Genomic DNA, 57,671 nt, shown 5'->3' on the forward strand with positions numbered 1-57,671 from the left:
TGTTCCGGTAAAAGTCGGTGAAGCTAAAGGAGATTTAAGATCCAGGGCAGCTTGCAAACCAGTGGTTTTAGCAATGGTCAGGTCAGCGTCAGCGATGGTCAACTTGCTGTAAGGAATGCCTGCAGCAGCCGCGATCATGGCATTGGTAACTTTTAGTGCGCCGATGGCAGATACGCCAGCGTTAGTGATTGTCACATCACCGGTCATATCTACATATGTTGGGACTCCTGTTGCGTTACCAACAATAATCTGAGCTGATGCTCCTGAAGCAAGTTTGGATAAAGCAATGACTGCGGCAGCGCTAATGTCAGCATTGGCAATCGTGCCGTCAGTAATCTCGCCGGTTTCAATTGTCTGGCCAAGCAAACTAACTTCTCCTGTAGCATCAGGAAAAGTGTAAGTCCGATCAGCCACGGCCGCGCCAACGTCAAATATACCGTAGAAAGCGCCGCCCGAGCCACGTATTTTCAGTTCTGAACTGGCATTATTGAGAACAACGTCGAAAGCGCCGGTCTGATCCCAATCAGCAGTCAAAGCGGCTAAAGCTACGCTTGGAGTGCCTGCTTCTGCGGCTGCGCCCACGGCAATGCCATTGCCCGCAGTCAAGCTGGCAACATAGTCGCCGGTAGTATCAGTCGTCAAAGCCACTTTGTTTGCGCCAATAGTGGTGACTCCAGCGCCGTCAATAGTAACATCTCCTGACATACTCACCCAATTGGTATCAGGAGTAGCGTCAGACATCAAAAGCTGTCCTGCTGTTCCTTGAGCAATTTCTGCCACGCCAATCTGATCATTAGGCAAAGAAACTGTTCCCGAAGCCACGGTCAAACCAGTCAAACCGGTCAAAGCACCAACAATGGCTGAGTTGCCGGTAATGGCGGCTCCGCCGGAGGCTACTGTCAATCCTGTTAATCCGCCTAAGGCTCCTGTAATTGTTGAATTGCCGGTAATGTTGGCTCCGCCAGAAGCGACAGTTAAACCAGTCAATCCGCCTAAAGCTCCGGTGATTGTTGAAGCGCCAGTAACATTCATTCCCCCGGCAGTCACGGTCAATCCGCCCGCCGCCACAGTCACTGCGCCGGTAGCATTAACTAAGGTTAATGTCTTGCCAGTCGGGCCAATAATAACATTGCCGGTTGAAGTGCCGCCAACTGTAATCGTTTCTGTTCCCTTAGCGTCAATAGTTAACGCCTGGTTGGCTCCTGCGCCATAAGCAGAAATATTGCCGGTAGTCAGGGTTCCCTGAACTACGGTATTGCCAGTTGCCGAAGCAACGGTGAATTTGCTCGTAGCAACATCAAAGTCGCCGGCAGTGTGAAGAGCGCCGGTGGCATCAGCCACGGTAAAAACGCCGGCGTCAGCAGTAATGCCGCCATTGGCGGTCAAAAGGCCGGTCACTCCCAAGGTAGTATCAAGAGTTGTCGCCTGATCCACATTGAAAGTACCCAGAATGGTCGTGGGCATGCCAGTCCTGCTGATATTGACGGCATTGGCGTTGATCGCTCCTAAAGCCAGGGCAGTGGCAGTCGATTTGTCCACTCCGCCGTCAGCGTAAAGCGCGCCGGTAAAAGTCTGGGCGCCGGTTACGGTCAAGGTGCCGGCGACAAGCGTGTTGCCGGTGGCCCCATCAACGGTAAATTTGTTGGTGTTAATCGCCAAATTGCCGTTAGATCCGGTCACCACAAACTTATCTGTATTGACGGTAATATTGCCTCCGGTGGCGATGTTAGACCCTATGGTCGTCGCCGCCTGGATTCCGGAAGCAAGCATCATTCCTATAAGAACTAGAGAAAGTATTTTTATTTTGTTTTGCATTTTAGATTAATTCGTTTTCTCGCCGTTTTTTATGCATCGAAAAACGGAAAGAAAAATATTGTTAACTTTAATATTTTGTCGACCTAAACTTTTTAATTTATTGTGATTGTTCCTTGAATATTAAAATCAAGGATATCTCGACCTTTAAACCTCCCTGTTTTAAAATTCCGCAGGGCATTTTTAAATTATATCACCTAACCAAAAAAAGAACAACATCTGTCAACTGTGGATAAACTAACTTAGCGCAAAACTCAAAACGCAAAGCGTAAAGTTACAGCTCAAAAGTTAAAGCTTCCTTTTTCCTTTAAGGGTAAGGATACTTGAGCCAAGAATGTTGGCTAATTCTGTTGTTTCTTTCAATAGTTGATTTACTTTTTCCTCTCTTGCCTTGCCAGAGTCTCTTAAAAGCCCTAGCCAAAATTTAGTTTCATTCGCTGACTTTAAGGCGTGGTTAAAAAAGTTAGTAAAATCCTTTTTGGTACTAGATGCTTGAGCTTCAATAATATTTGCCCCAATACTAGTAGCGCTTCTAAGTAATTGATTGGCAATAATCTTAGAAGATTGGTCTTGAGATAAACCATCAATGAATCTCATAACATCTAAGGCGAAAATGTATGCTCGATGTTTTAATTCTGGTTTTGAATTTTGCATTGTAGTTTTACGCTTTGCACTTTGCGCTTTACGCTTACATTGTATCATAAATAACCAAAAAGCCCCCAAAGGAGGCTTGATGGTTGTCCCACAAGGATGGACAAACTGAGAACTACTAACTAAGGAAGATACCGAACTATCTCGAGAACTATTTGCTGAGCGTCAAAGTTGATAGCGGGAAGCTAGGAACTTTGTAGTCGTCTGACCAATCAGACGTTGTCACCGCGTGGCCAGCAGCTGACCTGTCAGACCAGGCAAATGACTTGGTGACGGTTGTAGCTGAAGTGCAGCTGTCCGCAGCATTGTCAGTACCGAATGCTAGAGCATAGGTGGTAGTTGCCACCGAGCTTGCCAGATCAGGCACTCTTACCAGAACCGCATCACCGGTGTAGCCGCCGTAGGCCAAATCGCCTCTTAATTCATAGGTGTTGGTCGTTCCGTAGGATATCACTTCTTCGTTGGTAGCGACAAAAACAGCATAGGTCCCGCCATTGGCATCAGTATCAGTTCTGAAGTACCAGGCTCCGGCCACTTGGGTGTTGGTCGCTGAGTTGTAAACCTTCATTGAAGATTCATCAATCAGCTTAGTGTCCGCTGCGCCGTCAGTCGCAACAATCATGTAAACGCCGTCTGTCTTGATAGTCGTGGTGTCATCGGTACCGATGGTTCTGACGGTTGTAGCGTCAGTGTGAATAGAGCCAGAGAAGTGGAACATCATCGCTTTCCAACCGATATTGCCGATTGCGTCAGCAGAAACAGTCCACTTGTAGAGCGTCTTCGTGCCAGAACTCAACAGAGTTGAAGGCAGAGAACCAGCAGCTAAAGTAGGCACTGATTGCCTCAAGATCTGCTCGGTGCCGCAAAGGTCTGTTGTGCCGGCAACGCTGATAGATCCCTTAGACTCGGCTCCCTCAGCAGTTATCACATAGCTTGGACTGACTGCGTCTACGCAGAGCTTCGGAGCGTCTCCGCTTGAAGCGCCGCTAGTTGAACCAATACCTGCCAAGTCTCCGACAAGAGTCAAAACCTTGGTCTGGTTCTTAAGCACTCTCACATAAGCTCCCGGAAGGAAGTTGAATGTGACTAAGCCTCCGGAAAGGTATCCGGTTGAACCTACCTGGGTTGTTCCGTCGTAAATCTTGACAGCCGAAAAGTCTCCGTCTGCTCCACCTGATACGATAATCCTGATTGACTTTATGTCAACTGCTTCATAAATAGCAGTGAACAAGACCTTGGTGAAGCTTACCGCGCTTTTACCCTGGCCTTCGGCTCCGACTGCCTGACTGGCAATGATCGGAGTGTCGGGGTTGGTCGTTAAAGTCAAGGATCCTGCGGTTGTCAGGGTCACCTCGTATTCTCCTGCGCCAGTAACTGCGTAGTTAACGCCGCTCGTTGGGCTTAGGGTCGGAGTAATGCTCGCTCCCGAAGTCAATCCGCTAACAGTAACGCTGGCTGGTAAATCAATACCAAGAGCATTCAGGTGAGCATTGACCGCTCCCGAAGGAGTGTCAGCATAAACGCCAATAACTTTCTGCTGGCCCTTGGAAACATCTATTCCCAAAGAGTTCAAAAAGTCAGAGGCGGAAAATGTCACTGTCCCCCCACCCGTGTCCCAAGGTTTGTAAGCGGTCAGCCTAGTGGTTCCATCGTAAAGGGCGATGCTGGAAATATCGGCATCAGCTCCGGTGCCTGAAGAAGTGCGGGTCAGTTTGACTGAAGTTATTCTGATATCTTCGGCTGTGCCGGCGGTCATCACAAAACTGACATAGTTTACGCCAGTTGAGCTCAAAACCACTGTCTGGTCAGCCGGACTTGAGCTGGCAGAGATAGTTAATGTACCCGTGCCAATTGTCATCAAGTTGCCTGTGGCAGAACCAGTTTCGGTGACATCCGCAGTGGAGTAAACTCCAGTTGAAGTAATGTCATCGGCAACGGTTCCCGCTCCCGGCAAATCAAAGTGGACCGAAGAGGTAGTGCTGCTTGATGGAACATCAGCTACTACAGTTAAGATTACTGTGGTCCCGGCCGGAACGGTCAAGCTGCCCGAGAAGGAAGCTGAAGCGGTCGGTGAAGCCACGGTTGACCCGAACTGGGTGCCGTCTGATTTCATCAGTTTCACACTGGTCACGTCTCCAGAATCGCACGCATCTCCCGTACCCGTGCCTGCTTCGTAACATCTAATAGTTACGGCGGAAACCAGCATATCTTCGCCGGTCCCGGCAGTAAAGTTGATCTTGGTGAACTCTTTCCCCGCTACGCCCTTAACATAAGTCTGGGCTGAAGGCGTGGTTGAGCTCAAAGATACCACCAGGGTGCCGTAAGAAGAAATGGTGTGGCCGTTGCCGGTTGGCGTCGGGCTGCCGAGAGTCACTGAACCAGACGGCAAATCATACTGGGAAGTAAGGCCATCTGCTCTCAGATCGGCTGCGGCATTGACTTTCAAGCCAATCCGGCTGGTTCCGGCTGTTGCTCCCGATGGAACATCAGCTTTCACCTGAATAACTTTGTTGGTAGAAACCGGCATATCAAATAAACCACCGCCTGAATCCCAGCCAATGGTATTAGCGCCGAATTTTACCGTAGATCCAACCATGCTGCCCGAGGCAATCAGGGTTGAACCGTCGTACAAGCTGATATTGGAAATATCAGTCGCGGTTCCGCTAGCGCTCGCCTGGGTAAGAGTCAATTCTGTTATTCTCGCGCCTTCTGTTGAACCGGTCGAGAACTTAAAGGCGGCGACTAAACGGTTGGTCGTTCCTAAAACATAACTCTGGACTGCCGGGTTAGTGGCAGAGTCAAGAGCCACGCTCAAGGTTCCCTGACCAATGGTCATGGTCGCGCCAGTTTGGCGGCTGAAAGCGGTGCCGCTGCTGTAGGTAATGGTTACGCCGCCGCCAGAGTTTGAACCATAGGCATCAACGTCAGTTGCCTGGGTAATCTCAAAAATGACGGTCCGTGAAGTGTTAATGCCGGCCGCAGTATCTGCGTAGGCATAAACATACTTCGACTGGCCAGAATTGATTATCAAAGGCGAAGCTGATAGATCAAAGGTTGCTGTGTTGTCTGAACCCAATTCAGCTACAGTCGAGCCTAATTGAGCTCCAGAAACCTTTAATTTAAGGTTAGAAACGTCGGTTCTGGTCGCAGAGCCAACATGGGTAACCTTAATTGATTTAACGCTGAAACCTTCTGAGACTGCGGCAAATTTCCAGGCGGCAATTTCCTGCTCCACTGCTCCGGAAAGGATGGTGGCAAGCGGGACCAAACCGGCCTGGACGTCAACATTAAGCGTACCAACAGAGACGCCGGCAATAGTCATTGCGTTGCTGACTATTGGGAATGACCCTGCCAGACCCGCTGAAGTTGAAACAATGTCTGCGATAGCCGCAATTCCTAAGGTAACGCTGTCGCCGACGGTGGCAGCGGAATAAATATTGGCCTTGACGGTCAATATTTTCTCGGTATTTGCGGGAACATTCCAGCTGACATTAAAGGTTGCTTTGTGAGTGGTTGTGTTTAAAGCCTGAGTCGAGCCAATCTGGGTTGAACCATCGTAAAGTTTGATGGCAGCAATGTCAGTGTCGGCAGAAACTCCGCCCCTGGAAACCACGATCTTTGAGACGGTATAGGCAGTTGATCCAGCAGCGAATTTCAAGCTGAAGAAGACCACGTTTTGTGAATTCTTGGCAACAGCTGAAGCTGCCGGAGCCGAACTCAAACTGACCGCATCTGCTGATGGGGTCGGGCTTGGGCTCGGACTTGGACTAGTTGTCGGACTTGGTGATGGCGTGACTCCGCCGCAATCAGCATTGGCAGCGGCTCTGGTCAAAGGACCAAAGTATCCAGCTGTGGGGCTGATGCTTTTGGCTTTCTGGTAGGCTGAAACCGCTGCCCTGGTCAAAGGACCAAAGTAGCTAGTGTTCAAACCGGCCGCCAAATGCCCCTTGCTGATCAGGAATTCCTGCAAAGCCTTCACATTACCACCCCTCAAACCATAGTAGAGGTTGGCGTTAAAGGAAACTGTGCAAGATCCTGACGCGGGGGTTGATGGTGTTCCGTTCAATTGGCTAGTTAACAGAGTCAATTGAGCCTGAAGGGCGGCGATCTGCGCCGCCAGCTCTTCTGCGGTCAAAGCGAAAGCTCCGCTCGGAACAATCATTGCCACCAAAGCCACGCTCATTACAATCGCTAAAAGTTTTTTCTGCATTTGTTTTTAATGTTTGTTAATTTTTGTTATTTTTTATTTCTGGCCATTGCCGACCGAGGCCCTAGTCTTTTGGGTAGAGATATCTCTTTTCGCACCCAAAAAACCCGGACCCTAAAGGCCTTCAGTTGTCAAAATAAAGCATTTTACGAATTACCGTAAACATCATTTTATTGCTGTGGATAGCTCAAAAGCAAAAGCCCTTCTAAAGCCTGCTCAAAACCGCCTTTTTGGTAATCTTCCTTGGCTTTCTCTAAAAGTTTCTCTTGAGAAGGGGTTAATGAACGGCCTTCCAGATCCTTAATCTGCTCTTCCACCTTCTTTTCCACCCACTGAGAATAAGCTTCGTCAAACTCTTTGGTTTCGCCGACAACCACTCCCAGAGCCTCGATCTTTTCCTTGTTTTCCTTTAATTTCCCTGCTTCGTCAACAATTCCTCTGGTCAATTTCGGCGAACCATCAACTATTTTTAATCTATCAGCCGCCTCAACCATGCTTTGCCTAAACTCATTGATTGCCGGCGCCATATTTTTCACCTGGTTATTCTGGACAATCTGGTTTAATTCAGTCAAGCGCCTATTCGCCAGTTCCAGCTGGGCCTCTGGCAACTTTTCTGAAGAAACAAAAAAGGTTTCTGCCCTCTCGGTCATCTTTTTAACCGGGTAAAGCAGGCTGCCGGGCAAAGCGTTTTGGGCAAATCCGAAAACTCCAACCAAAAGGCCGACAAAAGTTATGGCTACCAAAGCAGGCTTATATCCTTTATATCCTAAAGAAAAACGAGGCAAGATCTGGAAAACCTCAAGAATTTCACTAATCCGGCTGGTTCGCACCGCTTCCCCAGAGCCAAGAATCTGGCCTATTCCCGATTCCGTCGGGACGGCTCGTCTGAATTCTTGATTCAGAATAGAGCTTTTAGTCAAAACCACCCAATCTTTACTGGGTTGGATTCTGTTCAGGGTCTGGATTTTCTTAATCAGGTTTCTTTCGTTCATTTGAAGGTAAATCTGATTATCACCTATAATGACGCAAATTCCGCCAAAACGTTACAGCGAACAGTGAACAATGAGCAGTGAGCAGCGAGCAGCGGACAATTACTTTATGATCTTTTTTTCAATGGTTTTTATAGAAGCCCAGAGCATTTTCCCCACTTCTTCACAGACGGCTAAGGTCTTCAAATAGTCCTCTTTGCTTAAAATTTTCTCTCCAAAAGAAAAATAAAGAAGATATTTCGTTTCCTTTAGAGAACCATAAGCAATATGGAGAAATTGACGGCAGTCTTTGCTCCCCTTTCGGGCAAAACCCTCGATTATATTAAGAGGCACTGAAAGTGCTGCTCGCCTTAATTGAGAAACAATTCCGTAAAGCTCCTCCTTAGGGAAATTCTTAGTAAGGCAATAAACCGAATGAGCTAATTGGTCGGCTTTTTCAACCAAAGGGTTGTTCATTGTTCATTGTTCATTGTTCATTTGCTCTCTCAGAGCAGCCATTGCCCTATGGGTAATAACCCTAATCGTTCCTTCCGGCTTGCCCAAGATCAAAGCTATTTCTTTGACAGAGAGCCCGTCCAGGTATCTCCAGATAATGACTTCTTGCTGCTCCTCTCCAAGTTTAGATAGAGCCAGTTTTACCTGTCCCATATCTGAGTTTAAAATCGCTTTTTCTTCCAGGTTCATGCCAGGATCTGCCACATAGCTAGCTGAAACAATCTGAATTTTGCTTTTTTCCCGATAAAAATCAATAACCAGGTTTCTGGCAATCTGGTATAGAAAAGCGGCCCAGTTCTTAATTTCGGGCTTTGGATTTCCGGCCCTGAACCTATCCCAGGCCCGGACAAACGTTTCCGAAGTTAAATCCTGAGCCGTTTCCGTAGAATTCACTCTCAGGAAAATAAACCTGTAGATTCTAGAAATGTATTGGTCGTAGATTTTACTAAACCTATTTTGAAGGTTGCCCATATAGGACAGATAAGTTTATTTAGGGTAAATCAAGAATAAAATGATAGGACAAACTAGGGATAAACTGTGGATGGTTTTGTCCTAAGGAATGTCCTACCTATACAATATTGGTTGTTATGTTTGGCTTCGGCTGATAATATGTCTGATTTCTCTGTCCAATCCTTTCAACCAGATCCTGTGCCAGCAATTTTTCAAAGTCGCGCCTCAATGTCCTTTTGGTTACCCCCGGGAATATCTCTTTGAATTCCCAAACTTGAGCCTTGCCTTTTCCTTTTAAAATCTCTAAAATTCTGTCCCGGCGCCTGGTATTTTTCGGTGGACTATTAAAATCCAGCGGGCTTTCAGCCGTTATCGTTTCCGGAACTAATACTTCTGTATCTTCCAGTTCTTGTTTCATACTAGCATACCTCCCGCTTATCCTCAAGAGATTTCCGGGGCTTACCCAATTCTGTTCCTTAGCAACCGCAAAAAAACCTTCCAAAACCCTTAGATCCTGGCAGATATCCAAAACAAGTTCCCTTTGTTTTCCCAAAGCAAGACCCAATCTCAAATGGTTCGCCAGGATATTATCGGCCAATTCCCGGATTTTATAGCGCAGAGGCTCTTTTTTCGGGAAAAGCAAAGTCAAGCGATAAAGCTCCTCGGTCAATTGGATTAATTCTTGTTTTTCCATCTTCAGAACAGAATAGCTAAAAACTAAAGATTAGGCAACTAAAAAACCGGCTTCCGCCGAGCCTCAAGAGTTGCTTAATTAAGTTAAGCAACTAAGGTAAGTTCATTACCACGGGTCTGCCTGACCGCACTTTTTGTCGCCGTAAGTATTTTGGCTGAAAATCAAGCTGGAATTATTATCCAAATCCTGACAAGTGCTACTGGTGGGCCAGAAAATGCCATAATTATTGTTCCTGATTTCCAGGCCGGAAAGGGTTGGCAGAGTTGCCTGTCTAATCCACAAGCCAACTGATTTATAGTTGTTATTTCCGTAAAACACTTTTTGATTCCGCAAAATTAAATTCTCCAAGGAAGCGTTGCTACTTCCTGAAATATAGATCCGGCAGCCCGGTTATTGTCAAAAATAGAGTTTTTCAAACTAACATTAGCGCCGAGAATCCTGAAAGCGCCTTTTTCCGGCATAAAATCAAACGCCACTCCCCACTAGGCGGGATGATTTTCGAACCTTTAAGCGGGTTGAAACCGTGGCTCTTCCTGAAATTATGATTAATCAAGCGAAACAATTATTGGCTGTAGGACAGACATGCTATAAAATGCCTCTCTTTGCAAGTTCTTTCCGTTCCTCGTTTGTCAATAAAATCTCTGGTCTTTGCTGGACAATCTCTCTAAAAGAATCTAGCCCTCTATCGCTTACGCATTTGTCGTTATAGGCTCCTTTTTCGTTATCTCCCAACCCCCTGATCTCTCCGTCTAGAGTCAGAAGATATTCTATAAATCTAATATACGTATCCCCAGATAAATCGATAACGGATTCCGCGCTTATTGGTATCGGGACGGGGATGTTCTTAAACCCTTCACTATTTACGAGTTCTCCCCAAAATCTCAAAGCCCGAGGTAAATGATAAAAATTGGTCAAAAGACCAATCTTCTTATCTATCACATCGGTGTCCTCCTTAGTCCAGGTGTTAAAAATTGCGATCAAATTATGTCTGGTACAGGGTAAAGATGGACATTCAATAATTTGTATCCCTGGGCACTTTTCTTCAAGAAACTTTCTCATATCTCTTACCTTATCAGATCGCCCACCATTTTTCTCATTATAACCGCCAGTAAGTACAAACTTCGTTCCGTTGTTTTTCTCAAAAATTCTACACGCCGCATCCATCCTGATTTGACCACCTAAATATTTTCCATTTAAAAATTGAGGGAATTCGCCCCCGACTATTATCCACGGGCAGAGAACAATTATAATATCATATTTCATAATTTTATTTCTAAATTAAATCTTCAATTCTTATTTAGGGTTTTTTATAATTGACTATCTTTATAAGCTTCTTCTGCCAATTTGTGGGCTTTCTTAGCTAAAGTCGAGGTATTCGGATGGTGAAAATAGTCCACCTTTTTAAATCTTTGCTCATATTTTTTTGCCTCATCAAACAAAGGTTTTATGTGTTCTTTTTTCAACCTGTATTCTCCTTTCATCCAGTTAATTACCAATTCGCTATCCATCCAAACCTCTACCTCATATCTCACGGCTGATACCGCTTGGTCTAAGGCAAAAATTAAACCCCTAAATTCTGCTTCCGGAACAGTCATTTCTCCTAAATATTTTTTGAATTCAAACTCTTCACCCCTCTCGTCTATCACCAAAACTCCGCAAGAAGACTTGCCTTTAGTTAAACGACCCTTGATGTGAGCATCGGGTATGTAAACTCTTGCATCAACTATTATTTTTGCCTTACTCATTGATTTCCTTTTCAAATAAAAATCCGGGTTGCCCCGGCTGAATAATCTAAGTAATTCTCGTCAGGGCTTTTCGCCCCTGCTTTTTATCGCATTATTTAATCATAGAATATTTCGATTCTAAAGTCAAGATAAAAATTTGATGATTTTTTCTACTGCTTTATCTAAATCTTTTTCAATTTCATGCTCCCATACTCTTAAGATTTTCCACCCTTCTTTTCTAAGTTTTTGACGATATTTTTTATCTCTTTTGATGTTCCTTTCGATTTTTGGAATCCAAAATTTTTTTGGTAACCGTCCCTCTAATTTTGTGAATTGGTACCCATGCCAAAAATCCCCATCTAGAAAAATGACCTTCTTTTTAGAAGGCGAAGAGATATCTGGCGTGCCTAAAATATTACTCAGATGTTTTTGAAAGTATATTTTTTTCTGGTTTAATTTCTTAAAAACCGCTTTTTCAATTTTAGTATTTTTTTGCTTTATAGAAGCCATTATCCGGCTTCTTACCGCCTTGGGAAATATGTCTGCCATAATCACAACAATTTAATTTGGGTAATTTCATTGGCCATTTCCATTGTCTTAAAATCTGGCTTCTTTTCAAGCATCGCAATTATGCACCTTCCCAAATGGTAAGCCAAATTTACAGGAACAGCGTTCCCGATTTGACGATATTGGGATGCTATAGAACCAATAAATCTCCAACTGTCGGGAAATGTTTGTATCCTTGCATATTCCCTTACCTTTAATGGCCTTGTTTCTTCGGGATGACAACGCTCGGTCTGTTTCTGCGCAGGGTTGCAAGTGAGGGTCAAAGAAGGTTCATCCCAGGACAATCTCCTTGCCATACCTGTCTTCCCTCCCCCCATATAGAAACTCGCCCCCATATACTCTTTCTGGAGTTCAATTGGTAAGTCCCTCCAATATCCACCCGGCTTAACATATGCCATTATTTCTTTTTTCCTTGGTGTATATTTTTGACCTATAGATTCGGGGCAATTAGCTAACGCCTCCTTTATTGTGACAATATAATTTTTCTCCTTTGGATAAAGAATGGGCAATTTTAAATCTTTCTTAGCACCTAGAATAACTAACCTTTCCCTTTTTTGGGGAACATCGTGATATTGGCTTTTTATCACCTTATATCTTACATTGTAACCAAGTTCATCCAAGATCTTAATTATAGTATCTAAGGTCTTGCCTCCGTCATGCTTCAATAAACCCCTGACATTTTCACCCATAAAGATTTTAGGCTGGACTTCCTTGATACACCTTGCAAACTCAAAAAACATCGTCCCCCTTATGTCGTCAAAGCCTAACCTTTTACCGGCATAACTAAAAGCTTGACAAGGGAAGCCCCCTTCAACAATTTCCGTCTTGCCCTTAAATTTTTTAAAGTCTATTTTTTTAATATCTTCTTTAATGACATTCCAGTTTGGTTTATTCTCTTTTAAGGTCTTGGTAGAATCAGAATCAAAGTCGTTCAGCATTACGTGCCCGAGGCCTGCATTGTGAAAACCCAAAGCAGTACCACCTGCCCCAGCAAAAAGCTCAAGAACTTGATAACCAGTTTTTTTATTGGTTTTTAAAATTTTATAGTTATTTGTATCTGACTTACCAAAAAATTTATCATGAACCCTTTTGACTTCTGCCAAATCAAAAACCCTATAATTTAAATTACTGCGTTGCCCCCGAATCAAGCTCTTTTTCTCCCACCTTCTGATCGTATCGACAGAAACACCAATTTTTTGTGCAGTCTCAGTAATTGTTATTAATCCCGTCATGTTAGGTTATTATAACACAAATAACCACTGCATTATGCAATGGTTATCCACAAGGTTCCTTAGAGAATTAAGGCTTTATTTTCTTAATAAGTTCCGACAATTCTTTACCGAATCCCTCTTTATTAAGCTCCAAAAAAATCGAGGTAATTTGTTGATAAGTATTATTTAAGCCGGAAATAAAATCCCAAAACTGATTCTCCACAACTGCGTCAACTCCAGGTTCAAGAACGCCTTGGTTATTAGGCGGATGTATCCAGAAATCGTCATGATAAGGATTGTATGGATAGGCAATTTTACATTCAATAGTAACTTCAGGATCTTTAAATATTCTATAAGCGTACCATTCCAGTATTTGCTTATTAAAAGACTTTATACTGCCTAAGTTAGGTTGGACAGTCTTTATGTCATACGCATATTCAGTCCCCTCTTTACTAAAATATATATCAACACCTGTGCCTGGGGCTGGTGCAATATACTGGATTCCAATCTTACTCAAATGCTCACATATTTTTTTTAAACGCTTTGCACATTCCTGTACGCTTATCCAAGTACCCTTATTTTCCCTTAATGTCGTGATGGTCGCTAGCTCAGTTGCTAATTCTTTTGGAAAGGGATCGGGTTTTAAAATCTTACCCTCTATAACCTTGAAACCGTTATTCTTAGCCAAGGTTTTTGCAATCGGCTGCCAAACGGTTGTCCCCATGCTTGTTTCCAGTCCCCCAACAACTGAACGAATTTTCCGCTCTTTAGGTATAAGCAAATCCAGAGGCTGGATATTATCACAGGAAAAATTTGTAACGTATTTACGCAGAGACTGTTTAAGATTCTGCTTTATTTCTTCACGCAGTTTATTATCCATAATTTTCTCATTGGACTTTTTTATACTCCTACAATATAGATTGGGCGACACAAAAATAGCTTTGAGTCCTCCCCCCGACTAAAATCCGGTGAAAGACTTAATCACGGAAATGGGAATGGCTTGGACGTTGCCTTCGAGGCCAAGTTCGGCCAGACCGATAATCTCGCCTTCAATATTAAAAACCGGACTGCCGTTAAAAGCGGACTCTTCTAAGATATTAGTTTCAATCTTGTCAGCGCTGATTGCCTTGATAATCCCCTCATTAACAATCATTTGTGAACCGTCTTTGCCAAAACGATAACTAATCGCAAAAACCCTTTCTCCTAATTTCAACTCTCCTGAATCGGCAAAACCGATGGTCGTTGAATAATCTACTTCAAGCTTAATTAGAGCTAAGTTTTCCTTTAAATCTCTTTTTAAAACCTGAAAGGCATAGGACTTGCCTTCGAGGAAAAAGCTAAAAACCTCTCCTTGGGGAACCAGTTCTGCCAAGGTGACGACCAAGCCGTCGTTGGTAATGACTATGCCCGAACCTTCAAGAATTCCACCGTTTTTCAGCTTTGTCTTTACTCCGACCACGGTTTTGGAAACCTTGTCAACCGCTTCTTCTAGAGCCGTATTCTCCTGGATAATCACCTCCTTTCTCTCGGTGACATAGACCGACGGCTGGTCAAGCCGATACTGATAAAAAAGAGGCCTCTCAATAAAATAAGGCCAGAGTATTTGATCTGCAAAAATGCCTCCGGCGATTCCGAAGACGAAAGTCAGGAGAAGATAAATAATTTTCATTCCCATAGAACTAGGCAACCGGAGCTTTTTCTTTGGCTTCTGCCTTGACGTTTTTAATAGATTTTGGCAGGGGAAAAACGATCTTGCCGTTTTCTTCATCAACCAAAACCGGAACTCCTGATTCTATCTCGGCCGTCACCAGTTTTAAAGCCAGGGGATCTAAGATCAGCTGCTGGATAACTCTTTTGAGAGGCCGGGCTCCCAGGTTCTGATCAAAGCCTTTGCCAACCAAAAACTCCTTGGCTTTTTCAGAAAATCCGAGCTCAATCTTCTTGGTTTTCAGCCTGGCAGTAACTTTCCCCAGCTCGAGCTCAACGATCTTCCTGATCTCGTCCTTGCCGAGATAGTTGAAGACAATGATCTCGTCAACCCGATTCAGAAATTCGGGCCTAAAAGTATCTTTCAAAGCCTGAAGAACCTTGTCTTTCAGGGATTCTCTCATGGAATTGCTTTCGTCTCCGGAAGTAAACCCTAAAGCCGCCTCTCTGGTGATAATCTCAGACCCAGCATTTGAGGTCATAACCAGAATGGCGTTTTTAAAAGAAGCGACTCTGCCCTTGGCATCGGTTAATCTGCCATCTTCGAGTATCTGCAAGAGCATGTTAAAAACCTCGGGGTGGGCTTTTTCGATCTCGTCGAGAAGAACAACGCTGTAAGGGCGCCGGCGGATCTTTTCGGTCAGCTGGCCGCCCTCTTCGTAACCGACGTAGCCAGGGGGGCTACCTATCATTTTTGAAACCGTATGCTTTTCCATATACTCCGACATATCAAGCCTGATCATGGCGTTCTCGTCATTAAAAAGGAACCCGGCCAAGGCCCTGGCGGTCTCGGTCTTGCCGACTCCGGTCGGACCCAAGAACATGAAAGACCCCAACGGCCGGTTCTCTTCTGAAATGCCGACCCGGGACCTGCGAATGGCGTTGGCGATCGCTTTAATGGCTTCGCTCTGGCCGACAACCCTTTTCGTCAGGATCTCCTCAATTCTGGCCAGTTTTCTGACTTCTTCTTCCATCAGCCTGGTTACGGGAATGCCCGTCCAGCGGCAAACCACTCCAGCGATGTCTTCCTCGTCGACTTCCTTTTTCAGAATTGGCTTTATCCTTTGGACTATTGCCAGCTTCCTCTCAGAGCTTCTCAGCTGTTTTAAAAGTCCGGGGATTTTCCCATACTTTACCTCGGCGACCTTCTGAAGGTCGCCCTGCCTCTGGGCGGCTTCTGCTAAAAATTGAGCTTCTTCAATTTCCTTTCTTAAATCCTTGATTTTATCAACAATCTCTTTCTCGCCTTTCCACCGGCCCTCGATCGCCTTGATCCTCTCGCTTAAATCAGCTAACTGCCGGGAAACCGTCTTAATTTTCCTGGCAGACCCCTTTTCGTTCTTTAAGGCCTGCTTTTCAATCTCTAGTTTCTGGGCTTCCCTTTTCAAATTCTCCAGGTCTGCCGGCTCAGACTCCATTTCCAGTTTTAAAGAACTCATGGCCTCGTCCATCAAGTCAACTGCCTTATCCGGCAAGAATCTGTCAGGAATATACCTGGCAGACAATTCAGCTGCCGCCCTCAGGGCAAAATCCTTGATTTTGACACCGTGATACAACTCGTACTTTTCCCTGATCCCTCTCAAAATCAAAACGGCGTCTTCGATTGAGGGTTCGGCTACGTAAATGGGCTGGAATCTTCTTTCCAGAGCCGGGTCCTTTTCAACGTATTTCTGATACTCCTTGAGAGTGGTGGCGCCGATCGCCCGCAACTCTCCCCTGGCCAAAGCCGGCTTTAAAAGGTTAGAAGCGTCAATAGCGCCTTCGGCGGCCCCGGCTCCGACCAAAGTGTGAAGCTCGTCAATAAAAAGGATATAGCGGCCCGAGGCCCGATTAACTTCTTTCAGCAAGGCCTTGATCCTGTCTTCGAACTCGCCCCGATACTTTGTTCCGGCGATAATCGCGCCCAAATCCAGGGCAATGATTTCCTTGTCTCTCAAGCTCTGAGGAACTTCTGAATTGATAATCCTTTGAGCTAAGCCTTCAACGACCGCGGTCTTGCCGACTCCGGCCTCGCCGATCAGAACCGGATTATTCTTGGTCCGCCGAGACAAAACCTGCATCAGCCTCCTGATTTCGTTCTCTCTGCCAATAACCGGATCCAGTTTTCCCTGCCTGGCCAGCTGGGTCAGATTCCTGGCATACTTTTCAACCACCTGGTATTTTGACTCCGGTTCCGGATCGGTAACTCTCTGGCCGCCCCTGATCTGGGCCAGGATTCTCAAAGCTGTTTCGTAGTCTAGCTTGCCGAATTCAAGAATGGTTGATCCGTCGCCAATGGCGCTGGCTTTCTCTAAGATGTCTTTGGCCCGGGTCGGCACTGCCAGCAGCGCTAAAAATAAATGCTCGACCGAAATGAATTCGTCTCCCATTTTCATTGACTCCTGCCTGGCCGTTTCCATCACTCTGCCCATGTCCTGGGTCAGATAGAACTGGCCGAAAGCCTGAGGAGCAACAATCGTTGATATCTTGGCGATCTCCTGATCAACCTTCTTTCTCAAGGCTTCGCTATCGACTCCAAGTTTTTGCAGAAGACTGGAAACAACGCTTTCTTCTTCAGAAAGCAAAGCCATTAGCAAATGCAGGGCGTCAATCTGCTGCTGGCCCCTTTCTTGAGCGATGTTTTGAGCCCGGAGAATCGTGTCTTGGGCTTTGCGGGTAAAATTGCCTCCGTTCACAAATGAGTATTTAGCATCTAGTATTTAGTATCTAGTATAATTAAAACAGATTTTAACCGAAAAATCAAAAGCTCGCTCCGTTTGAAGCGAGGCACCTGCCGAAACCTACTCGCTCCTCTCTCCTAAAATCAAGCTGACCGTGTTTTCCTTGCCGTTTCTCAAGACTTTAAGGGAAACCGTTTCTCCCGGGCTGTATTTCTGAATAATCTTTGCCAAAGAGTTTTCCGTGGTCACTTTTTCGTTATTGAATCTGAGGATAATGTCGCCGTCTTTGATTCCGACCTTGTCGGCGGCAGAACCCGAAACTACGGCCACGTCTTTGGCAGTTTCGCCGCGGACCACCCAGGCGCCGTAATCTACCGGCAGATTATTTTCCTCTTTGACCTTATCGTTAATGAGAACGTATCTCACTCCCAAGAAAGGATAAACGATCTTGCCGATGGTTTTCACCTGCTGAATATCCCTTTTGGCGAGATTTATCGGTATGGCAAAGCCAATATTCTGGGCCTGCAGGACCGTGGCGGTGTTAATGCCGATAACCTCTCCCCGCAGATTAAGAAGTGGCCCGCCTGAATTTCCCTGGTTGATGGCCGCGTCCGTCTGAATGACGTCTTCTAATGTCTCGACAAAACCTCCGCCCGAAGCGGTAATCGTCCGGCCGAGGCCGGAAACCACGCCGACCGAAATAGTGTTTCTAAACTCTCCCAGGGCGTTGCCGATAGCGATAACCGTCTGGCCGATTTCCAGTTTCGAAGAATCTCCCAGTTTTACCACCGCAAAGGGCTTAGGAATAAGGTTCCCGGAATTGTCAGTAACATTTTCCTTTTCGATCTTTAGAACCGCCAGGTCCTGGGCCGGATCTTTGGCCAGGACTTTGGCCGGGAACTTTCGGCCGTCATTGGTCAAAATCGTGTAATCGGCTTCGGCGTCCAGAACTACGTGTTTGTTGGTCAGAACAATGCCGTCTTCGGAAACGATAAAGCCCGACCCGCCGCCGATCTCTTTTTTCTCGGTTCCCTTTTGCCGGTATTGGGGAATTTTAAATTCAAACGGCTGGCCGAAGAAATCATTAAAAGGCGAGACGTAATACTCTTCAATCACCGGTAAATCCTTGGTGATGATAATTGAAACTACGGCCGGGGAAAAATCTTTGACCACGTTGATGACCGCCTGCTCCTGGGTGGTCTGAGGGATATATTCTCTGATTATTTCTTTTTCCGAAAGTTCTGGTCCGGGCAGCGCAATTTTCAGTTTTTCCAGATAGGGCTGCAAATAAGTCTTGACTGCCTCGGGATAAAAGCTGTCGGTCAGAATGCCCGCGGAAAACCCCAGGGCCGCAAAACCGACGACCAGAATAATGACAACCGGCAAAACCGGAATCCGGACCGGCCGTTTTAAGTATGATTTAATTTTCCCAAAGACTTCTTCCATATCGTTAAATATTCTTTAAAGAATTATGGGTTAATGTTTTTATTATCCTCTCTTTAGCCAGAACGAGAGCGATATCTCTGGGGTTGCGTTTCCTTTTTAAGCTTTCTCTTAAAACATCCCTGGTGGCTTTCCGGATTTTTTCCTCAACCGTTTTAAACATGAACTCCGGAGACTTGCCCTGCCACTCGACAAAAGAAGAAATGACGCCGCCGCCGTTGGCGACAAAGTCCGGAACGATCACAATCCCCTTTTGCCAAAGCTTATTCTCGATCTTTTCGGGAATCGGAATATTGGCTCCTTCGACAATAATTCTGGCTCTGACTTTCCGCCAATTTTTCTCGTTGACGACGTCGGAAACTGCGGCCGGAATCAGAATATCCACCGGCAGTTCATAGATTTTGTCTCTGGCTATAGCTTTGCCGCAGCCAGCCAGCGGCTTTTTTCTCTTTTTCGCGCTGATAATCTTATTTAAATCTAAACCGTCTTTGTTGAAAATGGCGCCTTCGGCTTCAGAAACGGCCACGATCTTGGCCCCGGCCTCAGACAAGTGCTTGGCGGCAAAACTGCCGACGTTGCCAAAACCGGCAACGGCCACGGTCGCTCCCTTTAAATCAAGATTTGAAAGCTCGGCAGCAACCTTGGCAGCCTCGGCTACTCCAAAACCGGTAGACCCTAGCTCGTGAGGCAAACCGCAGTTGCATTTTTTGGCGACGCAGAAACAAAAATCCTTGGGCTTTCCAGTGGCTGAATTCCAGATTCCTAGGGCCTGGCTAAACCACTTCATTTCCTGTTCACCCGTGCCAATATCTGGTCCGGCAATATAGTATTTTGGAATAAAAGGCGATAAAAGTTTGGCAAAAGCCTGAATAATTTCTTTTTTCTCTTTTAAAGAGAGTTTCCTTGGATCTACCACAATCCCTGCTTTAGCCCCGCCAAAAGGGAGTTCAAAAAGAGAATTTTTCCAGGTCATGGTTCTGGCTAAACGGAAAAGCTCGCCCAAAGTCAGGTTGGCGGCCATCCTGATTCCCCCCTTGCCAACCCCGAGAGCTAAATTGTCAATAATCAAAAACCCCTTAAATTTCGGCTTTAAAGAATTAACCTCAACCACGTATTCTGGGCCGAATTCGTCTGCAATGATTTTTTCTTCTGTTTTCATATTCTCGTTAACTATCATCAACTATTTTAATCAAAATTCTGTTTTCTGCCAACTGCCATATCTAAAATAGAATTTCATTCTTACAAATTGAACGTACGTTCAAAATGTACTAGTCTATTTGCTGGAAAATCTTTTTTGCTTCTTGCCAAAAAGAAGGGTCCTGGTGTTTTTCCTTTAACCAATACCACCATTCTGAACCCCAAAGGTAGAAAGTGTCGAGGCCGGTGGCCTGAGCAAACTCAATGTTATCACGAAATTTCTTCAGAGTCATGGTCTTCTGCTGTTCGGCCAGGGGCAGGCCATAGAGTAATTTTGGTCCCCAGGGCTCGGCCTGCAGCTCGATATTGATGACTCTCTTGTTAAAGATCTTTTCAACCAACTCGGCTTTCCGGTGGTAAAAAACCGGCGGAAAGGGATAATGACTGTAAACGCCGAGTTCTTTGAACCAAACTGTGCGGTAAAGAGTAATGCCGACAATGTCCCCTATTTTAGCGGCTTGAAACCAGAACGACCACTCGCCGCTGTCGGAAACAACAATCGGCCTTTGGCGCGAGTCGAGCTTTTTGACCAAATCGACTTCTTTTTTAAGAAAAATTTTATCTGGCGGCGGGCAATCGCCGAAATCAAACAAAGGCTCGTTCTCCACCTGCCAGGCCCAGACAACAGGATTTTCTCGGTAGCGCAAAACTATCTTTTCCAGCAGATCCAAGACCGCTTTTTCCCTTTCTTGTTTCGGCAGGGTCTTGGCCCAGTCGGGCAAATGGCATTCCGGCCAGCGTGGAGTTTTCATGCCGATGACCAAAAGAATTTTGGCCTCGCGAATCCCCGCCTGGTCAATTTGCCAATCTAAATCAGAAAAATCATAAAACCTTTTCTCTCTTTCCAATAGATCCCAGCTGGTGGAAATTTTGAGGTTTTTGACGTTTAAATCTTCCAGTAAAGCCAGATAGGCTTCCTGCCAAATCAAGCCAAGGTTTTCAGCATGTTTTTGGGAAAAATCAACTCCCCAGGCAATCTTCTCCGCCTTCGGAGCTCTGCCGACGAAAAAATAGCTGAAAACGGCCAGCAAAAACAAGAATAAAGAGATTAATAGCCTCTTCTTTAGTTTCATGTCTTTAACGATAATGTTAAAACCCCCAGGCCGATGATAATAATCAGGACGGCCAGCGATTTCTGAAACATGCTTTTTGGAGAAATCTCCTCCTTGAGAATCTTCGGGAACTTTGCCGAAACCAAAACTGACAGGACCAGCAGAAAAACGTACCTGGTGCCCTCGAGGGCGTTGACGAAAGCCAAAAATCCCAAGGGGGCCAAGAGAATAGCCCAATTCTGTAAGAGTGAAGCCAGAGTTCCTATTCCTTGAGTTGCAAAAAAGATAATTCCTGATTTCTTTTGAAGAATAAAGTTTTTCTGAAAAATCTCGGCCCTTGTCTCTTTGGCCAAAAGAAAAACCAGGCTGGCAAGAAAAGCGCCCAGCCTGGTTAGAATAATAGTCGTCCAAAAAGGCAGCTCCAAATAAAGGCTTTTTACCAGAACAAAGCTCAAGGCAAACAGGAAAGCTGAAGCAGCTGAAAAGAACAGGCTTTCTAGGGAGATCGCTTTTCCCTTGTCGGCGCTGATTAAAACGCTTCCTAAAACCAGCAATAAAAAAGCTGCCAGACTCTTTGGCGTCAGGCTCTGGGAACCAGAAAAAAGAAAAACAATTCCCAGGGTGAATATCGGAAGCAGGCCGCCGATAGCCGGAATCACTCTTGAAGCTTCGAACTTTTCCAGAGCGCTGTAAAGGAAATAGCTGGCAAAGACCATCGAGCCGCCTGCTAAGAAACTCAAAAGAATCTGCCTTGAGTCTGGCCGGACAAAACCGACAAAAGGAATCAGAGCCAAGAGCAAAATCCCGGAAACATTGATAAAAAAGGTGTAGCTCTTGGGCTCGGGCGGGCCAGACAGCAGATACTTGTCGCCCAAGGCGCTGACCGCCAAAAGAAAATAGCTGAAAATGGCAATTAATATCCAGAGCATTTTTCAATAATCTTTTGAATGTTAAAGGCGCCTAATTTCTCTCCTTCGAGAAAACCTTCAAAAGCCGTTTCTGCCAAATACCCTTGGGCCACCAAATCAAAAAGCCATTCGTGAACAAACCTCGGGTCTTTTTGAATAATGCCAAAGCCCGATTTTAAAAGCCATCTTTTATTGAATTCTTCGTGGGAACCGATAGTCGGAGCGATGATAATCGGCAGCCCCAAGGCCGCGTAAAAAGAGAGTTCCGAGGGTTTGGTCCAAAGAATATCTGTTTGTCTCAAACAGCTGTTGAAATCTTTGAAATAGTCTTTCACGCTTGAAGAGAATAAAACTTCCAAAGTCTTTCCCAGCCGATTACTCAATCTCAAAGATTCTATCTGTTTTAAGAAATAATCTTTAACCGCCTTTCTGGCGCCGGCGACGAGAACCATCCTGATTTTCCCCAGTTTTATGTCTTTGGCAAGACTTTTTAGAACCTGGACGGCCAGTTTTTTCTGGGCTCCGGCTCCGCCGACGGCAAAAGTCAGAGTTAAAACATGGCTGCTCCTCAAGGGCAAATCCAGACGGCTTTTAATTAAAGGATAATACTTATAGAAAAACTTTTTCTGGGGGTCGAGGTTTGAAATTCTTTCTCTTAAGTCTTGTTTCAGAACGTCAAGGTTCTCGTTTCCGATGTTGTCTACGGGTAAAGGAAAACCTGTTAAAAGAATATTTCCTGGCCTAACTCCATAAAGCTTTAGCCTTTCAACTACCCTTTCAGTTGGAGCAAAATACTTAATCTTGCTCTTTTCCGGATCCAAAGGAGCCCAGGCTCTGGTAATGTCGGTGTCGCAAACAACGCAAAAGATTTCGCCGGGATAGCCAAAGAATTCGGCCATAAAGGCCGGAGTGAAAAAGGTACTGATTATCGGCAGAGGATTCTTTTTCAATCTTCCGATCAGATCTCTGCCCCAACCCGTTTTAAGCAAAAAATAGATTTGTCTTAGGGCGAGAGTGGGCTTTGAAAGGTCTCTTTTCGGGTAAAAGGGCTGGACTTTTTGGGCGGCGTCAAGAATCGAAAAAATCAGGCCGCCGATCAAGGGCGCTCTCTTGAAAGCAGAAACCGACTCATAGAATTTTTGCTGAGCCTCCCAGATTCGGCGATCTCTTGCGGACATGCCCTCGTAGTTATTGGCGCAGATGACTTTTTCCTCATACGCCAAATGCTGCAGATTATTGGCTGTCCGCTGGTGGCCATAACCCATGTCAACCGTCACTACCCAGGCTTTCTGCTTAGAAAATGTTTCCATAATGACTTTTTTTTAGTCTACCAGAAATTTCTCAATAGAAAAACTCTTGCTTTCTGGCAGATTGAATCTTCCAGGTTGCCAGAATCAAAAATAAATAGGCGGCCAAAACTAAAATCGCGGACAAGTTTCCAAAAACAAGATGGGCGAAAGGGATTTTCAAGGACAAATCAATCACCAAAAGAATATAGCTTAGGCCTAGCCACAAAATCCAGGAAAGAATCTGGCCAAAAAACAGAGAAATCATGCCCAAAATCCCAAAGACAAAACCGATAATTGTCAGATAAGGAATCAAGGGAACCAAAAGAATATTGGTCAGGGGTGAAATCAGGGAAACGTAGCCAAAATTGTAAATTAAAAGAGGGAGGGTAAAAACCTGCGCGGCAAAAGTGGCTGATAGGTTTGTGCGGAAAAAATCCGGCAATCTCCGAAAAACCTTTTGCTTAAAAAACGGCTGCCAGTAGATGAGACCGGCCATCGCCAGAAAAGACAGCTGGAAGCCGACGTCAAACCTCAACAGCAAAGGATTCTCTGCCAGAATGACGGCGGCGCTGAAAACCAAAGATCGAGAGCCGGCGGCCAGCCTCCCCGAAAACTGAGCTGCCAGAAACAAACTAACCATCAGTCCGGCTCTCAAAGCCGACGCGGGCGCGCCGATCATCAAAACGTAGAGCCAGATAAAGATCAGAGAAATCAAAGAGGCCTGCTGCCGCCAAAAGCCGAGGCTCAAAAGGGTGCCGGCCAGCAAAAAACTGATAATGGTAATGTTCATACCCGAAACCGCCGTCAGATGCCTGGTCCCGGAAAGATTGAGCTTTTCTTTCCACGAACTGGGAATATTTCCCTCCTCGCCAAAAGTCAAAGCCTCAAAAATCCCCAGATGAGGCGGCGACAAAAGCTTTTGCCAGGTTTCCCGGAATCTGTCTTTAAACTCAAAAAGAACCTTCCTGATTGAACTTCCCTGGCTAGATTCTAATAGCTCAACTTTAGGGAAGATCATTGTTGAGTAAATTCTTTCTTTCTGCAAGTATCCTTGGTAATTGAACTTCTCAAAATTCTCCGGCGTCTTCAACTTCCCTTGGATTTTTATCCTGTCGCCATAATGATAGCTCGGGTATTTTGAGGCAATCACCAGCAGATTCTCCTGGATTCTGCTGCCGCTGAGATTTTCGATTCTCGTTTTTAACTGCTGGCTGCTGTCGCGTGAATCTGGTTCGTCATAAATTACTCCGACAAGATTTAAAGTCTGGCTAGCGCCATTAAATTCCCTTAATTCAGATTCAAAGATTTTTCCTGCTTCAGACTGATAACGAAAACCTCCCAGCGAAAAAGCCAAAAGAAGAATTCCGGCAATCAATAATCGCTTATCGAATCTAAAAACGAAAAGGGAAATTGCGAGGATAAACAAAAACCCCAGCAGAACTTGCTGGGGAATGTTAAAGAAAGAATTGATAAAAACTCCGCAGATAAAAGACAGGCAGCTCCAAAAAAATAGTTTTCCTTTGGCCATTATTCAGAAAATCTTACCTCGTTTCGCAAATTGAGAAATGCTTTGCGATTTCTTTTTTTATTTCCGCGAGAACTTCTTGAGGATACGGCTTGAGCTTTTTGAATCGTGGGTTCAAAGTTTTTTCCGGCCTAAAGTTCTGCAAAAAGTAAGCTCTGGCCGGAGCAATGCCTTTGGCGATTTGAACAATATCTTTTTTGGAATGAAGCCCAGGCACTACCGTACTTCTGAACTCATAATCAATTCCCGACTCTTTAATGATTTCAATGCTTTTTTTGATTTTCTCTAAATCAACTTTCACCCCCGTCGCTTTTTGATATTTTGATATTGGGATTTGGGATTTTTTTTGGAATTTGGATTTTGGAATTTGGATTTTGGCACCTAACGGTGCCTTAATATCCATCGCTACATAATCAAGTAGCTTCTCTTTGATCAGCTTCTCTAGCATCTTTGGATTACTGCCGTTGGTATCCAGTTTCACCAAAAAGCCTAGTTTCTTAATCTTTTTGATGAGATCCGGCAGATCTTTATTGGTTGTTGGCTCTCCACCGCACAAAACCGCGCCGTCTAATAATCCTTTTCTTTTTTTCAAAAACGCAAAAAGCTCTTTTTCAGAGATTCTTGGCTGTTTTCTTATTTTCTCTGGCAAAACCAGTTCCGATGAATAGCACCAGGGACAGCGAAAGCTGCAACCCGCCAAAAACACCGTGGCCGCTATTTTCCCCGGGTAATCAATTAAAGTAGTTTTCTGCAGACCGGCAATTAACATATTGCAATTAATAAATTGTAACATAATAAGCTTGAAATAAAGCAAAAGAGGGGGAAGTTCGTTTCCCCCTCCCTCTTTCGCTACTTATGGCATTCCGGAGCCAACCTGGCATGACAATCAGGACAGACCCGGGTGTAAAGTTCTTTGGCGATCCTTTCGACCGCGTCTCCGACAGGTGAACCCTGCCGGAAGTTGCAAGTAGCCATTTTCTCATGACAGCTCAGACACTCGGCAATGATCTCAACTGTCTCATCAGCCATTTCTGCAATAGCAGGCATGCATCCAAACGGCTCATCCTCAAAGGTCTTAAGTAGACCGCCCACTACGCAGTGGACCCCGCTGGCTGTCAGCTCGACAATGAAATCGGTTAGAGCCGTCTGCCAATGAGAAGTGCCGACATCAATGAGTTGGGCTTCATCAATTACCACCAATCGGGTCTCTTTGCGGAGCGCCATCTTCATTTCCTCGGTAGTCCTCACCAGGGTGGCCGTAACACTCACCGGGCCAGAGAGGATATGGTCGTGAACCGGAAATGAAAAGATCTGAATTCTCGGTTCTTCGAGGCCATAGGCGGCCTGAAGTTGAAGCATATGTGCCACCACCAAAGCCGATTTGCCTGCATTCATCGTACCCGTCACTCCCACTAGTGACCCTTTGTCTCCGGATGGCGGAGGCGTTCGGACTACCGTTACAATCTGTCTTCGCATTTTGTCCTCCTCTGAACAAAATATATGAAATTTGGATTTCAAAACATCTATTCTTAAACAAGCAAAGAAAAAAGAGGGTGTCAAGCTCCTCTCTAAATAACTAAAGGGCCAATCATTTTCTGATTGGCCTCTAGTATTTATTTGCTTCTAATGAGCCTGAGGGTTTTTTCTACTTCTTCTACAATTCCAGAGGCTCCCTCCTCGGTGTTGGCATTAAGGGTGTCGAAATCCAACACCAGAGATGGAACGCTAGCCTGTCCCAGCCATTTTTCCAGGCACGCCATTTGAAGAGCGAGATATTCTTCAGTAATACATTTTTCCATCTCTCTCCCCCGGCCCTTGATTCTAGCCATGGCAGTGCCTGGCGCCACCCTGCAGTAGATCAAGAAGTCTGTCTTTGGCAGGCCGTTCATCAAAGCCTCTACTGCCAGATGATACAAATCATATTCTGCCACCGACAAGCTTCCCATCTTCCTTAGGGCCTCGACGTACATGTAGACGTCGAGATCCATAGAAGGATCAATGGCTACCGGGAAATACTCCAGCAGCCGTCCGGCTGCCATGGTTAAAGCCCATTTTCGCAGCAAAAAGAACAGCTGCGACTGAAAGGCTTTTTCCTTCATGCCAGAAGCGTAATATTCTGGCAAAAAAGGATTGGCGACAAAAGGCTCCTCGAGATGAAGAAAACCAGATCTCTTGAGAAGCTCGGCTAGGGTGGATTTTCCCGAGCCGGTCAAGCCCAACAACCCAACAAAAATGTGTTTTCCTGACATGTTCGCCTCCTTTAGACGAATCCTGCAATTGGATTTTGAAATATCTATCCTTAAACAAGCAAATTAAAAAAGAGACGTCAACCTATTCAATAACTAGTTGGACATGCGATGTCCAACTAAACTTGATTCGCTTTCAATTTAAACTCTTTTCTTTCTTCGTACTCTCCCGGTCTCAAAGTTTCCGAATGATAATTTCTAAAAATGTCCTCAAAAAGTTCTTTTTTCCTTTCTAGAAAAACTTTGGAATTATTATACAAATAGCGGTAAATCACTCTTAATTGATTGATTCCGCCGTATCGCACTCTGTAAATCCTTTTGCCAGGATAATTTATAGAATTAGCGGATAATCCTAATTTTAACAAGCGAGATTGAATCTCTAAAACAAATTCTTTGTTGCCCTCAATATTAAAATCTCCGCCGTAAAAAAGATATAATTGACCCGATTTGCCACGGCTAACTCTTATTGCCCTGCTTATGCAACCGTCGGCATCAAACACTCCTCTGATAAAATGGGGTTCTAAATACTCCGGAATGCTTGGGAACCTAACGCTAAACGTTTTACGGGGTGTGACATGATAACGAGCTAAGTTGGAAACCATTTTTGACGATCTAAAGACAACCTCTGTGGCACCATCTCTCTTGGAATAATAATCTTTTCCCGTCCAACTTACCGCTTTTTTAAATTTACTAAGATGATCTGTATCCTTATTGGCGAGACGCAATCTTATTTTATTTTCCGTTATCGTCCCATCGCCGCTAAAAAATCCTAGCCAGTATGCTTTTTCTTCATTATCAATACTGCTAAAAAACGACTCGTCTAAATTATAAATCCGGTGGGCTCGACTTAATCTAATTCTATCTTCAAAAGTTTCTGGCTTCCAATGTGGACTACAATGCTTGCACCAATAAGGATGGGTGAGTGTTTTAAGAGAGTAATTCCGCACAAATTTTTCTCTCCCGCAAGTTGTACATACTACGATAACCTTTCGACTAATTCCTCCTCGCCAAAAATGACATTTCGCGCCAGCATTCCAAGGTTGAGGTTTTCCCGTTAATGTCTCTCTTATTTTCCTTTTGTGCTCTTCTGTAAAAGGTGGTTTTTTCTTCCCCTTAAGAACTTGGCTCAATTTTCTTTTAGTTTCTTCCGACAACTTTTTTCCTTTTTGGGCTTCACCAATCTTTTTTCTCGTTTCTAGAGAATTAATATAACCTAATCTCCTCTTCCTCTCCAGTCGAGCTATTCTTATTTTCTCTTTTGTTTCATTTGAATGATGTTTCCCTAACATCGCTGGTTTTCTTTTACTAACTTCCATATTTACTCAAGTTGGGTTTTTCTAATTTTAAATACTTTTCTCTGATGGTACTCGATTTTTTTCCCCGCATTCCATTGAGTTAGGGGCCTATAATAACCAATTATCCTTGAATAGACTTCGCAGGGCTGCTTAATGGCGCAATGCGGGCAGAAAAAATGCTCTCCGGAAAGATAGCCGTGACTGGGGCAAACCGAGAAGGTTGGCGTAAGGGTAATGTAAGGTAAATGGAATTTCTCAAAAACCTTTTTCACAAGCATTTTAGCGCTCCGGGGATCAGAAACCCGCTCGCCCAAAAACAGGTGCATTACTACGCCACCGGTAAATTTACACTGAATTTCGTCTTGGAGTTTTAAAGCCTCAAAAACATCGTCGGTAAAATTAACCGGCAGCATTGTTGAATTCGTGTAATACGGCACTTTTTTCGTCCCGGCGGCAATAATATCAGGATACTTCCCCCTGTCTTTTTGCGCCAAACGATAACTGGTAGATTCTGATGGCGTTGCTTCCAGGTTGTAGATATTGCTGGTTTCTTCCTGGTATTTAACCAGCTTTTCCCGCATAAAATCCAGCACTTCCAGGGTGAACTTTCTTCCCTTTTTTGAAGCAATATTCTCTCCTAGAAAATTCAAACAAGCCTCGTTCATTCCCACCAGACCGATAGTGGAAAAATGATTGGCATAATATTTTCCCCGCATTTTCTTGACATCTCCCAAATAAAACCGGGAATAAGGATATAACCCTTTTTCAATGAAATTTTCCAGGGCCTTTCTTTTTATCTCTAAACTCTCTTTGGCAAGATCCATTAGACAGCCGAGTTTGCCAAAAAAATCTTTTTTGGTTTTTGAAAGAAACCCAATCCTCGGCATACCAATAGTAACCACGCCAATTGAACCAGTCTTATTTCCCGCGCCAAAAAGCCCGCCACCTCCGCGGTTATGAAGCTCTGTGAGATTGAGTCTCAGTCTGCAACATAGCGATCTTACATCCTCCGGCCTCATATCGGAATTGATGTAATTGGCAAAATAATTCGTGCCGTATTTTGCCGAGGCCTCGAAAATCAAGTCAAAAGCGGGGTCGTCCCAGGGAAAATCCTTGGTAATATTAATAGTCGGCAAAGGAAAATGAAACGGCCGGCCATCTTTATCCCCCTCAAGAATCGCTTCGTAAAGCGCTTTGTTAAAAACTTTCATTTCCTCCTTAAAATCTCCATAAACTTCACTTTGCGGCTTTCCGCCGATAATAACCGGCTGTTTAGCAAAAACTGGTGATGGCTTGAGATCTAAAGTAATATTGCTGAATGGATTTTGAAAGCCCACCCGGGTTGGAATGGACATATTAAATAAAAACTCCTGAAGGCTTTGCTTTACCTGGGAATAGCTAAGGCCGTCGTATTTAATAAAAGGGGCTAAAAGAGTGTCAAAATTAGAAAAAGCAACCGCTCCCGCAACTTCCCCTTGAAGGGTATATAAAAAATTCACTGCTTGGCCAAGAATGGAACGGAAATGTTTTGCCGGTTTTGATTGGACTTTTCCCGGAACCCCGCCGAATCCTTTGAGCAAAAGGTCATAAAGATCCCAACCGGCGCAATAAACTCCCAAAGTGTCAAGGTTATGGAGGTGAAAATCCCCAGACTCTACCGTTTCTCTGATTTCTTTGGGATAAACCCTGTTTAACCAGTATTTTTTAGAGATAACTGAAACGCCATAATGGTTCAGTCCCTGAAGAGAATATCCCATATTGGCATTTTCCTTGACCTGCCAGTCAATCTCCTGAATGTATTGATCAACCGCCTCTACCGCCTCGTCAAAAGCAGTGACTGTTTCTCTTATCCGCCTTCGCTGCTCCCGGTAAAGAATATAGGCCTTGGCTGTTTCCACCAGCCCATTCAAAATCAAAACTTCCTCGACAATGTCCTGGACCTGTTCAACCGAAGGGATTTCCTCGGCTTTAAAACGCCTATTCAAAATCTGGCACACTTTTGCCGTCAATCTTTTGCTCCTATTGCCGTTGCCTTCGTTGGTGGCCGTCAGGGCTCTAAAAATCACCGTTTCAATGCGGCTGACGTCAAAATCAACAATCCTGCCGTCCCTTTTTTGAACTTTTTCAATCCCCATTTTTACTTTTGAATTATTAACCCGCATATTGGAATGCGGGAGATGTTATTCTATTCTAACCGATTAAAAAAGACCGGGCAAATCTGGAAAACCCCGCATAAAAAAGGGGTTTATCCCCAGCTCATTTCTGAAATCCGGTGGCAATCAGAGTCACTTTCATTTCTCCTGATTTTAACTTTTCGTCTTCTCTGGCGCCAAAAATCACTTTTGTTTCCGGCAAAATGCTCTTGGTAATACTGCTGGCAATGGCATCTATCTCAACCAGTTTTAAGTTCTTGGCGCTGATATTAAACAAAATCCTGGAAGCCTGATCCGGAGACGTTTCCAGCAAAGGGGAATTCAGGGCTTTAAAAACCGCTTCTTGGGCTCGGTTGGCCCCCCGGCCCCAACCTTGGCCGAAAAAAGCGCGGCCCGCGCCTTTTAAAATGGCTCTGACATCGGCAAAGCTTATCGTCACCAAAGACGGCCTCAAAATCAGGTCGATGATGGAAACGACTGCCTGGTGCAGAATCTCGTCGGCCAGAGAGAAAGCTTTGGTCAGAGGAGTATTTTTTTCCACCAAGGAAATCAGCTTGTCGTTGGAAATCAAAAGCAAGCTGTCAACTTTATCCTGGATATTTTTGATGCCGTTTTGGGCGATTGTCTTGCGGGACAGCCCCTCGAAAGCAAAAGGCTTGGTGATGACGGCAACGGTCAAAACTCCCAGGTTTTTGGCAATCTCGGCGATTACCGGAGTGGCTCCAGAGCCGGTGCCGCCGCCAAAACCCGCTGCCAGAAAAACCATATCGCTGTCTTTTAAAAGCGCTTCTATCTCCTGCCTTTGCTCCTCGGCCGCCTTCCGGCCGATTTCCGGATTCATACCGGCTCCCAAACCCTGAGTGACTTCTCTGCCGATCCTCAACTTTACTTCAGCTTGGTTCTTCCTGAGGTCCTGGGTGTCGGTGTTGACGGCAACAAGATCAACTGCGGGAATCTTGAACTTTGACATCCTGGTCAGAGCGTTGCCGCCGGCTCCGCCAATGCCAATTATTTTTATTCTCGGAACAATTTTCATATGAGTAATTTTAAGGAATAAAGGTTTTAAAGATTCCTTTGATCTTTTTAAAAACTCCTTTCTCGGAAAAAGAAAGCCCTTCATCGTTATATATCTTTGCCCCCTCCAAAACCAAACCGGCAACCGCTGACCACGAAGAGTCCTCGAGGCCAGGACTAAAACCCGCCGGCAGCCCGAGCCGGCAGTGAAGTTTCAACTCCTTTCTGGCAAAGTCGATTATCCCTAAGAGTTTGGCTCCGCCTCCGGTTAAAACAACACCCGCCGGCAGCTTGGTTTTATTAATTCTTTTAAGTTCCTTGCTGATCTCTCCGAAAATCTCTCTTGTCCTGGCCTCAATTACTCTCGCCAATGTCTTTTGGGAAAATTCCTGGCCGGCTCTGGTTTTTTTTCCAACCCTTCTGGAAGAAAAACCGGTGAATTCCTTTTTTATCTTTTCCGCTTCTTCGATCTCGGTCTTCAAGACAATGGCAATGTCATTGGTAATATTGTTGGATCCCAGAGGGAAAACCGAGGCCGAAATCAGATTCCCTTCCTCGAAAACCGCTAATCCCGTTGTCCCGGCACCAACGTCAATCACAGCCACTCCCAATTCCTTTTCCTTCTGGTCTAAGACTGCCTCTGAAGAAGCCTGAATCGAAGCCAAAACGTGTTCTATTTCCAGGTCGGCTCCGAGAACGGCTTCGGTCAGATTCTTGAGATACGGGGTAAAGGCCGTCAAACACAATGTTTTTGCCTCAAGGCGGATCCCTCTCAGGCCTTCGGCCTCTTTGATGCCGGCCTGGCCGTCAATAACGAATTCCTGGGCCAGAGTCTCCAAAATCTCCTGATTGGCAGACAAAGAAATGGTTCGGCTGGCCTGGAGAGCCCGGTCAACGTCGGCGTCGGAAATCTTTTGGTCGGCCCTAGAAACCGAAACTAATCCCCGACTGGGAATAAAAGCCAAGTGGCTGCCGTTGATATTGACGACAACGGAATTTACCTTTTTGTCCAAACCCTCCTGGCAAAAGCCAACCGCCTCACGGATTTTCCGGGAAACTTCAATAACGTTGATAACCACTCCCTTTCTCATTCCCGAATTCTCCACTTCTGACTGGCTGATAATTTCTAAAGCCTTGCTTTGAGGATTTTTCGAAGCCAGGAGAATCTTAACCGAGCTGGTGCCGATATCGAGGCCGGAAATTAAATTGCCCTTGGGCATAATTAATGTGTTTTTTAAGAAAGATGGCTCTCTTGTTTTCTAATCATCAGTTCGGCTTCTTTGCTCTCCCTCTCGTGATCGTATCCAAAAAGGTGCAAAAGGCCGTGAATCAAAACCCTTTTTGTTTCTTTTTCAAAGTCTTGGTCAAAAATCTTAGCATTCTTTCTGACTTCAGAAAGACAGATGAGCGTTTCTCCGAGATACCGATCTTGATTTGGGCCTGCAGGGAAAGTGAGAACGTCGGTTGGCCTGTTTTTCTGCCGGTACTCAAAATTCAGCTTTCTCATGGCCAGGGGTCCCAGGAAAACGACTGTCAGAGCCGACGACTCTTTTTTCTCTGCTTTTAAAACCTTTTCAATGACTTTTTTAAAAAAACTTCTAGAAAACTTTTTCCCGAGATTGACAAAGCGGACTTTCATTCTTGGTTTTGCGAACCCCGCACCACTCTCGCGACAGACTTGTGAATTCGTTTTGACAGAAAGGCGAAGCCGCCTATCGGCTCTGGTCATTATGTTTTCGTTGAGTTATCGATGGAGTGGTGCGGGGCGAAAGCAGTTCTTTGACTACTTGGCTGACCAGGGAGCCGTCGGCCCGGCCCCTCTTTTTGATCTCGGGCATCAAATCTTTCATCACCCTGCCAGAATCGCCAACGGCCTTAGCTCCAGTCCTGGCAATCGCCTCAACGATCATTTTTCTGACTTCCTCTCCAGAAATAGCCTCCGGCAGATAAGCTTCCAGGATCTGCAGCTCCTCTTCCTCTTTTTTAGCCGAATCGCGGCGCCCGCCTTGATTAAAACCGGCGATCGCTTCCCTCCTCTTTTTTGCTTCAGAAGCGACGACTTCAAGACTTTCTTCTTCCGTCAATCGGCTCAACTCGTCCAATTCCTCCAAAGAAGCGGATTTGCTCAGCTTGGTTCTTTTCTCGATTTCCCGGTTGTTAAGGCTGGCCAAAAGCAGCCTCAAAACCGAGACTCTCAATTCCTGTTTCCCAAGCTGGGCTTCTTTTAACTCCTGATGGATGCGGTTAATGAATTCCATCTGAGTGGTTTTATCTGCGGCGGAATTTTGGCGGCAATTTTCCCAGTTTTTCCAGTTTCAGGTATTCTGCCTTAAGCTCTTCCCGGCGCAGGGCCTGCTTTTTTCTCGCCGTCTTTGACTTGATCCTGCCCTTGAATCTCTTTTTCCTCGCCCCGATCAAAATGCCGCTCCGCTGGACTCTCTGGCCGAATCTCCGAACCAAAGACTGACTGGTTTCCCGATTTTGTCTTTTTACCTCTAGAGCCATGGTAATAAGTAATTAGAAATTAGTAATTAGAAATTAAGAAATTAAGAAATTAAGAATTAGAAATTCGGCCTCGCTATTTCTTTAGCCTTTTTTTAATTTCGGCAACCGCCTTTTCAAACTTGACGGTTTCCTGAGTCCCTTTTTGCATATCTCTCAAGATAACCGTCTTTTCCAAAGCTTCTCTCTGGCCCAAAATCAAAGCGTATCTCACCTGCAAACGGTCTGCCCTTGAAAGCTGGACTTTCAGGCTGTCCTTGGAAAAAGATTCTGCCAGGGGAATTTTAGCCTTGCGGAACTCCTCAAAAAGTTTCAGGCTTTTCTTCTTTGCCAGATCCCCAACCTGAGCTAAGAAGATTTCTTTCTTGACTTCGCCGGAAACTCTCGAGCCGCCAAGCTTGATGCCGGCGACGATCCTTTCGACTCCGGCAGCCGCGCCGCAGGCCGGAACGTCTTTGCCGCCGACGATTCTCCCGAGATTGTCAAACCTTCCGCCGCCGACCAAAGCGATCGGCAGAGCTCCTTCCTGAGAAGGGCTGTCGGCAAAGATCTCAAAAACGGTTTTCGTATAATAGTCGATTCCCCTGACCAGATAGGGATTGAGGCGGTAGGGCAGCCCCAGTTCGTCCAGAAACTCCAGAACCGCTTTAAAATGATCGTGACACTCTTCGCAGAGGTGATCGATGATCTGAGGAGCCTGGGCTCTGATCGGCTGGCATCTCTCTTCCTTGCAGTCTAAGACCCTGAGAGGATTTTCCCTGGCCCTTCTTTTGCAATCAAGGCAAAGGGAATTGAAACGGGATCTTAAATAACTCGTCAGGATCTTTTTGAAATAGGGACGGCAGCAGCTGGCGCCGATTGAATTGATCTCGATCACCGGATTCTTAAACCTCAGTTCAGACAAAAGATTGTAAAAGATCTGGATTACCTGGGCGTCAATCGCTGGGCTCTCTTCGCCGAAAACCTCAAGGTCTATCTGATGAAACTGGCGGAACCTGCCCGCTTGAGGGCTTTCGTAGCGGAAAACCGGGCCGATGGAAAAAAGCTTCACCGGCTGGGGCAGATTCAGCATCCCGTGCTGAAGGAAAGCCCTCATAATCCCGGGAGTGAACTCCGGCCTCAAGGCCAAAGCGTCCCCTCCTCTGGTCTTCAAAGAAAACATCTGCTTTTCGACGATCTCGGTTGTCAAGCCGGTCCCCTTTTCGTAAAGCTCCAAAAACTCAATAATCGGGGTGTCGATCTTGTCAAAGCCGTAAAAAGCGGCCAGATTCTCAGCCAGACTATAGACCTTCTGAAAATATCTCTGGTCCTCGGGCAGAATGTCGTGCATGCCCTGAGGCGATTGGAACTTTTGTCTTTTTGCCATTTTAGTAAGTTGGCGCGTTAATTTCGCTGACCTCGCCCAGCGGCCAGAGCCGAAAAAGAACTCGGCCGATGATATTGCTTTGCGGCAAAACGCCCCAAGACCGGGAATCCGAAGAAGAAAGCCGGTTGTCTCCCAGGACAAAAAACTCCTTCTCTTTTAAGGTCAGGCGGATATCGCCGGTAGTCAAATCCTCTTCCGGCAGGTAGGTGTTTTCCTCTAAAATCTTTTCCTGGCCCTGCTCGTCAAAAATCCTGATTTTCTGGTCTTTTATCTCCAGGGTTTCCCCGGGCAGGCCGATAATCCTTTTGATATACCTCTGGGAAGGGTTGTATGGGTATTTAAAGACAACTACCTCGCCCCTTTTCGGATCCCTGAGGCGATAAGAAAGTTCGTCGATAATTAAGTAATTGCCCTGCTGGAAATTCGGCTCCATTGACTGGCCCTTGACAATGAACGGCTGGAAAATAAAATACCTGATCGGCAGAACGATCGCTAAGGCTAAAAAAACAATTTTTAAAGTTTCCCAAACAAAGTTTAAAAAAGTCTTCATATTTATATGATATTTATGAATTATACTGGCTTTTTAGGAATAAAGCAAGAACAATGATATAATAAATAATCAATTACTAATTTCTAATTATTCTAATTCCTAATTACTAAATTACTAATATGCTCCTGATCGCGGGGCTGGGAAATCCCGGTCAAAAATACCAAAACACCTGGCACAACTTAGGCAGGCTGGCCGTCATCAACTGGCAAAAGGAATCCGGGTTCCCTGAGTTTCGTTTGGAAAGGAAATTCAACTCTCTGATTTCCAAAGGAGTCTTTGATAAAAAAGAAATTTTGCTAGCTCTGCCGGAAACTTTCATGAACAAATCCGGGCAAGCTCTGGGGAAAATCATTTCTTTTTACAAGATAAAAGCAGTAAATCTGATTGTTGTTCACGACGACGCCGATTTAAAAAAGGGGGAAATCCGGGTTTCCCGAAACCGGGGGACTGCCGGCCACAAAGGGTTAAATTCCATTGTCGGCGTTTTAAAAACCAGAAGCTTTGTCAGAATTAGGATAGGCGTCAGGCCAAAAAATTACGTCCCCGGGTCTAAATCTTTAGACAGATTTGTTCTTAAAAAATTCACAAAAGATGAAGAAAAAATCGCTGCCGAAGTGATTAAGAAAACAAATGAGGCGATTGAGATGATTTTGGAAGAAGGCTCAGAAAAAGCAATGGCCAAGTTCAACTGATGCCATATTAACACCTGCGGTCGCAGGTATTGTTATGCCAAACTATGAGTGAAGCTAAGCTTTACTCAAAATAAAAAGCCAGGGCGAATAAACAACCCTGGCTTTCCAAGGTCGTCAATCCCAATCCTCTTTAGGTCTGACAACCTTGAACTTTTTCCCGCACTTTTGGCAAGTTTTAATCTTGCCCGCGCGGGATGCTTCGTCGAGACTCCGCCCGTGATACTTTGCATTACAATGGGGACAATTCACGGTCGGAATCTCTTCGAAATGAATCGTCGTCTCGAGAATTAATTCTTCCATTTTTCTCACCTTCTTTCCTTTGAATCTATTCCATCTATCCCATCTGCCTATTTTTTTTCTTAGGCAGAACGGGCCGGAACCGTTTGCCGCAGCGCGAACAGGTCATAGAATGCTTCTGCCTCGCTGCATAGTCAACGGCATTTCCCCCCGTTTTGTTGCCACAATGAGGGCAACATACTGTTTGATCTCTTTGAACATCTGCCTTTTTCATTCTTCCTCCTGGATTCTTGAGTATGAAACCGCCACAAAATACGGGGCGGAAAATAAAATTTGTCCCCCGGCCTACTGACAAGCGCGATCATCAAGCAACATTTGCTGCCAACGATCCCCTTTAAGCTAGAAATCATTAAGGAGGGATAGATTTCCAGCAACTCGTCAGTAGACCGCGAGGCAAATTAATGTTTTGATTATAACAAACAATACCTAAATTGTCAATAGCAAGCTATCTCGTCGCCAGCCTCACCCCCTACTTTCTCAAGAAGAGGTTGTTTTGGTTTGAAAAGAACTTTGAGAAAATCCGTCAGCTGGCCAAAAGCCAGCCCTGGTGGCAAAGAAACTGCCTGTTTTTGGGAAAAGGTAAATCTTTTCTCTTTTCCAGTCTCGTCCAAAAACTCCTCGACCTTGGCTACGAAAGGGTCCAGGAAATAACTTTCCCGGGAGAGTTCTCTCAGAGAGGCGGCCTGATCGATGTTTTTCCGATAAACTCTCCGATAGCCTTAAGGCTTGAGTTCTTCGGAAACATTGTTGAAGAAATTCAAGAGATCTCTTTTAAAATACCGGATGAAAAAAGAGTCAGGCAGGTTCTCGAAGACAAGCTCAAATCCCAAAAGCTTTTCTCTGGCCTGAAAGGCCTGCTGCCCGGAGACTACGTCGTCCACCTTGACCACGGCGTGGCCAGATTTATAGGTATCTCGTATCTAGTATCTGGTAGCTGGTATCGGGAAAACGAAGTACCGGATACTAAATACAAAATACAAGATACCCCCCTTCGCCAAAGCTCCGGAGGGCAGGCAAAATACTATATTTTAGAGTATGCCTCCCAAGACAGGCTTTATGTTCCCTTAGGGTTAGAAAGAAAGCTGTCTAGATACGTCGGTTTTGTCGAGCCGAAAATCTCAAGACTGGGGTCCCAAGCCTGGCAAAAAACCAAAAGGAAGATAAAGCAAGAAGTCGAAAGGTTCGCCAAAGAGCTCCTCCAGATCTATGCCCAGAGGGAAATCGCCTCTCGGCCTCCTTACTCTAAAGACAAGGAGCTGGAATTGATTCTGGAAGCCGGTTTTCCTTTTCAGGAAACCGCAGATCAAATCAGAGCTCTGGCGGAAATAGAAAAAGACTTGGGCCGGTCAAAACCAATGGACAGATTATTGTGCGGCGACGTGGGATTTGGCAAAACCGAAGTCGCCCTCAGGGCAATGCTGATAGCCGTTTCTGCCGGCTGGCAAGCGGCTTTTCTTTGCCCGACCACCATTCTGGCAAATCAGCATTTCCAGAATTTCAAACAAAGGCTAAAGAATCTGCCGGTCGGCCTGGCCGTTCTTACCAGGCTTCAGACCAAAAAAGAACAGAAAGAGACCGTCGAAAAACTGAAATCCGGCAGAGTTGATATTCTCGTTGGCACCCACCGGCTTTTGTCAAAAGACGTTTCCTCCTGCCTGTTTGGAAAAGGCGGGGGGCTGCTGGTGATTGACGACGAACAAAGATTCGGAGTCAGACAAAAGGAAAAACTGAAAAAGATAAGAGCTTCTCTTGATATCCTTTCTTTGTCGGCCACGCCCATACCAAGAACCCTTTACCTGGCTCTTTCTTCTTTAAGAGAAATGAGCCTGATTCAGACTCCGCCAAAAGATCGCCTGCCGATCAAAACTTTCATAATCCCCTGGTCGGAAAAAACAGTTAAAAAGGCTGTCGATAATGAGATTTCAAGGGGCGGCCAGGTGTATTACCTCCACAACCGAGTTGCCACTATTGAAAAAGCAAGAGCCTCGCTGGAAAAACTCCTGCCGAGAGTCAAAATTGGCCTGGCTCACGGCCGAATGAAAGAAAAGGCTTTGCTAAAAGTGATGGCTGATTTCCAGTCAAAAGAAATTGATCTGCTTTTGGCGACGACTATCATTGAAAATGGGATTGATTTTCCCAACGTCAACACCTTGATCGTCGAAGACGCCAGCCGGCTGGGCCTGGCCCAGGCCTACCAAATCAGAGGCAGAGTCGGCAGGTTCTCTTCCCAAGCCTTTGCCTATTTCCTGCACCCGCAAAGACTTCTAATGAAAGCTAAACAAAGATTGACTGCCTTAAAGCAGGCAGAAACTTTGGGTTCCGGCTGGCAGATCGCCATCAAAGACCTGGAAATCAGAGGAGCCGGCAACATCTTAGGGAAAGAGCAATCCGGCAGCATCAACCAAGTTGGATTAAACCTCTACTGCCAAATGCTTTCCGAAACAGTGGCCAGACAAAAAACCTAAAAAAAGTGTATCCTGAAAAAACTTGGCAAAAAAATTGAAATAAGCCGCTAAAATCGTATCAGGTTTTGCTAATTGTTGCTTGACAAACATTTCGTAAGAGCTACAATTAAATAATGGATAAGCTTCTTACTCCAAAACAAGTAGCAAATAAATTAGGCGTTAGCGAATATACAATCTGGCGATATATTAAAGCTGGAAAACTTAAGGCTATTAAGCTTACTCTCAGAAATTTTAGAATTGAGGAAAAAGATTTAATTCAATTTCTTAAAAAACATAAAACAAAATGAAAGAAAAATTAAATAGTCGTGTTTTCGTGCTAAATTTAAATTATTTAACTAAGAATGTATAAATATTGGTCAAATAAAGAGGTTTCTCTTCTAAAAAAGTTTTATCCTAAATTGATAGTTAGAGAATTGGCAAAGATGTTTCCAAATCGAACTAAGGCCACAATTGCAGTTAAAGCATTTAGCTTGGGTCTACCATCAGCAAAATTATGGCAATCGGAAGAAAATGATATACTTTACAAAGATTTTGCTGAAGCATCAGAAGAAAAACTTCTAAAGCTTTTACCAAAAAGATCATGGTCAGCAATCTTAGCCCAAGGAGAAAGGATAGGATTAAAACGCAAGATAGATGGGCCTAAATTAAGAGTTAATGAAGATTATTTCAAAAAGTGGTCTTCTAATATGGCTTATATTCTCGGGTTTATTTTTGCTGATGGCTCAATTATTAAAGTAACCCACAATGGATGTAGCGACAGATTAAGCTTTGGTCAAAGTAGAAAAGATATAGATATATTAAGAAAAATAAAACAAAAGTTTTCAGCAGAACAAACTTTATCAATAGGGGAAAAATATGTCCATTTTTCTATCCATAGTCAAGTAATCGTTGATGATTTAAAGAAGTTAGAGGTGACATACAGAAAAAGTTTCCGAAAAACTCGTGGGAAAATTCCAAATATTCCTTATAAATACATACGGGATTTTATCCGCGGCATAGTAGACGGAGACGGGAGCATAAATTTTAACAAAAAGGGCCGACAAAAGGGCTACCCAAATTTAAGCATTTGCGGCAAAAAAGAAGTTATGGCCTTCATTAGAGATCATTTTCTTTCTAAATTCAATATTTATTCTAAAATTAGCCAAGGGAAGAAAAATGGTAAACTATCCAATGTTTTTTATATTTGCTATAGATGCAATTCGGCTAAAACTTTGATAAATTATCTTTATAACAATGCTAATTTGTATCTCAAAAGAAAGTTTAAATTAGCAAAACAATGTTCGAAAATAGAAATGAAACATAGAAAAAATTACAATAAACAAGAAAATAAAATTATACAAGAATTTTATTCTTTGTTACCTAAAAATAAGTTTTTCTTGAAATTACCAAATCGAAGTTGGTCAAGTATTCAACAGCAGACACGAAAATTAGGAATTTATAAATATAAGATAAAAAATAAATTATGCGCTTGATTCTGGTGGAAAGCCCTACAAAATCAAACACAATCAAAAAATTCCTTGGCAAAGACTATGAAGTGGCAGCCACTTTCGGTCATATTAGAGACTTGCCTGAAGGCAATTTTGGCATTGATCTGAAAAACAACTTTAAACCAGAATATGTCATCCCAGCCAAAGCGAAAAAAACTATTGCCAGTTTGAAAAAACTGGCAAAAACAGCAGAAAGCGTAATTTTAGCGGTTGACGAGGATCGCGAAGGAGAAGCCATTGCCTGGCATTTAACCAAGGCTTTGGGGCTCAAAAAATATCAACGAATCGCCTTTCACGAAATTACCAAACCAGCGATTGAAGAAGCTTTAAAAAACCCCAGGGAGATTGACATGAATTTGGTCAACGCCCAGCAAACAAGAAGAATCTTGGACAGGATCGTCGGCTACAAACTCTCTCCTTTCCTGTGGAAAAAGATTGCCTGGGGCCTGTCAGCCGGCAGGGTCCAATCGGTCGCTGTCAGGCTGATAGTCGAAAGAGAAAGGGAAATAAAAAGCTTTATCCCTCAAGAATACTGGCAGATAAAAGCTCTTTTGGAAAAGTTAAACCTCAAGGGTTCGGAATTCGAAGCCTTCCTGGCCAAAAAGAATGATAAGGCTGTTTCCAAGCTCGAAATTAAAACTGAAAACGAAGCTTCCGAAATCGTTAAAGACTTGGAGGGAGCAGACTACAGAGTAATCGATATCGAAAGAAAAGAGACCAGAAAATCTCCTCTGCCGCCTTTTACCACTTCAACTCTCCAGCAGGAAGCCTGGCGAAGGTTTCATTTCTCGGCCAAGATGACAATGCGGCTAGCCCAGCAACTTTATGAAAGAGGGCTTTGTTCTTACCACCGCACCGATTCTTTTAATCTTTCGGAAATCTCTTTGGCCGCCGCCAAAGAATATATACTGAAAAACCTCGGCAAGGAATACTGGCCGGGATTTTCCAGGAAATACAAGACCAAATCCAAATCAGCCCAGGAAGCCCACGAGGCGATCCGGCCAACGGATCCTTTCAGGGATCCGCCCTCCGTAGCCTTGTCGCCGACGCGCCATAGCCGCTTTGGCGACGGCACGGCGAAGGAGGGCTTTGCCGAAGCGGCATTCAAGCTTTACGCCCTGATCTGGCAAAGGTTCCTGGCCTGTCAAATGTCAGAAGCGATTTTTGACTCAACTATAGTCGACATTCTCGCTGAAAAACCTAAAAGTTCGACTGTCTATGCCCTTCGGGCAACCGGCCAAACAATGAAATTTGCCGGCTTTCTAAAGGTTTACCCTCTGAAATTTGAAGAGATAAATCTGCCTTATTTGGAAAAGAATGAATCTTTAAAGTTGATAAAGGTCTCCCCTTCCCAACATTTTACCCAGCCGCCGAATCGCTATTCTGAAGCGACCCTGGTAAAAGCTTTAGAAAAGTTCGGCATTGGCCGACCCTCGACCTACGCCCCGACTCTGGAAACCATCCAAACCAGAGGCTATGTCCAGAAAGACGAAAAAAAGCTCTTTTTCCCCGCCGATATAGGCTTCCTGGTCAACGATCTTTTGGTTAATCATTTTCCCAAAATCGTTGACGTCGCTTTTACGGCCAAAATGGAGGAAGAGCTGGACCAAGTCTCTTCGGGAAAAAAAGAATGGCTGCCGGTCATTGAGGAATTCTATATTCCTTTCAAAGAAAATTTAAAAACAAAAGAAAAAGAAGTTTCTAAAGAGGACCTTCTCAAGGAATTCTCCAAAGAAGAGATAAAAGAGACTTGCCCTCTCTGTCAGAGCCTCCTGAATGTCAAATTCAGCAGGTATGGAAAGTTCTATGCCTGTTCTAAGTTTCCCGAATGCAAATACAAAAAAAATCTCCTTGTTTCCCTTGGAATAAAATGCCCGAAATGCCAACAAGCAGAAATAGTTGAAAGAAAAACCAGAAAGCAGAAAAGGTTTTACGGCTGCTCTAGGTGGCCCGACTGCGATTTTGCTCTTTGGGACAAACCCACCGGCCAGAACTGTCCTGCTTGTGACTCTTTGATGGTTAAAACCCGCTGGCGCAAAGAAAAATGTTCTAACAAAGACTGCAAGACTAATTCCTACGGCGATGCCAAAACAGACTCTTGAAGAAATTCTAAAAAACTATCCCGAAGCCAAAGACCGAGAATTAATCTCCAGGGCTTTTGAATTTGCAAAGAACGCCCACCTAGGCCAGAAAAGGCTCTCCGGCCAAGACTACATCATCCATCCGGCCAGAACGGCCCTTATTCTCAGCCACTTAAAACTCGATGCCGGCGCCGTCGCCGCCGGCCTCTTGCACGATGTTCTCGACGATACCAAGGTTTCGCCTCAAGAACTTGAACAAAGGTTTGGAGGAGAAATTGCTTTTCTGGTCAAAGGCGTATCGCGCCTCGGAAAAATCAGGCTTCCAAGACAGAAGCTCGAAATCGGGCCGATTGAGAAAAGGGCCAAAAGGCTGGTCGGCCTGGAAATCGAAAATCTCCGGAGAATGTTTTTCGCCATGACCGAAGACATCCGCGTCATCATCATCAAGCTGGCTGACCGGGTTCACAACATGGAGACTCTGGAATTTATTCCCAAAGAGAAACAGCAGCGGATCGCCTTGGAAACTATGGAGATTTTCGCCCCCTTGGCCAACCGCCTGGGCATCCAGACAATAAAAACCAAACTGGAAAACCTCGCCTTCCCCTATCTTTACCTTAAAGAATACCAGTGGCTTTTGGAAAATAGCGAAGAAAGATATTCTGAAGCCAGAAAATACTTAGAGAAAACCAGGACGGTCTTGGAAAAATACCTGGAACAAGAAAAAATTCCTTTCATAAAGACGCAAGGCCGGCTGAAATCCCGCTTCAGCCTTTATCAAAAACTCTTAAAACACGGGATGAATTTTGATAGAATTTATGATCTGGCGGCTTTGAGGATAATTGTCAAAGATGCCAAGACGTGTTATGAGGTTTTGGGAGCCATTCACAAGTACTGGCGGCCGCTCCCGGGAAGAATCAAAGATTACATCGCTTTTCCAAAGCCCAACGGCTACCAGAGCTTGCACACGACCGTTTTCTGCCAAGAAGGAAAGATCATCGAGGTCCAGATCAGGACCGCCGAGATGCACAAAACCGCAGAACGCGGCGTCTGCGCCCACTGGGCAAGAAAAGAAGGCGTTGACTTGAAGCGGAAAGGCAAAGCCTTCGCCTGGATCGAAGAGCTGGCCAACTGGCAAAAGGAAAATCCGATCAGCCGGGAATACCTCAATGAGCTGAAGATTGACTTCTTTAAGAACCGCATTTTTATCTTCACCCCAAAAGGCGACATTATTGATCTCCCCGAAGGCGCCTGCCCGATTGACTTTGCCTACGCCGTCCATTCTGAAATCGGCAACCATTGCGTTGGCGCCAAAGTCAACGGCAAAATGCTTCCTCTTTCCGGACAGCTCAGGAACGGCGACGTCGTCGAAATCCTGATCGATAAAAACAGGGGGCCGAGCCGGGACTGGCTCAAGGTCGTTAAAACCGGCTTGGCAAAGTCGCACATCAAAAAACAAATCGAGCCCAATTTCTTTGCCGGCCTGAGACAAAGATTTCTGCGAATGAGAGATCTCCGAAAGCCGGTCAAAGAAATAATTCCTTCTGAGAAAATCCGGCCGGTCGTCAAAAAAGATTCCGTGACCGTCGGAGGAAAAAGCGGAGTCGCTCACTTTGCCGCCAAATGCTGCCAGCCCAGGGCCGGCGATAAAGTTACAGCTTATCTGACCAAAACCAGAGGCGCGGCCATTCACCGCAGCGATTGCCGGAATCTTAAAAAGTTAAAAACCCGCTGGCCGGAGAAGATCCTCGAGGCCGAATGGAAATGAGTAAATTATTCTGCTGTATTTAATTAATAATTGCGTCTTATGGAGGTCATAAAATTTCCTAAAGGATTTTTGTGGGGAGCAAGTACTTCATCTCATCAAGCAGAAGGCGGCAATTCGAATGATTGGACCGAATGGGAAAAAGCCAATGCTCATCAGTTGGCTCGAAAAGCCGGAAATAACTGGACAAAACAACAACAAGAAATGTTTCCGGAAATGTTTAGGCCGGAAAATTACATTTCGGGCAGAGCTTGCGATCACTACAATCGCTTTGAAAAAGATTTTGATATTGCCAAATTGCTAGGCCACAATGCTCATCGTTTTTCTATTGAATGGTCGCGAGTTGAGCCAGAAGAAGGAAATTTTAACGAAAAGGAAATTGAGCATTACCGGCAGGTCATTTTGGCCTTGCGCAAACGCGGCCTTGAGCCATTTGTCACCCTTTGGCACTGGACTAACCCGCTGTGGCTCCCAAATTGGGCATCAAACAAAGCCGTTGATCGCTTTATCAAATACGTTGAAAAAATCGTCTCCTCGTTAAAAAACGAAGTAAAGTTTTGGATTACCGTGAATGAATCAGAACTATATTCAGCCGGTTCCCAATTAACTTTACTTTGGCCTCCTGCCGGACGAAATTTCATTTCCTATATTTTAACAATAGAAAATTTAATTAAAGCCCACAAAGCAGCTTATAAGATAATTAAAAGCATTCAGCCAGAAGCGCAAGTCGGGGTGGCTACTCATAATGTTTATCTTGAAGCTTATAAAAATAGGCTGCGCAACGCTTTCGTTAAAAAAATCGGGGATTGGTGGATAAATTTTTATTTCTTGGACATGATTAAGAACCATCAAGATTTTATAGGATTAAACTATTATTTTTATTACCCAATTAAGGATTTTAGAATCTATCAAAACAAAAATGAGGAAATTTCTGATTTGGGCTGGGAAATATTTCCCGAGGGAATTTACCACGTTCTTAAAGATTTAAGAAAATACGAAAAGCCGATCTATATCACGGAAAACGGCCTTGCCGATGCCAAAGACGCAAAGCGGGAAAAATTTATCAAGAATCACCTCTATTGGATAAATAGAGCGATTCAAGAAAATATTGACGTGCGCGGTTATTTTTATTGGTCTTTGCTTGATAACTTTGAGTGGGATAAGGGTTTCTGGCCGAGATTTGGACTAATTGAGGTTGATTATCAGACAATGGAACGCAAAATTAGGCCTAGCGCTTATTTTTATCAGAAAATTTGCCAAACTAATAGTTTAATGATCTAAAATAATAAAAGAAAGATGACTGGAAAAAATACTGAAGCAAAGTGGCAATAAAATCACGGGCAAGTGGTGGAATGGTTTACACGCAGCTCTCAAAAAGCTGTGGACGCAAGTCCATGTGGGTTCGACTCCCACCTTGCCCACTAAATATGCCTGCCCATAAATTACCAGACAAAGATTTCTCTTGGACACCCAAATTAGCCTATGCGATCGGATTATTAACCACCGACGGCAATTTGAGTGGCGATGGACGAGATATGAGTATGAGGTCTTCGGATATCCAACTACTTAAAACCTTCAAACAGTGCCTGGGGTTGAAGAATAAAATAGCTCGATCAAAAAATGACGGTTGGGCAACAAAACCTTCATACAGAGTACAATTTGGCAACGTACAATTTTATCAATGGCTTCTAAAAATCGGGCTGTTTCCTGCTAAAACTTATACAATAGGTGAATTAAAAATCCCTGACGAATGTTTTCGGGACTTTTTAAGAGGACATCTTGATGGAGATGGTTCTGTTTGGACATATAAAGATAGGTGGAATACTTTTAAAAACGCTAAATACGTCTATACTCGTTTATGGGTGAGATTCATCTCTGCAAGCAAAAACCATATTCAATGGCTAAAAGAAAACATCAGTAAATTGACCAAACTAAATGGTCATGTCTGGGAAAGAAAACCGTCCCGATCATATCAAACTACGAGTATATGGGAAATAAAATTTGCCAAGAAAGAATCGATAAAACTACTCCAATGGCTTTATTACAAAAAAAATCTTCCTTGCCTTGAAAGGAAAAGAAAAATAGCTCTTCGGGCGATGGCAATAATTTCTAAAGAAAAAAGGCGTAAATATACGAAACAAGGACTTAATAATCTCAAGATTCCCGTGGGTCAAGTCAATAACCAGAAAAATTATCTTTGCCCTCGACTCAAAATCGTGTGAGGTAACCCCTCGTGTGGGCCTGCCCCGTATAATCGCCATCATGACGCGAAGCTGTAAGCTTTGGGAATGAAAAGATTTATACGGGGTTCGGGGAGTCATCCGACTCCCCGCCCAGTCGAATGACTGGGCGACTCCCTCTCCCGGCACCATTACAAAAAAGCTACGACCGTAGCTTTTTTGTATTAGATTGAAATCTGATATTTTTCTCTCTTTGACGGAGAATTCTAATTCCGTTGAATTTGGCTAATTTTAACTAAGTTTTCTAGAAGACAGGCGACGGCCAAAGGCCCGACGCCTCCGGGAACCGGCGAAATAAAGCCGGCTTTTTTGGAAACGCTTTTAAAATCAACGTCGCCGCAGGTTCTCCCGCTTTCAACGCTCGTGCCGCAGTCAACGACCGTAGCTCCCCTTTTTACCATCGAACCCTTGATCAGGCGCGGACTGCCGGCGCCGGAAATGATAATATCTGCTTTTTTGAGCTTACCGGCAATATTCTTTGTCTTTCTGTCGCAAACAACTACCTTCGCTCCTTGTTGTTTTAGCCAGATACTTACCGGCAGTCCAACTAAGCGGCCTTGGCCGACAACAACCGCGTTTTTCCCTTTAGCCCTGATTTTGTATTCTTTGAAGAATTTGGCAATAGCGGCAACCACCGGCGGCAAAACCTGATTACTCCCTTTGCTGAATTTCTCAAGACGCTTTTCACCCAAGCAATCTGGATCTTTTGCCGGCGGTATCAAATTCAAAAATGATTGGGTAGTAGCACGGTCAAACGGCAAAGGCAATTGGATAACCACTCCTGAATTAGCCCGGTCGCGGACAATCTTCTCAATTTCTTTTTTAAACTCTGCCTTGCTGATATTTCCAGGAAAACCGAGAGCTTGAAAACCGATGCCTGCCTTTTCGCAGGCCTCTCTTTTTTTCCTTAGATAAGTTTTGCCTACTTTGTCTTCGCCGACAAAAACAACCGCTAATTTTAATTTCAATTTGCGGTTTTTAATTTCTTGGGCGACTGCCAGCAAAATCCTTTCGCTCAACTTTTTCCCGTCAAGAATTCTTGCCATTTAAATGCTTTTAACCAGAAACTTGTGGCAAAGCTTTTTCACCCCGGCTTTTAAATTCAGCAAGTGTTTGTCTTCGAAAATAGCTTTTTTGAAGTTTTTTCTAGCCTGCTGGTCTTTTCCTTTATTCTTGCTGCCGATGTCTTCCAGATTAATCCTTTGCAGGTGCTCAACAATATTATTCAACCAGCCGGCAATCAAGGCCATTTCTTTTTCTTTCATGCCTCTCGTAGTTAAAGCTGGAGTTCCCAGCCGCAAGCCAGAAGGATAATAAGGAGGTCTTTTGTCAAAAGGAATAGTTTGACGATTGCAAATAATGCCGGCTGCCTCACAAGCCCAGGCAACTGTCCAGCCGTCAAGCCCTTTATTTGTCAGGTCAATCCAGACCATGTGGTTCTGGCTGCCGCCGCCAATTAGAACAAAGCCGAATTTCGTCAATTCCCCGGCTAAAATGCCGCTGTTTTTAACAATCTGTCGGGCATAATTCCGAAACTGAGGAGCGGCCGCTTCTTTGAGAGCGACTGCCAGGGCGGCGATGTTGTTGTTATGCGGCCCGCCCTGGAGGCCGGGGAAAACCGCCTGATCAATTTTGGCTAAAAGGCCTGAGTCTTTCTTTAATCCCCTTTTTGTCACCATAACCATCGCCCCTCTCGGCCCGCGAAGAGTTTTATGAGTGGTCGTCATGATAACGTCAGCCCAGTTTTTCGGCGAGGGATGAGCGTTGCTGGCAATAAGACCGGCGATATGAGAAATGTCGGCGACAAAATAGGCGCCGATATCATCTGCGATTTTGGCAAACTTGGCAAAATTGAAAATCTTGGTAAAAGCAGTGCCGCCGCAGAAAATGATTTTCGGCCGATGCTTTTTCGCCTGAGCTTCCAGCTCCAACCAGTTGATGTCTCCTTTCTTGGTTAGGCCGTAATAATGGGCTTGGTAATACTTTGAGGTCACTGAAGCGCTCTGGCCCATAGATAAATGCCCACCCATGGATAGATGCTGGGATAAAATTTTATCCCCGGGCTCACAAATCGCTCCCAAAATCGCTAGATTGCCTTCGCAGCCAGAATGAGGTTGGACGTTAACATAAGGTACTCCAAAAAGTTTTTTCGCCCGTTCAATCGCGATTTTTTCGACCTCGTCAACAAACTGGTTTCCCTGATAATACCTTTTGCCCGGATAACCCTCGCTGTATTTGTCTGTCAGAACCGAACCCAGAGCTTTACGCACAGCCTTGGAAGTATAATTTTCCGAAGGAATCATTATCAACGACTCCTGTTGTCGTTTTTCCTCGGCCAGAATCAAATTAGAAATTTCTGGATCGGTTTTGCTGAGTTTGTTTGTCATATTTTAATTATACCTTAAAAATTTAAGTTCGGCTGACGATCCAGAGAATCGATATCTTTGGCGAAATCTCCTCGCTTTGCCTGGAAGAAAGCGCAGACTCCGATCATGGCGGCGTTGTCGGTGAAGAGATTCTTGTGATACGGCTGGAAAACCTTTAAGCCGTATTCCCCTGCCGCTTTCCTCGCCGCTTTTCTTAAGGGCAAATTATTGATCACTCCCCCGCCCAAGACAACCTGTTTTGGCCGGTATTGTTCAATCGCCTTTTCTAATTTTATTATCAGGGCCTCAACCACCGTTTTTTCAAAGGAAACGGCAAAATCGCAGTAGAATTGTTTACCCGCCGTAGCCCTCGGGGCGAAGGCGGGCCTGTCCCCCGTTAATCCCAGCTTCTGCAATTTATACAGGCAAGCGGTTTTTAATCCGGAAAAACTGAAATTCAAGTCGCCCGAACCCGCCATGGGCACGGGTAAATCATAGATCGGCCTGCCGGTTTTGGCTAACTCAGAAATAATCGGCCCGCCAGGATATCCCAACCCCAGCATTTTCGCCACCTTATCAAAGGCCTCACCAGCCGCGTCATCTAAGGTTTCTCCTAAAAGCCGGTATTTGCCAAAACCTTTCATCAAAACCAACTGAGTGTGGCCGCCGGAAACCAAAAGGCCTAAAATGGGAAATTTCGGCCTCACGATAGAAAGCAATCTTTTACGTTTTAAGTTTTTGGCCTGCCCGCCTGAATTTTTCCTTGAAAAATTTGGGAGGGCGAAAGAAGAAAGCAAATGCCCTTCCATGTGGTTGACGGCGATTATCGACTTTCTATATTGTTTGGCCAACTCCTTTATCTTGGCAATTCCCACTTCCAAAGCTGGCGCTAACCCCGGACCAACCGTCACTGCCAAGGCGTCAATTTCAAGCCATCGGAGACCCGCTCTCCGTAAAGCTTCGTTGATAGTTGGTTCAATGAATTCCTGGTGTTTTCTTTTAGCCAAAGAGGGGTAAACCCCGCCGTAGGGTTTATGAAACTCTACTTGCGAGGCAATGACATTAGACAAAACGCGATCGTTTGAAGTGACGGCAACGCAAGTATCGTCGCAACTGGTATCAATAGCTAAAATGGTAAAACTCTTTTTCACGACACAAAATGGTTAATCTTTAAATAATGGAATAATAAATGAGTCTATTTGTTCTTTGGAAAGATTGGTTAAATCGTCTCCTAAAAACTTAAGTCCTCGGGCTTTTTTAATCAGTTTCAAAAGCTCATAAACTTGTTTTCTCGTAAAGCCTGTCGATTTCTCGCAGACAAAAACATCAGGGTCAAGATTCCAAAAAACTCGAGTCGAAAATCTATATTCAAGATTAACTTCCAATTGGCTAAGCTGCCGCGAATGCAACCAATGATTGATAAAAGGAACATTTCTAAGCTGGGGAAAGATAATGTCAGCGCTTATTCTCATCGCATCAACCTTGCCGACAGCCGGTTTCAACGGGCAACCGCAAGCAATAGTATAAACCTGCGGATAAAGGTTTTTAATATTGGCTAGGAATTCTCCGAACAAACTGTCTGGTATTCGGGAACCATCGTATTCCGGGTTAAAATGCTGAGCATAAAGAAAATCCAGTTTTAACATCTCGAAACCCCAGTCATTGATCAAAACTTCAAATACTCTTTCCAGATATCTTTTGGCTTCTGGGTTTCTAATATCAAGAATAAACCTTTCAAAGAAGGGAGTGCCAAACTTGAAAACTTTCCTGCCGTCAACTAGCCGACCACGCCTATCTCTAACCAGGTAATTAGAATGCTCTTTGATCAAAAGCGATCTTGGATCAACAAGAAAGGGAGCAATCCACAGGCCAGGTTTTAAGCCGAGGTTTTTAATTTCTTGGGCAACGAATTTCATTCCTCGGGGAAATTTGATTTTGTCTGACGAAAGCCAATCGCCCCATTGAGCCCAGCCATCGTCAACCAAAACGTATTCCAGGGGAGCAACTTTCCGGTTTTCGGCAATCCATTTTGCCTGGGAAACAATTTTCTCCTCGTCAATGTCAACGCCGAAAGCATACCAGGAACACCATCCGGTGGCCAGAGGCTTCAGGGAACCCCCCTTGGAAGAATCAACCGAGACCTCTTTTTCTCCGAACGGGGAATACCTGTTAACGGGTATTCTAATCCGGGGCAATTTACCGCAACTGCTCCACGATTGCCAACCATTTAATCTAATATTGTCTTTAATCATTATAAAGAATTTTTCTCGTATCTTCAGAAATCATTTTAATGTCTACCAATATTAATTTAATCCTTTTGTCTCGTTCAACCTTTCTTAAAATCGGCTTGATTTTCTGCAGCCACTCAATCGCTATCACGTTCCCTGGTTTTAGCATTTTTTCCAAGCCCAAGTCTAATAGTTCTTCACCTCTTTCCAAACGCCAGGTATCAATATGGAAAAATTGTGGGAGGTCCGACCTCCCACTTTTTATGGGGTATTCACGGATGATGGTAAAGGTTGGGGAAACAATATTGTCTTTGATTTTTAAGGCCTGGCCAAGACCTTTGGCAAATTGGGTTTTGCCCGAGCCCAACTCTCCCTGAAGGGCGAAAATAATCGGCTTTTTCTTTAATAGATTCTTGTACCTCTCAAAAATCGTTCTGGCAATCTTTTTAGTTTCTTCTTCAGAGCCTGATATAAAAGTATTCCTCGCTGTCGCCTTAAACTTTATTTCCCCTTGGCGTAAAACTTTAAGCTCGTTTAAAGTCGTATCAACCACGGTTGAGGGTGGATTATAGGGCAGGCGGCCCGCATCCAAAAACAAATCTGCCAAACCAAGGCGCTTTTTAGTGGTGTATTTTAAAACGTCGGCCAGACAATAAGGCGTTTTCTTTCCCGAGGTATTGGCTGAAGTGGAAGTTATCGGTCTGCCAAATTCTTTGATAATTTCCAAAGCCAAGGGATAATCGGGAATCCTGACGCCCAGAGTGCCGCGCCCTGCTTCCAAAATTCTGGCGGCTTTGCCCCGGCTCTTTGAAACCACGGTCAGGGGACCGGGCAAAAACTGCCGATAAAGGTTTTCTGCCGTGTCGTTAATCTCCACATACATTTGTGCCATTTTTCTGTCGGCAACGGCAACAGAAATCGGCTTTCCTCCCCGGCTGCCCTTGAATTCTAGAATCTTTTTAACCGCTTCTATATTAGTCGCGTCAGCGGCGATGCCATAACAGGTTTCTGTCGGATAGATAACTAAACCGCCGTTTTTTAAAACGGCAATGGCTTTTTTAATCGCTATCTTTTTGTTTTTGAGTTTAATAATCTTCACAAAACTATGTTTTTTTGGATTTTAAAATCTGTGTCTGAAATTTGGTAATCACTTTGCTGTTATCGGGCACATTTTTAAAAACAATCGTTCCCGGTCCAATGATGCAGTCAGATCCTATAAAAACTCCTGGCATTGTGCTTGAATGAAGGCCAAAGTAAGAATTCCTGCCGACGATCACTCCTAAGCGCGGCGAACCGGTATCGATTTTCCGGTTTTTTACAGTAATCAAAATATTCTTTTCGTCCAATCTAAAGTTGGCGGTAATTACGCCTGAGCCGAAATGACAGTTCGACCCGATGATCGAATCGCCAAAATAGCCGGAGTGGGTTGAACCAAAAAAGCCGGAACGAGTCGGGCTGCCCTCCTGAAAAACAGATCTAGTCACCTCGGCAGAAGCGCCTATAACAACATTATTTTCCAAGTTAACGTTTTCTCTAACCAGAGAGTGGCTGCCGATTAGGCAGTTATCGCCGATATAGCAAGGGCCCTTGATGACAGCGTTCTCAAAGACGGTGGTGTTTTCGCCGATAAAAACCTGGCCCTCGATAATGGCTTTAGGGGAAATTTTAGTCGTCTTGGATATTTTCGGAACTAAAAACCGTGAAAGCAAAAAACGTTCTATTGCAAAAAGCTGATGGGGGTATTTTAAAAACGACGGCCCTTCCTCTTCTTTGCCCTTGACTACCAAAACCTCCGTTTCAACCTTCCTGGCATACGCAGAAAGGGCTTTTTCAAAATCGTACTGTTCCTTGGGTACTTTTTCATAAGTCAGAAAAAATTCGGGCGTCAAAAGATCAATGACAACGGTCTTGATATTGGAAGGTTCTCGCCCGGGTTTAGGTTTTTCAACGATTCCAAGAACTCTCTTACCTTCCAATTTTAACATTCCGAACAATTGCGGGGTTTTTGTTTTCTGCCCCACAATAATCGCCTTCGGGGCCCCTTTTTGGTAACGCCTGATAAGGTCTTTAATTATGCTTTGGCAGTTAACAATCTCGGCGTTCAAAACAATAAACGGCCCTTTTAAAATGGGCTTTGCCTGCCAGAGGGCATCCCCCATTCCTTTTGGCTCCGGCTGAACAACATAGTCTATTTCATAAGAATAATTCTTCAATTCTTTTTCAATGTCTCTTTCGGGTCTTTGGACAATCACGATTTCTTTGATCCCCGCCTTTTTTAATTCGTCGAGCAAATAGCAAATCAAAGGCCGGCCCATGATTTTCAGCAAAGACTTGTGTTGGTAATTCAACGGCCAAAATCTTGAAGATTCTCCGGCTGCTAAAATTACTGCTTGCATGGTTTTAGAACTTACAGCTGCGACGCAATATTTTATTTATTTGACCGAAAGCCTTCGGATTCGCGATAACAATGCCTATATTTAAATGTTTTTTAGACCCGCCTTTTCCCGAAAGCTGAGCCAAAGACCCGCTCGTTATTAGGTTTCCATCAAGGTCACAGGCTCTGGCGCCGGCCTCTTCAGCGATCAACATGGCCGCCTCAATATCATAAAGCTTTGTCGTCCCGGATAGTCCTAGGTAGGCGGAGGCAGCGCCCTCGGCGACCCAGCAAGGGCTCAAACTGCCAAGGCCAATGTTGCGTGAACGAAAGCTGTTCTTCATTATCGCTTCTGAGATTCTAAGGCACTTACGGAATTCGCCGGCATCGTCGCGGAAAAGTTTGGACGTCGGATCTTCGCGCATAACAAAGCTCGTTTCTATCCCCTCGTGGCTTACTTTTATTCTCTTTCCGTTCAAAAAAGCACCACGGTTTTTGTACGCCCAATAGAATTTTCCTGAGAAGGGATTAATAACTAAGCCGAAAACCACTTCTCCCTTGTACGTCACGGATATAGCGCTCGCTACCAAATCAATACCGCAAAGGACGTGTTTTGAACCGTCAACCGGGTCTATCCTGACAATAATTTCTCCCTTGCCAGAACAATCCTCGCTCTCCTCAGAATCAATTCTGACACTATCAAACTCCTTTAATATCTTTCTTGCCCAGTAAGAGCCGATCTGATGATCGAGAGAAATTGTCCTGTCCTGATATTTATGTCTATAAACTTTCTTTATGTTCCGGCAACTGTTCTTTATTTTCCGAGACACTTCCGGAGCTAGCTTAAGTATGAACTTTGATAATTTCTCAATTTTCTCCATGCCAAACATTCTTTATAAAAGATTGATAATAGCTTTAGCTAACTTATGGGAATCGTGACGGATCAGGCTGCGCCATAAAACATCCTCAGCCACTCTTGATATTACTTGTCGCCCCAGAAAATCTTTTCTGATAACTTTAGGTTGTGAATCTTTAAGGTCGTCAACGACAGGAAAAGCCCGCTCCGCTTGATACTTTTTTAAAATCCCAGGCGGCATTGGCTTTGAGTTAATCAATACAAAATCCAAAGAGTTTTTTCCCAGATATTTTTCTAAAGCAAAAATATGGTCTTTGGCGGAAAGACCATATGTCTGACCGCATTTTGTCATTAGATTCATCACAAATACTTTCTTGGTCCGAGACTTCCTAATGGCGTCAGTGATCCCTTTCACCAAGAGATTAGAAATTATGCTGGTATAAAGATCGCCCGGCCCAATCACGATTAAATCAGCTTTCTTGATTGCTCTGATAGCCGGCAAATAGGCTTTGGCTGTGGGCGACAAGAACGCTTTTTTGATTTTTATCTTGCCGTTGTGCCTTGGCTCGTCGATATAGTGTTCGCCCGCCACTTTTCGGCCATTCTCGTAAACAGCAACTAGTTGCGAATCAGTCAAGGTAACCGGCAGAATCTCGCCTTTAATCTTTAAGATATTCTGTGTCTGGATAATAGCTTTCTCTTGGGAGCCGAGAATATCGGCCAGGGCTGCCATAAATAAATTGCCAAAAGTCATGCCTTTCGTGCCCTTGCCCCGGCAAAAGCGGTACATAAACAATTTTCGTAGCAACGCCTCCGAACCATTATTATTTGCAGCCAAAGCCACTAGACACTGCCTGATATCGCTGGTTGGCAGCAAGCCAAACTCGTCGCGCAAGATCCGATTACTACCTCCGCTGTCTGACATAGAAACTACGGCCGAAAGCTTAACCGGATATTTTTTGAGCCCAAACAAGACAACATAAGTGCCGGTGCCGCCACCAATGACCACAATTTTCTTTTCTCTTATTTTTGACATCGTTAATGTTAACTCCCGAGAGAGTATTGGACACTTTGTCAAATATATCATAAACTGAATTTGAAACAAGGTAAAATGTCCGAAAAATTCATCGTCAAAAAAAGCCCCGCTTTGATGGGCGAAGTCAGAATCTCCGGATCAAAAAATGCGGCTGGCCCGCTTTTGGCGGCCGCGCTTTTAACCGACAAGAAATGCGCTATTTCCAACTTGCCCAAAATCAGCGACGTTTTAAACTTGATTGAGGTTATCAAGGCCATGGGAGCTGAAGTCAAATGGCAAGGAAAAAACACTGTTTCTGTCTGCGCCAAAAACATTAATCCGGAAAAGATCCCGGCCGAACTCTTTGAAAAAGCGAGAATGTCGGTTTTGCTCGTCGGCCCGCTTTTAGGCAGATTTTCCCGTTTTAAAATTCCTCATCCTGGCGGCGACAAAATCGGAGTCAGGCCCATTACCACCCATCTGGAAGGCCTGGCCGGCTTTGGCGCCAGAGTAAAAAACACCGGCCAGTTTTACTGCTTTGAGAGACCAAAAATCCTCAAAGGGGCGAAAATTGTTCTAAAAGAGTTTAGCGTTACTGCCACGGAAAACGTGATCATGGCCGCTGCCCTAGCCAAAGGAAAAACAACAATTGAGATTGCCGCGACCGAACCCCACGTTAAAGAACTGGGCGATTTTCTCTTAAAAATGGGTTTGAAAATCAAGGGCCAAGGCACGCACACGATTGAAATTGAAGGAAGTAAACGCCTTTTGGCTGGCGCCAAATGGACAGTCCCTCCTGACTATATTGAAGCCGGCACTTTTTTAATCGCCTTTGCCGTAACCAACGGCCAGGGAAAAATCAAAAACGTCAGGCCCGGCGACTTAACCTTTTTTCTGGATAAAATGAGGGAAATTGGCGTTAATTTTAGAATTCAGGGACAAAATATCATTGTTGCCAAATCGCCAAAACTCAAAGCTGTTAAAAAACTCCAGGTTCTGCCCCACCCTGGTTTTCCAACAGACCTGCAGCCGCAAACCTGCCTACTATTGACCCAAACAGCGGGCAAATCCTTAATTCACGATCCTCTGTACGAAAACCGGTTTTCCCATCTTCACGAATTGCGAAAAATGGGAGCAGATATTGAGATTACTGACCCCCACCGGGCCTTGATTTTCGGGCCGGCTAAGCTGGTTGGCACCAAAGTTGACGGCACGGACATTAGGTCTACCGTCACTTTGATTTTGGCAGGGCTCATCGCCAAAGGCAAAACCCTGGTTTCCGGCGCCGAACAAGCTGACCGCGGCTACGAGAAAATCGAAGAAAAGCTCCGAAAACTCGGCGCCCAAATTAAAAGAATAAAAGAATAAGTGTAAAAATCAATAAGGCTACGATCGTAGATTTATCGATAAACCTACGATCGTGGGTTTATCAAATATCCTAAAGAAGGTTTTACTCAACAACGAAATTAATCAACCGGCCGGGGACGAAAACGATCTTTCTTTATTTATGGGAAGCAAAAAGAAAACAATTAAAATAATGGTTCAATTCTTCAAAAGAGGTCTTATAATCCCTGCCGCCCAAAACTGTGTCGCAAAAAACTTCCTTGACTCGAGCAATTTCCCAAAGCCGGCCATGCCACCTCGCGTCTCTCAAAGTTAAATCAAAAAGCTCAAGAGCTCTTTCCACCGCTCCCCAGAAAATCTTTTCATCTCTTCCCTGCCAGTTTTTCGCCCGGCTCACCTCGCTACCGATATTCGCCAGTTGGCCGGCTAAAGACAGCTCAAACCATTTGCCAGACGCCAATTCCTTATGTAAAAATTCTTGCGTCATTTAAATAATCAATTTTTGGATAATTCTCTCGATCTTTTCGCGGACGGCTGCATCCTCTACTCCTCGGGAACGATTGCCGAAACTTGGCTTTAAGTTAATCACCGAATCAAATTCAACAAAATCACTCCCTTCTTTGTCTGGGTAAAGATTGATTCCCCAGAGATTTTGCCCTTGAGAACTCTTTTGTTCAACCAATAAAACTTCTTCGTCGGCGTGCAATTCGCCGCCGATCGCGACAATTTCCTGTTTTATATCTACCACCGCCTTCAC

53 protein-coding genes and 1 tRNA gene (1 of these 54 running past the window's edge) are annotated in these 57,671 nt (G+C 44.6%); 10 read left to right on the top strand and 44 right to left on the bottom strand.

Translation table 11 applies throughout. From position 1 onward, the window contains the following. From Q8N16_00005 to lepB, 33 genes are all read right to left on the bottom strand, one after another. Positions 1-1,815 (bottom strand): hypothetical protein (locus Q8N16_00005; protein ID MDP3093133.1); only part of this gene is annotated, 1,815 nt, incomplete at its 3' end. Between the two features lie 285 nt (positions 1,816-2,100). Continuing rightward, positions 2,101-2,466 carry a four helix bundle protein gene (locus Q8N16_00010; protein MDP3093134.1) on the bottom strand — a complete coding sequence of 122 codons (366 nt, stop codon included), beginning with the start codon at positions 2,464-2,466 and terminating at the stop codon, positions 2,101-2,103. A 148-nt stretch (positions 2,467-2,614) separates the two neighbouring features. Continuing rightward, positions 2,615-6,673 (bottom strand): peptidoglycan-binding domain-containing protein, encoded by a 4,059-nt coding sequence (locus Q8N16_00015; protein MDP3093135.1) that lies wholly within the window; start codon positions 6,671-6,673, stop codon positions 2,615-2,617. 167 nt (positions 6,674-6,840) lie between these two features. After that, complete coding sequence (locus Q8N16_00020) at positions 6,841-7,662, bottom strand: DUF5667 domain-containing protein (protein ID MDP3093136.1); 822 nt, start codon at positions 7,660-7,662, stop codon at positions 6,841-6,843. Positions 7,663-7,761: 99 nt separating this feature from the next. After that, positions 7,762-8,115, bottom strand: a complete 354-nt coding sequence (locus Q8N16_00025; GenBank protein MDP3093137.1) for a four helix bundle protein — start codon at positions 8,113-8,115, stop codon at positions 7,762-7,764. A gap of 3 nt (positions 8,116-8,118) precedes the next feature. After that, positions 8,119-8,625 (bottom strand): sigma-70 family RNA polymerase sigma factor, encoded by a 507-nt coding sequence (locus tag Q8N16_00030; GenBank protein ID MDP3093138.1) that lies wholly within the window; start codon positions 8,623-8,625, stop codon positions 8,119-8,121. 97 nt (positions 8,626-8,722) lie between these two features. Then, on the bottom strand, positions 8,723-9,298 hold the full coding sequence (locus tag Q8N16_00035; GenBank protein MDP3093139.1) for a DeoR family transcriptional regulator: 576 nt from the start codon (positions 9,296-9,298) through the stop codon (positions 8,723-8,725). A gap of 105 nt (positions 9,299-9,403) precedes the next feature. Then, a complete protein-coding gene (locus tag Q8N16_00040; protein MDP3093140.1) occupies positions 9,404-9,616 on the bottom strand; it encodes a hypothetical protein in 213 nt (70 codons plus the stop codon). A 267-nt stretch (positions 9,617-9,883) separates the two neighbouring features. Next, positions 9,884-10,561, bottom strand: coding sequence for a YdcF family protein (locus Q8N16_00045; GenBank protein ID MDP3093141.1), 678 nt, complete (start codon positions 10,559-10,561; stop codon positions 9,884-9,886). 44 nt (positions 10,562-10,605) lie between these two features. Beyond that, positions 10,606-11,043 (bottom strand): ribonuclease HI family protein, encoded by a 438-nt coding sequence (locus tag Q8N16_00050; protein ID MDP3093142.1) that lies wholly within the window; start codon positions 11,041-11,043, stop codon positions 10,606-10,608. 123 nt (positions 11,044-11,166) lie between these two features. Beyond that, positions 11,167-11,571, bottom strand: coding sequence for a very short patch repair endonuclease (locus Q8N16_00055; GenBank protein MDP3093143.1), 405 nt, complete (start codon positions 11,569-11,571; stop codon positions 11,167-11,169). Positions 11,572-11,573: 2 nt separating this feature from the next. Beyond that, on the bottom strand, positions 11,574-12,821 hold the full coding sequence (dcm, locus tag Q8N16_00060; protein ID MDP3093144.1) for a DNA (cytosine-5-)-methyltransferase: 1,248 nt from the start codon (positions 12,819-12,821) through the stop codon (positions 11,574-11,576). Positions 12,822-12,888: 67 nt separating this feature from the next. After that, positions 12,889-13,680 carry a TdeIII family type II restriction endonuclease gene (locus tag Q8N16_00065; protein ID MDP3093145.1) on the bottom strand — a complete coding sequence of 264 codons (792 nt, stop codon included), beginning with the start codon at positions 13,678-13,680 and terminating at the stop codon, positions 12,889-12,891. Between the two features lie 78 nt (positions 13,681-13,758). Beyond that, positions 13,759-14,475, bottom strand: coding sequence for a serine protease (locus Q8N16_00070; GenBank protein ID MDP3093146.1), 717 nt, complete (start codon positions 14,473-14,475; stop codon positions 13,759-13,761). A 4-nt stretch (positions 14,476-14,479) separates the two neighbouring features. Then, positions 14,480-17,182, bottom strand: a complete 2,703-nt coding sequence (locus tag Q8N16_00075; GenBank protein ID MDP3093147.1) for an AAA family ATPase — start codon at positions 17,180-17,182, stop codon at positions 14,480-14,482. Between the two features lie 105 nt (positions 17,183-17,287). Next, entirely contained in the window at positions 17,288-18,613 is a 1,326-nt protein-coding gene (locus Q8N16_00080; protein ID MDP3093148.1) for a trypsin-like peptidase domain-containing protein, read from the bottom strand. Positions 18,614-18,617: 4 nt separating this feature from the next. Then, a complete protein-coding gene (locus Q8N16_00085) occupies positions 18,618-19,769 on the bottom strand; it encodes a Glu/Leu/Phe/Val dehydrogenase (protein ID MDP3093149.1) in 1,152 nt (383 codons plus the stop codon). 109 nt (positions 19,770-19,878) lie between these two features. Further along, positions 19,879-20,880 (bottom strand): hypothetical protein, encoded by a 1,002-nt coding sequence (locus tag Q8N16_00090; GenBank protein ID MDP3093150.1) that lies wholly within the window; start codon positions 20,878-20,880, stop codon positions 19,879-19,881. Further along, a complete protein-coding gene (locus Q8N16_00095) occupies positions 20,877-21,788 on the bottom strand; it encodes an EamA family transporter (GenBank protein MDP3093151.1) in 912 nt (303 codons plus the stop codon). Before Q8N16_00095 ends, Q8N16_00090 begins: the two co-directional genes overlap by 4 nt. Continuing rightward, positions 21,773-23,077 (bottom strand): hypothetical protein, encoded by a 1,305-nt coding sequence (locus Q8N16_00100; GenBank protein MDP3093152.1) that lies wholly within the window; start codon positions 23,075-23,077, stop codon positions 21,773-21,775. The genes Q8N16_00095 and Q8N16_00100 overlap by 16 nt, the downstream gene beginning before the upstream one ends. Before the next feature lie 31 nt (positions 23,078-23,108). Then, positions 23,109-24,584: a ComEC/Rec2 family competence protein gene (locus tag Q8N16_00105; protein MDP3093153.1), complete on the bottom strand. Its 1,476-nt coding sequence runs from the start codon at positions 24,582-24,584 to the stop codon at positions 23,109-23,111. 13 nt (positions 24,585-24,597) lie between these two features. After that, positions 24,598-25,350, bottom strand: coding sequence for an anaerobic ribonucleoside-triphosphate reductase activating protein (locus Q8N16_00110; GenBank protein ID MDP3093154.1), 753 nt, complete (start codon positions 25,348-25,350; stop codon positions 24,598-24,600). A gap of 80 nt (positions 25,351-25,430) precedes the next feature. Next, positions 25,431-26,057 carry a hypothetical protein gene (locus Q8N16_00115; GenBank protein MDP3093155.1) on the bottom strand — a complete coding sequence of 209 codons (627 nt, stop codon included), beginning with the start codon at positions 26,055-26,057 and terminating at the stop codon, positions 25,431-25,433. A 137-nt stretch (positions 26,058-26,194) separates the two neighbouring features. Next, positions 26,195-26,830 carry a deoxynucleoside kinase gene (locus tag Q8N16_00120; protein ID MDP3093156.1) on the bottom strand — a complete coding sequence of 212 codons (636 nt, stop codon included), beginning with the start codon at positions 26,828-26,830 and terminating at the stop codon, positions 26,195-26,197. Positions 26,831-26,946: 116 nt separating this feature from the next. Beyond that, entirely contained in the window at positions 26,947-28,143 is a 1,197-nt protein-coding gene (locus Q8N16_00125; GenBank protein MDP3093157.1) for an NUMOD3 domain-containing DNA-binding protein, read from the bottom strand. Between the two features lie 2 nt (positions 28,144-28,145). After that, positions 28,146-30,284: a ribonucleoside triphosphate reductase gene (locus tag Q8N16_00130; GenBank protein MDP3093158.1), complete on the bottom strand. Its 2,139-nt coding sequence runs from the start codon at positions 30,282-30,284 to the stop codon at positions 28,146-28,148. Between the two features lie 94 nt (positions 30,285-30,378). Further along, the gene (ftsZ, locus tag Q8N16_00135; protein ID MDP3093159.1) at positions 30,379-31,311 is read right to left on the bottom strand and encodes a cell division protein FtsZ; all 933 of its coding nucleotides are present in this window, start codon (positions 31,309-31,311) and stop codon (positions 30,379-30,381) included. 10 nt (positions 31,312-31,321) lie between these two features. Beyond that, entirely contained in the window at positions 31,322-32,509 is a 1,188-nt protein-coding gene (gene ftsA / locus Q8N16_00140) for a cell division protein FtsA (protein MDP3093160.1), read from the bottom strand. A gap of 14 nt (positions 32,510-32,523) precedes the next feature. Continuing rightward, entirely contained in the window at positions 32,524-32,928 is a 405-nt protein-coding gene (gene ybeY / locus Q8N16_00145; GenBank protein MDP3093161.1) for an rRNA maturation RNase YbeY, read from the bottom strand. 73 nt (positions 32,929-33,001) lie between these two features. Beyond that, positions 33,002-33,547 (bottom strand): GatB/YqeY domain-containing protein, encoded by a 546-nt coding sequence (locus Q8N16_00150; GenBank protein ID MDP3093162.1) that lies wholly within the window; start codon positions 33,545-33,547, stop codon positions 33,002-33,004. A 10-nt stretch (positions 33,548-33,557) separates the two neighbouring features. Beyond that, a complete protein-coding gene (locus Q8N16_00155) occupies positions 33,558-33,794 on the bottom strand; it encodes a hypothetical protein (GenBank protein ID MDP3093163.1) in 237 nt (78 codons plus the stop codon). 73 nt (positions 33,795-33,867) lie between these two features. Next, the gene (gene hisS, locus Q8N16_00160) at positions 33,868-35,157 is read right to left on the bottom strand and encodes a histidine--tRNA ligase (protein ID MDP3093164.1); all 1,290 of its coding nucleotides are present in this window, start codon (positions 35,155-35,157) and stop codon (positions 33,868-33,870) included. 1 nt (position 35,158) lies between these two features. Further along, on the bottom strand, positions 35,159-35,707 hold the full coding sequence (lepB, locus tag Q8N16_00165) for a signal peptidase I (GenBank protein MDP3093165.1): 549 nt from the start codon (positions 35,705-35,707) through the stop codon (positions 35,159-35,161). Positions 35,708-35,826: 119 nt separating this feature from the next. Here lepB and pth point away from each other — a divergent pair, with 119 nt between their 5' ends. Further along, a complete protein-coding gene (gene pth, locus Q8N16_00170; protein ID MDP3093166.1) occupies positions 35,827-36,399 on the top strand; it encodes an aminoacyl-tRNA hydrolase in 573 nt (190 codons plus the stop codon). A gap of 114 nt (positions 36,400-36,513) precedes the next feature. On the opposite strand, the gene Q8N16_00175 is transcribed toward pth, so the two are convergent. Then, positions 36,514-36,699: a hypothetical protein gene (locus Q8N16_00175; GenBank protein ID MDP3093167.1), complete on the bottom strand. Its 186-nt coding sequence runs from the start codon at positions 36,697-36,699 to the stop codon at positions 36,514-36,516. A 428-nt stretch (positions 36,700-37,127) separates the two neighbouring features. Here Q8N16_00175 and Q8N16_00180 point away from each other — a divergent pair, with 428 nt between their 5' ends. The 8 genes from Q8N16_00180 to Q8N16_00215 all read left to right on the top strand — a co-directional run bounded on the left by Q8N16_00180 (position 37,128) and on the right by Q8N16_00215 (position 46,713). Beyond that, positions 37,128-39,161 carry a CarD family transcriptional regulator gene (locus tag Q8N16_00180; GenBank protein MDP3093168.1) on the top strand — a complete coding sequence of 678 codons (2,034 nt, stop codon included), beginning with the start codon at positions 37,128-37,130 and terminating at the stop codon, positions 39,159-39,161. A 113-nt stretch (positions 39,162-39,274) separates the two neighbouring features. Beyond that, positions 39,275-39,448, top strand: coding sequence for a helix-turn-helix domain-containing protein (locus tag Q8N16_00185; GenBank protein MDP3093169.1), 174 nt, complete (start codon positions 39,275-39,277; stop codon positions 39,446-39,448). Between the two features lie 54 nt (positions 39,449-39,502). After that, the gene (locus tag Q8N16_00190) at positions 39,503-40,633 is read left to right on the top strand and encodes an LAGLIDADG family homing endonuclease (protein MDP3093170.1); all 1,131 of its coding nucleotides are present in this window, start codon (positions 39,503-39,505) and stop codon (positions 40,631-40,633) included. Then, entirely contained in the window at positions 40,624-42,750 is a 2,127-nt protein-coding gene (topA, locus tag Q8N16_00195; protein MDP3093171.1) for a type I DNA topoisomerase, read from the top strand. Before Q8N16_00190 ends, topA begins: the two co-directional genes overlap by 10 nt. Next, the gene (locus tag Q8N16_00200; protein MDP3093172.1) at positions 42,731-44,494 is read left to right on the top strand and encodes a RelA/SpoT family protein; all 1,764 of its coding nucleotides are present in this window, start codon (positions 42,731-42,733) and stop codon (positions 44,492-44,494) included. The genes topA and Q8N16_00200 overlap by 20 nt, the downstream gene beginning before the upstream one ends. Before the next feature lie 39 nt (positions 44,495-44,533). Then, entirely contained in the window at positions 44,534-45,772 is a 1,239-nt protein-coding gene (locus Q8N16_00205; protein ID MDP3093173.1) for a glycoside hydrolase family 1 protein, read from the top strand. A gap of 57 nt (positions 45,773-45,829) precedes the next feature. Next, a tRNA-Leu gene (locus tag Q8N16_00210) sits at positions 45,830-45,912 on the top strand. 6 nt (positions 45,913-45,918) lie between these two features. After that, entirely contained in the window at positions 45,919-46,713 is a 795-nt protein-coding gene (locus tag Q8N16_00215) for a hypothetical protein (GenBank protein ID MDP3093174.1), read from the top strand. A 224-nt stretch (positions 46,714-46,937) separates the two neighbouring features. Here the strand turns inward: Q8N16_00215 and Q8N16_00220 are convergent, their stop codons facing one another. From Q8N16_00220 to Q8N16_00255, 8 genes are read right to left on the bottom strand one after another with little or no spacing between them, the layout of a single operon-like run. Continuing rightward, positions 46,938-47,777, bottom strand: coding sequence for a bifunctional 5,10-methylenetetrahydrofolate dehydrogenase/5,10-methenyltetrahydrofolate cyclohydrolase (locus tag Q8N16_00220; GenBank protein ID MDP3093175.1), 840 nt, complete (start codon positions 47,775-47,777; stop codon positions 46,938-46,940). Next, positions 47,778-49,118, bottom strand: coding sequence for a serine hydroxymethyltransferase (gene glyA, locus Q8N16_00225; protein ID MDP3093176.1), 1,341 nt, complete (start codon positions 49,116-49,118; stop codon positions 47,778-47,780). Between the two features lie 14 nt (positions 49,119-49,132). Beyond that, positions 49,133-50,248 (bottom strand): tRNA (adenosine(37)-N6)-threonylcarbamoyltransferase complex transferase subunit TsaD, encoded by a 1,116-nt coding sequence (gene tsaD, locus Q8N16_00230; GenBank protein ID MDP3093177.1) that lies wholly within the window; start codon positions 50,246-50,248, stop codon positions 49,133-49,135. 12 nt (positions 50,249-50,260) lie between these two features. Then, positions 50,261-51,349 (bottom strand): alpha-galactosidase, encoded by a 1,089-nt coding sequence (locus tag Q8N16_00235; protein ID MDP3093178.1) that lies wholly within the window; start codon positions 51,347-51,349, stop codon positions 50,261-50,263. After that, entirely contained in the window at positions 51,342-52,424 is a 1,083-nt protein-coding gene (locus Q8N16_00240; GenBank protein ID MDP3093179.1) for an L-threonylcarbamoyladenylate synthase, read from the bottom strand. Before Q8N16_00240 ends, Q8N16_00235 begins: the two co-directional genes overlap by 8 nt. A 4-nt stretch (positions 52,425-52,428) precedes the next feature. Continuing rightward, a complete protein-coding gene (locus Q8N16_00245) occupies positions 52,429-53,721 on the bottom strand; it encodes a sugar phosphate nucleotidyltransferase (GenBank protein MDP3093180.1) in 1,293 nt (430 codons plus the stop codon). 4 nt (positions 53,722-53,725) lie between these two features. Then, the gene (locus tag Q8N16_00250) at positions 53,726-54,580 is read right to left on the bottom strand and encodes an inositol monophosphatase family protein (GenBank protein ID MDP3093181.1); all 855 of its coding nucleotides are present in this window, start codon (positions 54,578-54,580) and stop codon (positions 53,726-53,728) included. Positions 54,581-54,592: 12 nt separating this feature from the next. Further along, entirely contained in the window at positions 54,593-55,591 is a 999-nt protein-coding gene (locus tag Q8N16_00255; GenBank protein MDP3093182.1) for a YvcK family protein, read from the bottom strand. A gap of 75 nt (positions 55,592-55,666) precedes the next feature. Here Q8N16_00255 and murA point away from each other — a divergent pair, with 75 nt between their 5' ends. After that, positions 55,667-56,938: a UDP-N-acetylglucosamine 1-carboxyvinyltransferase gene (gene murA / locus Q8N16_00260; GenBank protein MDP3093183.1), complete on the top strand. Its 1,272-nt coding sequence runs from the start codon at positions 55,667-55,669 to the stop codon at positions 56,936-56,938. A 133-nt stretch (positions 56,939-57,071) separates the two neighbouring features. On the opposite strand, the gene Q8N16_00265 is transcribed toward murA, so the two are convergent. Both Q8N16_00265 and Q8N16_00270 read right to left on the bottom strand, forming a co-directional pair. Then, on the bottom strand, positions 57,072-57,401 hold the full coding sequence (locus tag Q8N16_00265) for a hypothetical protein (GenBank protein ID MDP3093184.1): 330 nt from the start codon (positions 57,399-57,401) through the stop codon (positions 57,072-57,074). Beyond that, on the bottom strand, positions 57,402-57,671 hold the 3' portion of the coding sequence (locus Q8N16_00270; GenBank protein ID MDP3093185.1) for a DUF5674 family protein. It continues 78 nt past the right edge of the window; 270 of the gene's 348 nt are visible here — the last part of the coding sequence; its start codon lies off the right edge, out of view — the gene reads right to left on this strand; the stop codon is at positions 57,402-57,404.

The organism is bacterium (assembly GCA_030693425.1).
Taxonomy (GTDB): Bacteria; Patescibacteriota; Minisyncoccia; order Minisyncoccales; family GWA2-46-15; genus GWA2-46-15.

Coding starts and splice junctions, on each gene's coding strand:
- Q8N16_00120 (MDP3093156.1), bottom strand. CDS start 26,830: ATGTCAGGAAAACACATTTTTGTTGGGTTGTTGGGCTTGACCGGCTCG.
- Q8N16_00125 (MDP3093157.1), bottom strand. CDS start 28,143: ATGGAAGTTAGTAAAAGAAAACCAGCGATGTTAGGGAAACATCATTCA.
- Q8N16_00035 (MDP3093139.1), bottom strand. CDS start 9,298: ATGGAAAAACAAGAATTAATCCAATTGACCGAGGAGCTTTATCGCTTG.
- Q8N16_00235 (MDP3093178.1), bottom strand. CDS start 51,349: ATGATTAAAGACAATATTAGATTAAATGGTTGGCAATCGTGGAGCAGT.
- murA (MDP3093183.1), top strand. CDS start 55,667: ATGTCCGAAAAATTCATCGTCAAAAAAAGCCCCGCTTTGATGGGCGAA.
- Q8N16_00030 (MDP3093138.1), bottom strand. CDS start 8,625: ATGGGCAACCTTCAAAATAGGTTTAGTAAAATCTACGACCAATACATT.
- Q8N16_00065 (MDP3093145.1), bottom strand. CDS start 13,680: ATGGATAATAAACTGCGTGAAGAAATAAAGCAGAATCTTAAACAGTCT.
- glyA (MDP3093176.1), bottom strand. CDS start 49,118: ATGACAAACAAACTCAGCAAAACCGATCCAGAAATTTCTAATTTGATT.
- hisS (MDP3093164.1), bottom strand. CDS start 35,157: ATGGCAAAAAGACAAAAGTTCCAATCGCCTCAGGGCATGCACGACATT.
- Q8N16_00045 (MDP3093141.1), bottom strand. CDS start 10,561: ATGAAATATGATATTATAATTGTTCTCTGCCCGTGGATAATAGTCGGG.
- Q8N16_00220 (MDP3093175.1), bottom strand. CDS start 47,777: ATGGCAAGAATTCTTGACGGGAAAAAGTTGAGCGAAAGGATTTTGCTG.
- Q8N16_00110 (MDP3093154.1), bottom strand. CDS start 25,350: ATGTTAATTGCCGGTCTGCAGAAAACTACTTTAATTGATTACCCGGGG.
- ybeY (MDP3093161.1), bottom strand. CDS start 32,928: ATGAAAGTCCGCTTTGTCAATCTCGGGAAAAAGTTTTCTAGAAGTTTT.
- Q8N16_00015 (MDP3093135.1), bottom strand. CDS start 6,673: ATGCAGAAAAAACTTTTAGCGATTGTAATGAGCGTGGCTTTGGTGGCA.
- Q8N16_00155 (MDP3093163.1), bottom strand. CDS start 33,794: ATGGCTCTAGAGGTAAAAAGACAAAATCGGGAAACCAGTCAGTCTTTG.
- Q8N16_00010 (MDP3093134.1), bottom strand. CDS start 2,466: ATGCAAAATTCAAAACCAGAATTAAAACATCGAGCATACATTTTCGCC.
- Q8N16_00055 (MDP3093143.1), bottom strand. CDS start 11,571: ATGGCAGACATATTTCCCAAGGCGGTAAGAAGCCGGATAATGGCTTCT.
- Q8N16_00245 (MDP3093180.1), bottom strand. CDS start 53,721: ATGCAAGCAGTAATTTTAGCAGCCGGAGAATCTTCAAGATTTTGGCCG.
- dcm (MDP3093144.1), bottom strand. CDS start 12,821: ATGACGGGATTAATAACAATTACTGAGACTGCACAAAAAATTGGTGTT.
- Q8N16_00090 (MDP3093150.1), bottom strand. CDS start 20,880: ATGAAACTAAAGAAGAGGCTATTAATCTCTTTATTCTTGTTTTTGCTG.
- Q8N16_00215 (MDP3093174.1), top strand. CDS start 45,919: ATGCCTGCCCATAAATTACCAGACAAAGATTTCTCTTGGACACCCAAA.
- topA (MDP3093171.1), top strand. CDS start 40,624: ATGCGCTTGATTCTGGTGGAAAGCCCTACAAAATCAAACACAATCAAA.
- Q8N16_00150 (MDP3093162.1), bottom strand. CDS start 33,547: ATGGAATTCATTAACCGCATCCATCAGGAGTTAAAAGAAGCCCAGCTT.
- Q8N16_00020 (MDP3093136.1), bottom strand. CDS start 7,662: ATGAACGAAAGAAACCTGATTAAGAAAATCCAGACCCTGAACAGAATC.
- Q8N16_00190 (MDP3093170.1), top strand. CDS start 39,503: ATGTATAAATATTGGTCAAATAAAGAGGTTTCTCTTCTAAAAAAGTTT.
- ftsZ (MDP3093159.1), bottom strand. CDS start 31,311: ATGAAAATTGTTCCGAGAATAAAAATAATTGGCATTGGCGGAGCCGGC.
- Q8N16_00095 (MDP3093151.1), bottom strand. CDS start 21,788: ATGCTCTGGATATTAATTGCCATTTTCAGCTATTTTCTTTTGGCGGTC.
- Q8N16_00265 (MDP3093184.1), bottom strand. CDS start 57,401: ATGACGCAAGAATTTTTACATAAGGAATTGGCGTCTGGCAAATGGTTT.
- lepB (MDP3093165.1), bottom strand. CDS start 35,707: ATGAAGACTTTTTTAAACTTTGTTTGGGAAACTTTAAAAATTGTTTTT.
- Q8N16_00025 (MDP3093137.1), bottom strand. CDS start 8,115: ATGAACAACCCTTTGGTTGAAAAAGCCGACCAATTAGCTCATTCGGTT.
- Q8N16_00175 (MDP3093167.1), bottom strand. CDS start 36,699: ATGGAAGAATTAATTCTCGAGACGACGATTCATTTCGAAGAGATTCCG.
- Q8N16_00100 (MDP3093152.1), bottom strand. CDS start 23,077: ATGGAAACATTTTCTAAGCAGAAAGCCTGGGTAGTGACGGTTGACATG.
- ftsA (MDP3093160.1), bottom strand. CDS start 32,509: ATGCCCAAGGGCAATTTAATTTCCGGCCTCGATATCGGCACCAGCTCG.
- Q8N16_00085 (MDP3093149.1), bottom strand. CDS start 19,769: ATGAAAACAGAAGAAAAAATCATTGCAGACGAATTCGGCCCAGAATAC.
- Q8N16_00205 (MDP3093173.1), top strand. CDS start 44,534: ATGGAGGTCATAAAATTTCCTAAAGGATTTTTGTGGGGAGCAAGTACT.
- Q8N16_00130 (MDP3093158.1), bottom strand. CDS start 30,284: ATGCGGGTTAATAATTCAAAAGTAAAAATGGGGATTGAAAAAGTTCAA.
- Q8N16_00070 (MDP3093146.1), bottom strand. CDS start 14,475: ATGGGAATGAAAATTATTTATCTTCTCCTGACTTTCGTCTTCGGAATC.
- Q8N16_00115 (MDP3093155.1), bottom strand. CDS start 26,057: ATGCGAAGACAGATTGTAACGGTAGTCCGAACGCCTCCGCCATCCGGA.
- Q8N16_00255 (MDP3093182.1), bottom strand. CDS start 55,591: ATGTCAAAAATAAGAGAAAAGAAAATTGTGGTCATTGGTGGCGGCACC.
- Q8N16_00200 (MDP3093172.1), top strand. CDS start 42,731: ATGCCAAAACAGACTCTTGAAGAAATTCTAAAAAACTATCCCGAAGCC.
- Q8N16_00185 (MDP3093169.1), top strand. CDS start 39,275: ATGGATAAGCTTCTTACTCCAAAACAAGTAGCAAATAAATTAGGCGTT.
- Q8N16_00080 (MDP3093148.1), bottom strand. CDS start 18,613: ATGGAAGAAGTCTTTGGGAAAATTAAATCATACTTAAAACGGCCGGTC.
- Q8N16_00050 (MDP3093142.1), bottom strand. CDS start 11,043: ATGAGTAAGGCAAAAATAATAGTTGATGCAAGAGTTTACATACCCGAT.
- pth (MDP3093166.1), top strand. CDS start 35,827: ATGCTCCTGATCGCGGGGCTGGGAAATCCCGGTCAAAAATACCAAAAC.
- Q8N16_00250 (MDP3093181.1), bottom strand. CDS start 54,580: ATGGAGAAAATTGAGAAATTATCAAAGTTCATACTTAAGCTAGCTCCG.
- Q8N16_00105 (MDP3093153.1), bottom strand. CDS start 24,584: ATGGCCAAAGGAAAACTATTTTTTTGGAGCTGCCTGTCTTTTATCTGC.